The organism is Rhizobium sp. NZLR11, assembly GCF_019685115.1.
Lineage (GTDB): Bacteria > Pseudomonadota > Alphaproteobacteria > Rhizobiales > Rhizobiaceae > Rhizobium.
Genome location: NZ_JABDWD010000009.1, coordinates 113,997 through 171,273, shown reverse-complemented (window position 1 = coordinate 171,273; position 57,277 = coordinate 113,997). Strand labels below are relative to the sequence as shown.

Sequence of the window (57,277 nt, the reverse complement as noted above, 5' to 3'; positions counted from 1 at the left end):
GCCATGCTGGCCGCCCTTGCCAATCCTGTGCTGCTGCAGGAGGATAGGGATCAACTGTCGACGATCGTCCCGGTTCTCGTTGATCGAAGCCAGAGCCAGCAGACACCCGATCGCGTCAAGATGACCGACGATGCGCTTGCGGCCTTGAAGGGACAGCTCGCCCGCTTCCCCCAGATAGAGCCCCGCTTCGTCGACGTCGAAGGCGACGTCAATTCCGACGTACCGTCGACGCGCCTGTTCGACGCGCTGTCGGCAAACATCGCCGATGTTCCGCCTGCCCGCATTGGCGGCGCTATCATGCTGACCGACGGTGAAGTCCATGATGTTCCGGCCGCCAATCAGGCGCTCGGTTTCGATGCGCCTATCCATGGCCTCGTGACCGGCAAGGCCAACGAATTCGATCGCCGCATCGAAGTCATCAAGGGGCCGCGCTTCGGCATCGTCAACGAGGAGCAGCAGGTCGTTCTGCGCGTCTTCGACGACGGCCCAAGCCCCGGTGGCACGGCCAATGTCACGGTGAAGCTGAATGGTGACGAGATCGCCACCCTGCAGGCGACGCCCGGCCAGGATACGCCCTTTTCCTTCAAGGTGCCCGCCGGCGGCAGCAACGTGCTTGAATTCGCCGTTGCAGCGCTCCCCGGCGAGGTCACCACCGCCAACAACCGCGCCGTTCACGTCATCGACGGCATCCGCCAGAATCTTCGCGTCCTTCTCGTTTCCGGCGAGCCGCATGCCGGCGAGCGCGCCTGGCGTAACCTGCTGAAATCCGATGCCTCCGTCGACCTCGTTCACTTCACCATTCTGCGCCCGCCGGAAAAGCAGGACGGCACGCCGATCAACGAGCTATCGCTGATCGCCTTTCCGACGCGCGAACTCTTCGTCGACAAGATCAAGGATTTCGACCTGATCATCTTCGATCGCTACCAGCACCGCGGCGTGCTGCCGCTGCTCTATTACGATTACATCGCGCAATATGTCGAAAACGGCGGCGCGCTGCTGATCGCAGCCGGTCCCGAGCATGCCGGCCCGGATTCCATTGCACTGACGCCCCTTTCCTCGGTCCTGCCCGCGACGCCCACCGGAGAGATGATCGAGAAGGCCTTCTATCCCCGCCTCTCCGAGGAAGGCCGCAAGCATCCCGTCACCCGCGGCCTGGACGGCTCGGGCGAGGATCCGCCGCATTGGGGTCGCTGGTTCCGTAGCGTCGATGTCGACCGGCCGCAGGGGGAGACGATCATGCTGGGTGCCGACAACCACCCGCTGCTGGTGCTGAACCGCGCCGGACAGGGTCGCGTCGCCATGCTGCTTTCCGATCAGGGCTGGCTTTGGGCACGCGGCTTCGAAGGCGGCGGGCCGAACGTTTCGCTCTATCGCCGTATCGCCCATTGGCTGATGAAGGAGCCGGCGCTCGAGGAAGAAGCGCTGACGGCGCGCGCCTCCGGCCGGACACTTGAAGTCACCCGCCAGACGATCGGCGACAATCCGGGCAACGCCACCGTGCGTTATCCCTCAGGCAAGACTGAAACCCTGCCGCTCACCCAATCCGAACCGGGGCTCTACAAGGCCGAGAAGAGGATGGACGAAATCGGCCTCTTCGAAATCCGCAACGGCAGGCTGTCGACGCTCGTTCATATCGGCGCCGTCGACGCACCTGAATTCAAGGCGATGATCTCGACGACCGATGTGCTGAAGCCGGCCGCCGACAGAAGCAAGGGTCTCGTCACCCGCGTCGCTAACGAAAATGGCAGGATCACCGTCCCGCCGATCGTGCCGGTGCGCGGCCAAGTCCGCCTCGCCGACAACGATCGCATGATGATCCGCATGACCAGCGAAACGGTCTTGAAGGGCATCAACACGCTGCCGCTCTTTGCCGGTTTCGCCGGCGTCGGCATCCTGCTGCTAGCCTTCGGAACCATGTGGTGGCGCGAAGGGCGATAATCGCATGCCGGAATTCGAGCTGACCGCTTCACCCTCGCCGGAGGAACTGGCTGCGATCACCGATGCGCTCTCGGCCTTCAACACCAGCGATGTCGGCCCCTCCGATCGCCGGCCGCTCACCGTTCTCATCCGTGATACCGACGGCAAGGTGACCGGCGGCCTGTCGGGCTTCACCGCCTGGGGCTGGCTCTTCACCCAGATGCTCTATATTCCCGACACGCTGCGCGGCACCGGTCTCGCCGGCAAGATCCTTGCAAAGGCGGAAGAAGAGGCCAAGGCGCGCGGCTGCCGCGGCGCCTGGATCGACACCTTCAGCCCGCTGGCTCTCAGTGCCTATTTGCGTCAGGGTTATGAAGTCTTCGGCGAGCTCGAGGATTTCCCGGAAGGTCGTAACCGCAGCTTCCTCCGGAAAACCCTCTGATCATCCATGCCAGGCAATTGCGCCCTTCAGCCGTTCGTGTACGCCCTCAGCCATCGGAACGACGAGCACACGGCCGGGATCGACGGGTCCTGGAAAGGAAAGTGCATTATATGTGACCTTCTCGAAGCCGAGCGGGCCGTAATAGGGCGGATCGCCGACGAGGATCACGGCTTCCGAGCCCTTGCGTCTTGCCGCCTCCACCGCGATCCGCACCAGTTCGCGACCGATGCCCTGGTTCTTATGGGAGGGACGGACGGCAAGCGGGCCGAGAAGGTGACCCTTCACCGTGCCGGCCAGCACCGGCGTCATGCGCACCGAGGCGATCGTCTCGCCATTGTCGGTGCAGATGAAGGAGAGCGACAGATCATGCGGCCCCTGCTCACGGATGCGCGCGGCAGCGCGCGTGAAGCGGCCCGGACCGAAAGCTTCCTCATTGATGTGTTCGATGGCGGCGTCATGGGACGCGTCTTCGGTGAGGTAGACGAGATCGTGCTGGTACATGATGACAGAAACCGGATGGACAGATTGATGGGTCTCGAACACGCCTTGGGCGTTCGGGAGCATCAGCGTCGTCGCGGGTTTCTGGAAATGAACATCAGGCAAAGATCCTAAAATCGTGAAGTGGCCGATAGCAGGAAAAATTTCCGCCGTCCAACGCAAAATGCACGCTTCTGCGCTCGGAACTATGCAGTGCCCAAACCGCGTGACACACTGTTCAACCTTTACCGCCTGCAAAGCCCCGCTATCTCAGCTAACTTCGGCCCCGACACGCAACCAAAGGAAATGAAGATCATGGGAATGCTGGTGGACGGCGTCTGGCATGACATCTGGTACGACACGAAGGAAAGCAAGGGCCAATTCAAGCGGCAGCCCTCGCAGTTCCGCAACTGGGTGACATCGGACGGTGAGGCCGGCCCTTCCGGCAGCGGCGGCTTCAAGGCCGAAGCCGGGCGTTACCATCTCTATGTCTCGCTTGCCTGTCCCTGGGCGCACCGCACGCTGATCTTCCGCAAGCTAAAGAAGCTGGAGGAGCTGATTTCAGTCTCCGTCGTCGATCCGCTGATGCTCGAGAACGGCTGGGAATTCAAGATCGGCGACGGCGCCACCGGCGACCAGCTCTTCGGCGCCGACACCCTCTGGCAGATCTACCTCAAGGCCGATCCCCACTATTCCGGCCGCGTCACCGTTCCCGTGCTTTGGGACAAGACGACCGCCACGATCGTCAACAACGAATCGGCCGAGATCATCCGCATGTTCAACAGCGCCTTCGACGGACTGACAGGCTCGAAGGCCGATTTTTATCCGGACGACCTCCGCGCCGAAATCGATGCGCTGAACGCCACTGTCTACGACACCGTCAACAATGGCGTCTACAAGGCGGGCTTTGCCACCACTCAGGAAGCCTATGAGGAAAACGTCGGCAAGCTGTTCGAAACCCTCGACATGCTCGACGACCGCCTTGGCAACAGCCGCTACCTGTTCGGCAACAGGCAGACCGAGGCCGACTGGCGCCTGTTTACGACCCTGGTGCGCTTCGACCCCGTTTATGTCGGCCATTTCAAATGCAACATCCGCCGGATCGCCGATTACCGCAATCTGTCGGGCTACCTGCGCGATCTCTACCAGACGGCCGGCATTGCCGAAACGGTGAACCTGAAGCACATCAAAGAACACTATTACCGCAGCCACAAGACGATCAACCCGACCGGCATCGTTCCCGTCGGCCCGGCGCTTGATCTCGACAGCCCGCATGGCCGCGCTACTGCGCCGCGCGTCTTTTCAGACGCGCAAAGGACGCTCTAACATCTAGAATTGCTGCATACCGCGGCCTGAGGGACCCTTACCAGCGGTGGTCGGGCTCCTGCTCACCTCGAAGCTCGGCGAGGCGGCGATGTGTCGCCTCGGTCGTGCCCTCGGGCAGACTGTCGAGCGAAAAGAAGCCGCTGTCGGAGATCTCCCAGTCCGGTGAGCGTGGCGCCGTCTGCTCGACGCTCGCCCGGTAGAACACGACATGGTCCCGGCGGGTGTTGGTGGTGTTGAAATAGACCTGCACCAGCTGCGGCTTGCCGATGATCCTGAGGTTGCCCTCCTCGCGCAGCTCTTTCGCAAGCGCTTCTTCGACCGTCTCGTTGCGCTCCAGTCCGCCGCCCGGCATATGCCAACCGCCGACATAGCTGTGGCGCACGAGGAAAATCCGACCGTCCGCATCGAAGCACGCAGCCCTGACACCCATCGTCATGCCGCGGGCGAAGGAGAAATAGACATGCAGGAGGCGCAAGGCCAGCCTGATGTGAGGGGGCCGCTTCTCTTTATCCACCATCGCTCCGTTTCAGCTCTTCATCGCGCCGGATGTGTTTGATTTGTCAATAAGCTGGTCTATGTCTCGTAGCATGTTTAAGCTCGCGCATATTTCCGACGTCCACCTCGGGCCGTTGCCCAGTCTTTCCATTCAAGAGCTGTTTTCAAAACGCATAACAGGCTTTGTGAACTGGCATCGAAATCGACGCAAGCACCTTTTCGGCAGCACGCTGGATCTGCTGCTCGACGACATCCGCGCCCATCAGGCAGATCACCTGGCAGTCACCGGCGACCTCGTCAACCTGGCGAGCGGCATTGAGATTCGCGCCGCCGCTGCCTGGCTGCGCGCGCTCGGCGATCCCGCGAACACGTCAGTCGTTCCCGGCAATCATGACGCCTATGTGCCCGGCGCCTACGAGAAGTCGATGCGCGCCTGGTACGATTATGTCCGCGGCGATCTCGCCCCGCCGCAATGGCAGGAGGATCGCCATATCTTCCCTTATCTGCGCATCCGCGACAAAGTCGCGATCGTCGGCTGCTCGACAGCGGTCGCCACCCCTCCCTTTGCCGCCTCCGGCTTTTTCGGCGCGCGACAGGCCCGCGATACAGTCAACGTGCTGCGCGCGGCCGGCGAAGCCGGTCTCTTCCGCGTTGTCATGATCCATCATCCGCCGATCCGCGGCGCCACGGCCTTTTACAAACGAATGATCGGCATCCGCCGCTTCGCCGCCGTGATTTCGACGGGCGGCGCCGAACTCGTGCTGCATGGCCATACGCACCTGAACACGCTGCACTGGCTGCGCGGCCAGGTGCAGCCAGTGCCTGTCGTCGGCATCGCGTCAGCCTCGCAGGGCCCGGGCAGCATCAGGCCGCCTGCCGCCTACAACCTCTTCTCCATCGACGGCTCGCCCGGCGCCTGGGAGCTCAGCGGCGAGCGCTTCAGCCTCAACAGGGCCGGCGACGCGGTGATGTCGGAAAGCGCAGATATTTTCACGCGTTAGCGCCGGTTCCGGACTCCTTTTATCCAGCACTTGAACCGATCTGAGAGGACGTCAGGCCATCGTCGCAACAATCACCATGGCGGCCGCTTAACCTCTTGGTATTTTTAGCGGTAAGCGTACAATCCCGGCGATTGCATCGCCTGAGAACGGAGCACACTTATGACGTCTTCTTTCCGTCACCTGTCCATAATTTCGCTCGCCGCCGGCTTTGCCTTCGGCATCGCCACGGCTGCTTTCGCGGTCGGCGACAACAACGATGACACCAATCCGCCGCCGAAGACCCAGACGACCAAGACCTGCACCGGCGGCAAGGTCTGGGACAAGGCCAAGAAGGAATGCGTCAATCCGAAGAAGAGCAGCTTCAATGACGACGATCTCTATAAGTTCGCCCGCGAGTTTGCCTATGCCGATCAGTATGACAATGCCATCACCGTGCTCAATCTCGCCCGCAATCAGAACGACCCGCGCATCCTGAACTATCTCGGCTACGCCAACCGCAAGGCCGGTCGCATGGAGCTCGGCATGTCCTACTATCGTAGGGCGCTACAGGCGGATGAGAACTACATCCTCGCCCGCTCCTATATGGGCATGGCGATGGTGGAACAGGGAGATATCCAGGGAGCCCGCGTCCAGCTTGTCGAAATCCGCGATCGCGGCGGCGAAGGCACATGGGCCTATCGGGCTCTGCTGCAAAGCTTGAACGGCTACAAGACATATTGACGCAAGGTTTGTGGGCAACAATGCGAAAATCCCTTGAGAAAAGGGGATGAAGACGGCCGGATGCTTGCGAAGTGCAGCAGATTTGTTTCATAAAGCACTGGCATCGTCGGCGTCGATAAGGCCGGCTTCGCGTTCGACGGCGAACCCTTCGTCCGCGAAACCATTGTGAATGCTTCTTGGATAGACAATGCGTCAACCCGCAACGACCATCGATCTCCGGCGTGATCTCGTCGGCCTTCTGCCCCGCCTTCGCCGCTTCGCGATCACGCTCGCGGGTGAGGCTGCCGTGGCCGACGAACTCGTTCAGGCCGTCTGTCAGCGCGCCATCACCAAGGGCAATCAATGGAGCGGTGAAGGCCGGTTGGAAAGCTGGATCTACACGCTTGCCCGCCAGCAATGGACCGACGACAGCCGCAAGCGCAAGCCGAAGGCTTCCGTCCGCGGCAACGTCACCGATATACGCGAGGCCGCGCGCGAACGCTCGGCTGGAGCCGATCCCGACGGCATCCATCACATGATCGCCGATATGCCGGACGGTCTTTCCAGCATGTTCCTGCTCGTCGACGTCGAAGGCCACAGCTACCAACAGGCGGCCGACATCATGGGCACGCCGGTGGCAAATGTCGTCTCCCAACTCGCGACCGCAAGGCTGCATTTTGCCGGGCTTGCCGGCACCCACCCGATCCACAGGTACTGAATTTGCTCGATCTCAGGAAATTGCCGCTCGAAGCCCAGCTCACCGCCCTTCTCGATGGCGAGGTCTCGCCCGAACAGCGGCACGAACTGGAGCAGCGCCTGGCAACCGACGAGAGCACGCGCCGGCTGCACGAGAAGCTGCGCCACGGCGCCGATTTCGGCCGCCACCGCTTCGACGATATCCTGAAGGAGCCCGTGCCGCTCGCCCTCGTCCGCGCGATCAAAAGCACGCAGCCGCCAAAAACGCCGATCGCCCAGCGCGCCACGCGCCCGCATGTGAAACTGGCGCCGAGCGGCCCGCAGGCACTGGCCGCCGCTCTCATCCTCTTCGCCGTCGGTTGCGGTATCGGCTATTTCGTCGGCACCGCCCCGGATGCCGACGAAATAGCCACCACAACCTCCGCCACCGCACCGGCCAATACCAGCGACTGGCTGGGCGACGTCACAGCCTATCAGCGCCTGCTGATCCGCCAGCCTCGTCATCTCGTCGAAGTGCCCGCCTCGCAGGCAGAGGAAATCTCCAGCTGGCTGACGACCGCGATCGGCGTGCCCTTCCGCGTGCCGGATCTCAGCGGCGAAGCCTGGACCTTCCAGGGCGCCCGCGTCATCCTCGGCGACAGCCGCCCTGTCGGCCAGCTCGTCTATTCCAACGCCGACGGCGACGTAATCTCCATCTGCTTCCGCAAGGACGCGCAGCCACCGGAGACCGACGACTTCAAGGAAACGATCAAGGACGAGATCGGCCTCGTGACCTGGCACAATGCCGGCACGTCCTACGTGCTTGCCGGCCCCTCCGCCGAAGCGACGCTCGGCCAGCTCGCAATGAAAATCGCTACCGCGATCTGACGGCGCCCTGATGCATCTCGCCCGGAATTGCGCAGCGGGATAACGACATACAAAAACAAAGAGCTAAAGCGCGTCGCATGAATCAAGTTTGATGCGACGCGCTTTAGCTCCAATTCATTTCAAGCCGCATCGATCGCGGCCTGAGTTCTTAAGATCAGGCCTTGCCGGCCTTCACCTCGAGCACGCGGTTTGCCGCCGAGACGATCGCTTCCAGCGATGCCGCGACGATGTTGGTATTGACGCCGGCTCCGAACAGCTTGCCGCCGGGATAGGAAGTCTCGACATAGGAGATCGCTGCCGCGTTCGAGCCGTGCTGCAGCGAATGTTCGGAATAGTCCTCGACCGACATCTCGATGCCGAGATAATGCGACAGCGCGTTGATGAAGCCGTCGATCGGGCCGTTGCCGCGTCCTTCGATGCGCTTGATCTCGCCATTGTCGGTGATCTCAGCCGCCACGATCCGCTGACCCTTGTGCTCGGTATCGGGATAGGTGTGGTGGTCAACGAATTTGAGGCGCGCGCTCGGCTGCGTCACGTAGCGCTCGATAAAACGGTCGTAGATCCGCTTCGAAGGAAGCTCCTTGCCCTCTACGTCGGTAATACGCTGGATATCCTCGCGGAACTCGACCTGCAGGTTGCGCGGCAGGTTCAGCCCGTAATCCTGCTGCAGAATATAGGCGATGCCGCCCTTGCCGGACTGCGAGTTGATGCGGATGATCGCCTCATAGGAACGGCCGACATCGCGCGGATCAATCGGCAGGTATGGGACTTCCCAGACGGGATGGTTGGCGACCTGCGCCGCCTTCATGCCCTTATTGATCGCATCCTGATGCGAGCCTGAGAAGGCCGTATAGACCAGCTCGCCGACGTAAGGATGACGCTCGGAAATCGCCATCTGGTTCGAATATTCGAACACTTCCTTGATGCGCCCGATGTTCGAGCAGTCGATTTCGGGATCGACGCCTTGCGTGAACATGTTCAGCGCCATCGTCACCATGTCGACATTGCCGGTGCGCTCGCCATTGCCGAAGAGCGTGCCTTCGACGCGGTCGGCGCCTGCCAGCAAGGCCAGTTCGGCGGCGGCGATCCCTGTGCCGCGGTCGTTATGCGGATGCAGCGAAACGATCAGGTTGTCACGATTGTCGAGGTTGCGGCACATCCATTCGATCTGGTCGGCATAGACGTTCGGCGTCGCCATCTCGACGGTGGACGGCAGGTTGATGATCAGCTTGTTATCTGGCGTCGGCTTGACGACCTCGATGACGGCATTGCAGATTTCCAAAGCCACCTCGAGCTCGGTGCCGGTGAAGCTCTCCGGCGAATATTCGAAACGATAACCACCGCCCGCCTTGGCGGCCATGTCGGTGATCATCTTGGCGGCATCGACGGCGATCTGCTTGATGCCCTGCACATCCTTGGCGAAGACGACGCGGCGCTGCAGCTCGCTGGTCGAGTTATAGAAATGCACGATCGGCCGGTTTGCGCCTTCCAGCGCCTCGAAGGTGCGGGTGATGAGTTCCGGGCGGCACTGCACCAACACCTGCAGGGAGACGTCGGCGGGCACGTTGCTCTCTTCGACACACCAGCGGGCGAAATCGAAGTCGGTCTGCGAGGCCGAGGGGAAACCGATCTCGATTTCCTTGAAGCCCATCTCCAGCAGCAGCTGGAACATCCGCGCCTTGCGATCGTGGCCCATCGGGTCGACCAGTGCCTGGTTGCCGTCGCGCAGGTCGACCGAGCACCAGACCGGCGCCTTGGTGATGGTTTTCGTCGGCCAGGTGCGGTCGGGAATGTTCACCTGCGGATACGCCCGGTATTTCACCGCAGCGTCGGGCATGCCTTTTGCAGCGTCGGACATGCCTTTTGCGGGGGCGGCCTTCAGTGAGGATTGCGTCTTCGCGTCCATCGTATCGTCTCCTCGTCCCGGCATTTGCCCGCTCTTAGCCGATCGTATCAGGCTTGGCGATATACAAATGCGGACCTTTGTCGGTCATTAGTTCAATTTTGAAAGTGAGTCGCGAGGAGCGATGGCCGGGCGGGCCTTCGGCCGCCGGGCGCTCCTCAAAGGACCCGGCAACCGCGCGTAAGGCCGAGGAGAAGAAGCGAGGTCAGGGCGCGCGTATTGTCACGCAGGGCGATGCGGCCGCGTGCAATCGTGTCAGAAATTCTGGCGCCAGTGGTCTTCATGGCCGCGCTTATAACCTCGGGCGGTGGAACTGGCAAGCCCTTGCCAGGCTTTTGGCGGCCGATGGCGCAATGACATTCCGCTATCGCGGCTGGCTTCGATCTTTCCAAACACTCACCAGCCGCGCCAGCGCCAGCATCAGCCCGCCCGCGATCAGGCCCCAGAAAGCGCCGGAAATGCCGCCGAAGGAAACGCCTGAGGCGGTGACCAGGAAGGTGATCGCCGCCGCCTCGCGCGACTCCGGGGCCTGGAAGGCCGACATCGCCGAGGAGGAGAAGGCGCCGACCAGTGCCAGCCCTGCCACCGCCTCGATCAGGACGGGAGGCGCAAGGGCGACGAAGGCAGTCACCGCGCCAGCGAGCAGCCCGAGGATGACATAGCCGACGCCGGCGATCAGTGACGCCCAATAGCGCCTCTTCGGATCGGCGTGGGCATCCTGTCCGGCACACATCGCCGCGGTGATTGCCGCCAGATTAACAGCATGGCCGCCGAACGGCGCCGACAGCAGGGAGAAAAAGCCGGTGACGGCAAAGAGCGGACCGGGTTTCGGATCGTAGTGATTGACCTTCAGGACCGCGATACCCGGAATATTCTGCGAGGCCATGGTGACGATGAACAGCGGCAGCGCGATTGAGACAAGGCCGGCAAGATTGAACACCGGCCAGATGATCTCCGCCGTCGGCACCAGCGACCGTTCGAGCGAACTCAGTGCACCGTCGGGAATATCGACGCCAAAGACCAACACCAGCACGAAGGCAGCGAGCGCTGCCGGTACCGCCCACAGCCGCTTGAAGGCGCCGACGACGATCCAGGCGACGACGATCGGCAGGCCGAGGAGCGGGTTGAAGCCGATCGCCTTCACCGGCGCGAAGCAGAGGCCGATCAGCACGCCTGATAGCATCGCATTGGCGAGCGGCGCAGGAATGGCGGCAACCGCCCGGCCGAGCGGCTTGAAAAGTCCGGCGACGACAATCAACGCAGCACAGATCAGAAATGCGCCGACCGCCGCATTGAAGCCGCCGTCGATTGCCCCGGTGCTTGCCAGCAGCGCGGCGCCGGGCGTCGACCAGGCGATACTGATCGGCAATCGCGTCAAGGCACAGAGCACGATCGCGCAAACGCCCATGGAGATCGACAACGCCATCAGCCCCGAAGCCGCTTGCGCATCCGTCGCACCGACCGCTTCGAGCCCGTGCAGCACGACGGCAAACGAGCTGGCAGAACCGACGAAGGCGGTCAGCAGCCCCATGAACAGGGCCTGGACGGAAAAATCTTTGTGCATGGCGGGACTCTTGGACTGTAAGAACGGCGCATGGAGCATGATGGTTGCCGCAGGCGCAAGTCCGGATTCAGGCCTTTCCGTTCAGTCCTCGCCGATAGGAGTGCTATCTCCACTCAAGCACTGCTGAAAGCAAACCGCCCTCACCTGAGATCTGCAGGCAAGGGCGGGTTCTTAGCAGCTTTGAATGAGAGAACTCAGATATCGGCCTGCGACGTCACGATCCGCGAGACGAGGCCATAATCCTTCGCCTCTTCGGCCGAAAGCCAGTAGTCGCGATCGGTATCCCTGGCGATCTTGTCGAGCGGCTGACCGGTGGCCTCAGCCATGATCCTGTTCAGGCGGTCGTTCATCTTGATGATCTCGCGCGCCTGGATCTCGATATCGGATGCCATGCCGCGCGTGCCGCCGGAGGGCTGATGCAGCAGGAAGCGGGTGTTCGGCAGGCACAGGCGCCGCTCCTTCGGAGTGGCGACATAGATCAGCGCGCCGGCCGAGGCGACCCAGCCGGTGCCGATCATCCAGACCTTCGGCTTGATGAACTTGACCATGTCATGGATGGAATCGCCGGATTCGACGTGGCCGCCGGGCGAATTGACATAGATGCGGATGTCTTCGTCGCTGGCCGCAGCAAGCGCCACGAGCTGCGAGCAGACCTTCTGCGCCAATTCCTGATTGATCGGTCCGTAGATGAAGATCGAACGCGACTTGAAAAGATTCGCCTCCGTTTCCTTGCCGAGCGGCAGTTCCTTCGTCTTGTCGTCCTGGTCTTCGTCGTTCATTCGAACCTCTTGGAGATGAATTCGGCTTCCCCGCACATAGTGCGACTCAATGCCTAAAACAATGTGGGAAAAACACAAGGCACCGAAGCGATGGAGATATCCTTAAGAAGCCGCGCGTCGTTCTGCAAGCCTTACTGAATTGTAACGGGCAAAGGCTTTGAAAAGCCTAAATCGGTTCCTACCTCAACCTCACGCAGCGAAAGCTGCACCGAAAAAATCATCGAGCGTTCTTAATGCGTCCGGTCGGACACGGGAGCGCTCTGGAGCAACAGGAGACAGGACATGTCACCCGAAGAACGCCAATTGCTGACTGCCCTCTTCGATCGTGTGCGCACCGCGGCCGCCCAGCCGCGCGACCGCGACGCCGAGGCCCTGATCGACCAGGCGACGCGCGAGCAGCCCTCGGCCACCTATTATCTTGCCCAGGCCGTCATCGTTCAGGAAAAGGGGCTGGAGGCGGCGGCCAATCATATCAAGGAGCTCGAGGAGCATGTCCGCCAGCTGGAAGCCGGCGCGAACGATCACCGCCAGGCCGAACAGGGCGGCGGCTTCCTGAGCTCGATCTTCGGCAACACCCAGACGCAGCAGCCAGCACCCATTCCGTCCAGCCCTGGCGCTTCTGGTCCCTGGGGCCAGCAATCACGCGCCTATGACGAACCCCGCGGCTACGACCGCGATGCCCGCCAGCCGCAGCAGCAGCCGACTGGCCCCTGGACCCAGCAGGCCTCTGCGCCTTCGGCCGGCGGCGGCTTCCTGCGCGGCGCGCTCGGCACGGCAGCGGGCGTTGCCGGCGGCATGCTGCTTGCCAATTCACTGAGCGGCATCTTCGGCAATCACATGTCCTCGCTCGGCTGGGGCTCGCCCTTCGGCGCAAACCCCTTCGGCAATGCCAGTGCTCCCACCGAGGAAACCGTCATCAACAACTATTACGGCAATGACGACACAAGCCAGGCCTCGGACAACGCTGCCGATGACAACGACAATGCCAATGTGCAGCAGGCCGATTACGACGGCGGCGACGATTCTGCCGACGACTCATCCGGTGGCGACGTCACGGACGTGTGAGGTTTATTAGGCAGAAATGGGCGGCAGTTGGTTTCGCATTGCCGCACTGTTGCCCGGCCCTTCGCTTTAAGCTCAGGGCGTTCGCTGCTGCAATCGATTCACTGGATCGATTGCTCGGGCTTCGCCCGACCGCAGCTCACCCGCGCCCGCGATAGGTGGCGACGCCCTGCTCCGGCAGCCACACCCCTTCCGGCGGCGTGCCCGTCTGCCAGAACACGTCGATTGGAATGCCGCCGCGCGGATACCAGTAGGCGCCGATCCTCAACCACCTGGGATCGAGCAGCTCGACGATGCGCTTGGCAATGTAGATCGAGCAATCCTCATGAAAAGCGCCGTGATTGCGGAAGGAATGCAAGAAGAGCTTCAGCGACTTCGATTCCACCAGCCATTCGCCGGGAATGTAGTCGATGACGATATGGGCGAAATCCGGCTGCCCGGTCATCGGGCAGAGCGAGGTGAATTCCGGCGCGGTGAAGCGCACCACGTAATCGGTGCCGGCATGGTTGGACGGCACTTTTTCAAGCACCGCCGCCTCCGGCGACCGCGCGGTTTCGGTTTGCTGGCCCAGCATCGACAGGCTGGAGGTATCGGTATTCGGCATCATGCCTCCTTGACGACCTTGACGCGGATGCCGTGAGCCTTTTCGCCCTCCGGCTCCACATGAATTGCAATGGTGGCGCCCTCGTGCACCGCCCTGATGGCATCCTCAAGGCGGTCGCAGATATCATGCGCCTGGCGTACCGACATGCCGCCTGGCACCACCATATGAAAATCGATGAAGGTCACGGTACCCGCCCGCCTCGTCTTCAGGTCGTGCACGCCGATCGAACCCGCCGCGTGGGTAGCGATCGCCTGCTTGATCGCCTCCTCCTCCTGCGGCTCGACCGCCTGATCCATCAGCCCGCCGATCGATTGTGAGATCACCCTCCAGCCTTGATAAAGGATGTTGACGGCGACGAGAATGGCAAGCACCGGATCGAAGATCGCATAACCCGTCGCCAGCGCCAGCAGCAGGCCGACGAGCACGCCGACTGAGGTCACCACATCGGACATGATATGCTGCCCGTCTGCGGCAAGTGCGGCCGAGCGATACCTGCGCCCGGTCCGGATCAACAGCCGCGCCCAGACCGCATTGATGACGCCGGCCGCGACATTGATCGCAAGGCCGAGCACAGGTGCGTCGAGCATGCGCGGCTCGGCGAGGTAACCGACCGCCTCGTTGACGATCAACAGTGCGGCGACGACGATCAGCACGCCCTCGGTAACGGCCGACAGATATTCCGCCTTGTGATGGCCGAAGGGATGGTCGTGATCGGCCGGCTTCTGCGCATAGCGAATGACGAAAAAGGCGATGAAGGCGGCAACGACGTTGACCGTCGATTCGAGGCCGTCCGACAGCAGCGCCACCGACCCGGTGACCCACCACGCCACCATCTTTAGGCCCATGACGCCAAGCGACAGCGGTATCCCCCACATCGCCAGCGTCCGAACCGTAAGGTCGCCGTTGTCACTCATATCGTCCCCCTGCGGTTGCGAATGAATTGCAGCTCTCAAGCCGTTTAAACGCAAAACCGCCCACGCGACGATCGCGAAGGCGGTTCAGATTGAGGGTGATATGGGCGATGAAGGAGGGTTTGTCAAAGGGAATGAAACGTCGTTCACAGGCGGTGCCTCCCCGATTGAGAGCTGCGTAACCTCCGATGGCGGGTGCCGGGCGGTTCAAGGGGCCGGGTCGGAAAGGACAGGTTGCGGCCAGCGCAAGAGCGCGGCCTGCCCTGCGGGCGTCAGGGCGTAGATACCCTTCTCTACACGCTCGAACCATCCGTAGACGTTGTCGCGCAGGATCGGGCCGGCATTCGCCGCAAGCGCCCTCATCTCCCGCGGTCGTACCAGACCACGTTCGAGTGCTGAGGCGCAGAGCAGTGCCTGCTGGCGATAAGCGGTCATGATCGGCGCTCGCGAACCACCACCGACCGCAGGATCCCCACGGCGGCGCTTGTGCTCGCTGACGAGGCGCGAGCGCCTTTTTGGGTTGGTCCGCGGCATCGGTGAAATGGAACCGACGATAATGCTGACCTCGCCGCCATCGGAGACGCCGAGCATGCCGATACCGAGCCGCCGGCAGAGGTCGCGGTAACGCCTGTCGGCCTCCCGCCCGCGGCCCTTGGCGGAAACACGCGCCGCGATCCAGACTTCATCGCTCATCGCCGCGCGGTCGACCGCCTGCAGAAGCAGTTCGAGGTTGAAGGAGAGTTTCAGTTCGCAGACCACCACGACCGGCGGCTCGCCATCGCTCAAGCCAACGAGATCGCACTTTCCGACCTCGCCCTTCACGACATAACCGGCCGCCTCCAGGAAGGCTTTGACGGGCAGGTAAAGCGATGTCTCCATGGCAGAAAGATGCTTCAGGCGGCGTTGAGATCGGCAATCTCGCCATATCGCGCGAGCAGCCGCGGCGAGGACATGTCGCCGGTTTCCTCGTCAACAATTACGGCATAGGCCGCCACGCCGACGAAACGCTCAGCCATCGCCGAAGCGATCTTTTCCGCGCTGACGGAGTTGGATGCCTGGCGCATTTCGCCGGGTACGAGGTTGCCGCGGTTCTTGCGGTAAGGGAGAACGATGAATTTTTCACTGGCCACGGCAACGGGTTCCGATTGATCGTTCCTGAAATGTTCTGATTTGCTTGAGAAAGTCAACCGAACTCTTCGGTGGAAGCCCGCCCTTCCCGCAACACAGGAAGGGCGAGGGAATTACGCTCAGGCAGCCTTCGTCTTCACCTTGCGTGCCAGATGCGCCACGACGTTTTCGATCATCCGCATCCCGGCGTCACCGCCGAGCGTCATGATCGATTCCGGATGGAACTGTACCGCGGCGATCGGCTCCTTGGCGTGTTCGATGCCCATGATCGTGCCGTCCTCGCTCTCCGCCGTGATGATGAACTCGCGCGGCAGCGTCGAGGGATCGGCAAAGATCGAGTGGTAGCGGCCGACCGTCACTTCCTTCGAAAGGCCGGAGAAGACGATGCCCGGTTCCAGCACGCGGATGCGCGAGGGCTTGCCGTGCATCGGCAGTGCCAGATGGCGCAGTTCTCCGCCATAGGCTTCGGCGAGCGCCTGCAGCCCCAGGCAGACGCCGAAGATCGGCAGGTTGCGCGCCCGCGCCTTCTTGATCGTCGCCTTGCAGTCGAAATCTTTAGGCGTTCCAGGCCCCGGTGACAGCACGACGAGGTCCGGGTTCAGCCGGTCGAAGATTTCCTCCGGCACCGGCGTGCGCACGGTCGAAACGGTCGCCCCCGTCTGGCGGAAATAATTGGCAAGCGTGTGGACGAAGCTGTCTTCATGGTCGACGAGCAGGATGCTGACTCCCTTGCCGACGCTTGCGACGTCGCGCTGAGTCTTGCCGGAATTGCCGGTCTTGGCGTCGCGGATGGCGGAAAGCATGGCAGAGGCCTTCAGTTCTGTTTCGGCTTCTTCTTCCTCAGGGATGGAATCGTTGAGCAGCGTCGCACCGGCGCGCACCTCGGCGATACCGTCTTTGATGCGCACAGTGCGCAACGTCAGGCCGGTGTTCATGTCGCCGTTGAAGCCGACCATGCCGATCGCACCACCATACCATGCGCGCGGGCTCTTTTCACGGCTCTCGATGAAGCGCATCGCCCAGAGCTTCGGGGCGCCGGTGACGGTGACCGCCCAGGCGTGACTGAGAAAACCGTCGAAGGCGTCCATGTCGTCGCGCAGCCGTCCCTCGATATGATCGACCGTGTGGATGAGGCGCGAATACATCTCGATCTGCCGGCGGCCGATCACCTTGACCGAGCCGGGCTCGCACACACGGCTCTTGTCGTTGCGGTCGACGTCGGAGCACATGGTCAGTTCGGATTCGTCCTTCTTCGAATTCAGAAGCTTCAGGATCTGCTCGCTGTCGGCGATCGGGTCGTCACCGCGCTTGATCGTGCCCGAGATCGGGCAGGTCTCGATCCGGCGGCCCGAAACGCGCACGAACATTTCCGGTGAGGCGCCGACCAGATATTCCTGATGGCCGAGATTGATGAAGAAGGAATAGGGCGACGGATTGATCGCCTTCAGCCGCTTGGAGATGTCGGAAGGCTTGCTTTCGCAGCGCTCCATGAATTTCTGTCCGGGCACGACTTCGAAGAGGTCGCCCTTGCGGAAACTTTCCTTCGCCTTGGTCACGAGCTCGGCATATTCACCGGGCCGATGATCGCTCTTCGGCGGGATGGAATCAGTGTGCTTAAAGGGTTCGGGCGCGATATCGCCGGCTTTGCCCTCGGTCGACACGCCGCCTTTTTCGAAATCATAACGGTCGATCCAGGCTTTGGCGGCGTAATTGTCGACGACGAGAATCTCGTCAGGCAGGTAGAGCACCATGTCGCGCTGGTCGGAGGGCCGCGTCAGCTTCAGATCGATCGCGTCGAACTGGAAGGCGATGTCGTAGCCGAAGGCGCCGTAGAGCCCGAGGCTCGCATCCGCCTGCGAATAGAACAGATCGGTCACGGCGCGCAGCACAGTGAAGACCGTCGGCATCTTCGAGCGCTCTTCCTCGGTGAATACCCGGTCCGGCGTCTTGACCGAGAGGTCGAGACGCCGAGCGGAGGAAGCGCCGAGCACGAGGTCGGACACAGTCTTTAGCCGCTCGATCACGAAGCCGAGAAGCACTTCGCCGCGTTCGTTGTAGGCTTCGATCCAGACCTCCCGCCCGAAGGAAGAAATGCCGAGCGGCGGATCGACGACGGCAGTATCCCAGCGCGTATAACGTCCCGGATATTCGTAGTTCGACGAGAACACCGCGCCGCGGCGCTCGTCGAGCTTGTCGATATAGGAAGAGACCGCATCGCCGTAGGGGATTGCCCGCCGCTGTCGCGTGACTGATATGCCGCCCTTGGTCTCGTAGATTTCCGCACCATCATCCCGCAGGATCGTTACCATTGTTCCACTCCGTTATCGGGGCCCGGACGACAGGCGACCATAAAACAAAAAAAGCCGCCTCGAAGTTTCGGGCGGCTCACTCGTCGTCTTTGGACACGATTGGTCGAGGCCGCCTTAGCGAGCCCACCACCAAACAGCAATGTTCAAGGACTTGATCATGGGAAAATTGTTAGCCTGAGATCGGCCGCCACGCAAGAGGCGATTGCGTAATGAAAAAGGGCAGCCCGAAAGCCGCCCGATCTGATGTCCTGCTCTGACCCGATCAGAAAGTTTTCGTCAGCGAGACCTTGAAAGTGCGGCCGGGCTCGGAATACCAATCTTGCGGCTGCAATGCGGCTGAGTTCGGGTTGACGTCGCGCAGGGCGAGCGCATTAAAATATTCCTGGTCGAAAATGTTGTAGACGCCCGCCTGCACCCGCAGGCCCGGCACCTGTTCCGGCGTCCACCAGCCGGTCAGGTCGACGATTGCATAGCCGGGCGCATCGAAGGTCGTATCGGCGGTCGTGCTGAGATGGTCTGTGAGCATGCCTGCCGAAAGCGTCGAGGAAAGATCGAAGCCGAAATTCTCGTTGCTCCAACCGACGCCGACGATCGCCTTGAAGGGCGCGACCGAGCGGAGGCGCTGGGCAGTTTCCTCGTTCCTGCCGTAGGCATAGGCAAGCGCTGCATGCAGATTGATGCCGTTGTTGAACCTCTTGTTGGCGCTCGCTTCGACACCCGAGATCGTCACACTGCTGACATTGGTATAGTTGAACTCCGTGATGCCGGTGGAGGCGTTGACGCTCGTCACCGTTTCAATGAAGTTGTGATATCGGTTGTGGAAGAGCGCCAAGCGACCGTTAAAATCGCCCGTGTCGAAATTGGCGCCCATTTCGACACCATAGCCGGTCTCGGGCTTCAGGTCGGGATTGCCGAGCTGGGCATAATTGCCGCCCGCATTGTAGAAGCGGCTATAGAGCTCGTCGACAGTCGGGGCGCGGAAGGCTGACGACAGCTGGGTGTAGAGCTGTACATCGGGTGTCAGTTCGTAGGTGGCGAGCACCTTCGGCGAAGCATGTTGATCACTGCGATCGGACAGCGTACCGAATTTTGCAAGCGCGGGATTGCTGGCAAAACCGCCACCCGTCGACGGATCATAGCTGAACCAGTCCAAACGAATGCCCGGCGTCAGCGCAAAATTCGTATCGCCGAACTCGATTTTGTCTTCGATCGACAGGCCGATCGTCTTGCTGTCTACGTCCGGCACTTCCGACTGATTGTTGAGCGAAGGGCACGTGGTCGGCGTCGGGCAAAGCGCGGAGCTGTACTGGTTCCAGGCCGACGTCGTCGCGTCGAGCGTTGCTTTTACCGAATGGCGGACGTTCGAATATTCGAAATCCTTGGTGACCGTGCCGTTGAAGCCCCAGGTCTTATTTTCGATCTCATTGTTTCGGCCGTAGGCGACATTGGCCGCTGTGCGTCCATGGCTGCCCGACTCCTTCTTCAGATCCTGCCAATAGAGCGTGGCCCGGGCGTTGGTGAAGAATGCATCTGAGGACTGCGCTTCATAGTCATAGTCGAGCGATACACGATCGCGGTCGCGCAGTTCGCGGCCATCATAATTGTCGATCATGTAGGTGCGCCCGGTTCCCTGTAGCTCTCTCAGGTCGGTTTGGAGATCGCGGCGAAACCGCTCCGCCGTCAGGCCGATGCGATGACCGCCTTCCAGCTCCTGGCGGAGCTTGAAGAGCAGGTTGTGCTGGTCGAAATCGGCGGGATCCGCCTCGGTCCGCAAACGACCGTAACTGTCGCTGTCGCCCATATTGTCGCGTTCATGCCCTTTGCGGTAGCCGCCCTGAAAGAGCATCGACGTGCCGCCGATCTTCTTGGCGGCGGCGGCCGAACCGGAAAGGCTGCTGTCTTCGCTGTCATAGGTGGACTTGACGATCGCGCCCCAGTCGCGGCCTTCGGGAATGATATCCTCCGGCTCCAGCGTATTGACGACGATCGCGCCGCCGAGCATGCCCGAGCCGCCCTTGCTCGAATCCGCCCCGCGCACAATATCAAGCGACGAGAGCGAGTTGAAATCGAACGTATCGCCGCCGCCATTGGCGTTGGCAGGCGCGAAGGCACCTTGGCGCGAGCTGTTCGAGAGATAGGGAATCGGAATGCCGTCGACAACAGTCAGGATGCGTGCGCCGGAGAGGCCGCGCAGATTGACGCCGGCATCGCCGCGCGAGAAATTCACGCCGGGATCGACGCTGCGTCCGAGGTCTTCGAGATTAGTGACCTGTTTCTCGTCCAGCTGCTTGTCGGTGATCTCGGTTGCAAGCGGCGTGTCGGCGACACTGCCCGGCGCCAGGCGTTTGCCCTTGACGACGATCTTCTGCAGGACGGTGCTGTCGTCGGCCGTTGCTTGCGGCGTGGTGGCCGAAGCGCTTTGCGCGAAAGACTGCGAAACAGGAAGAACAACTGCGGCTGCCGTGCAGACCAATAGAACCGAGCGCCAATACCGGACGATCATAACCTACCTCTCATGATGATTACCGGGCTGGCTGGTCGCGGCGCGTCGAACGCTCGAGGGGCTGGCTGGGCTTTTGCGGATGAAAGCGATGCTGAATTTCGCCTTCTTTTCGCCGCATAAAAAACATGAGATATTTTGTCAACATAAAGCGACACTTTATGTTGAATTATTCTATCAAGTTTTAACGATCTTTCCTGACGTTGCGTAATTGCAACGAAAACCGCGATAATGCGTTATCACCTACGCGATCGACATGACGGAACCGGATGCGTTGAGAAAACTTTCGATACTGGCGATCCTTCTCGCCGCAACCGCCTTTCTTGCCGGCGCCCGCCTGCCCCCGCACGGCCCTTTACCCCAACCTCGACCGGACACCGGTGCTGCAACCACCCCTACCCCGCTTCCTGACAAGGCTGAACCGCCCGCACCGGACGATGTGCCCGCGCCTCAGCCAAAGCCTGATATGAAGGAGCCGGCAGTACCGGCGCCAGACCAGCCGGCGGCGCCCCAAACCGAACCAGGAAACACCGAACCCGCAAAGCCCGCACCGGGAGAACCGATGCAAGGTCCGCCGCTCCCGCCTGGCAGGCTCGAAGGCCCGCAGGCTCCGGCGGAGGAGAATAAACCGCCGGCCGAACAGACACTCGAAGAGCAGCACCTGACGATCGAACCCGAAAGCGATGCCGAGCACGCCGAATGCACCGCTGCGCTTAAGGCCTTGGGCGTCGTATTCAAGGATGCACCGCGCATCGACGACGGCAACGGCTGCGGCATCGACAAGCCGATCATCGTCTCAGATGCTTTGCCCGGCATCAGTTTGAACCCGGAGGCGACGATCCGCTGCCCGGCCGCACTCGCCCTTGCCCGCTGGATGAAGGAAAGCGTCATCCCGGCCGCCTCCGCCGCTCTGCCGGAGCAGGGCCGCCTGACGACAGTCAATCAGGCATCGGCCTATATCTGCCGCCTGCGCAACAGCGCCGAAACCGGCAAGATTTCCGAACATGCCCGTGGCAACGCCATCGACATTGCAAGCTTCCATTTCGAAAAGGGCGAAGATGTCGCCGTCCGCTCCCGCCGCGAGGACCCGACATTGACCGGCGCCTTCCAGCGCACCGTCAGCGCCGCCGGTTGCCTCTATTTCACCACCGTCCTCGACCCCGAAAGCGACGCCGCCCACGAGACCCATTTTCATCTCGACGTGATCGAAAGAAAGGGCGCCTATCGCTATTGCCACTGACCATTTGGTGGCTGCGATCCTCGCTTGAATCGTGCAGCGAAATAACCAAATAGAAGCTGCAAAATAGGTGGAGGGGTCAGCGGCAATTGAAGATCATAGCGAACGTCATCCTGGTTCTCCTGATCGTCGCTATTGGCTTCATCTTTACTGGTGAATTGCATTGGCTCTTTGCCATCGGAATGCTGTTCGTCGGGGCGCTGCAAAGCCTTTTCATCTGGCTGTTTATCGATCCGGACTTGGAAAAGCGCCGCGAGCGCCGTCTGCTCGAGCGCTTCGGCAAACCGTCACCGGATCAGAACAACCCCTCGATATAACCCTGCTCGTTCAGGAAAATCCGCTCCGCCGACGGCGATTTCGGCAGGCCGGGCATTGTCATGATCTCGCCGGTGATGGCGACGACGAAGCCGGCTCCCGCCGAAAGCCGCACCTCCCGCACTGTGACGATGTGGCCTTCCGGCGCGCCGCGCAGGCTCGGATCGGTAGAGAAGGAATATTGCGTCTTCGCCATGCAGACCGGCAGCTTGCCGTAGCCCTGCTCCTCCCAGGTCTGCAACTGGTCGCGCACTGCCTTGTCGGCCGTCACCTCGCCGGCATGGTAGATCTTCGAAGCGACGATCTCGATCTTCTCGAACAGCGAAATGTCGTCGCCGTAGAGCGGTTGGAATTTCGCCTGTCCGGATTCGGCCAGTTCCACCACCTTGTGCGCCAGTTCCTCGATGCCGGCTGAACCCAGCGCCCAGTGGCGGCAAAGGATCGCCTCGGCGCCGAGCCTCGAAACAAATTCCTTCACTGCCGCGATCTCGGCGCCGGTATCGGAGACGAAATGGTTGATCGCCACGACGACCGGAACGCCGAACCGGCGGACATTGGCGACGTGCCGGCCGAGATTGGCGCAACCCTTCTTCACCGCCGCGATATCCTCCGTGCCGAGATCCTCTTTCTTCACACCGCCATTCATCTTCAGCGCCCTGACGGTGGCGACGATGACCGCCGCATCCGGTTTCAGCCCGGCCTTGCGGCACTTGATGTCGAAAAATTTCTCGGCGCCGAGATCGGCCCCGAAGCCCGCTTCCGTCACCACATAGTCTCCGAGTTTCAGCGCCGTCTTCGTCGCCGTCACCGAATTGCAGCCATGGGCGATATTGGCGAAAGGCCCGCCATGCACGAAGGCCGGATTATTCTCGAGCGTTTGCACCAGGTTCGGCTGCATCGCATCCTTCAGGAGCACCGCCATGGCCCCGTCGGCTTTCAGGTCGCGCGCATGCACCGGCGTCCTGTCGAAGCGATAGCCGATGATGATGTCGCCGAGCCGCCTCTCCAGATCCTTGAGGTCGGTGGCGAGGCAGAGGATCGCCATCACTTCGGAGGCGACGGTGATGTCGAACCCGCCTTGGCGCGGGAAACCATTGGCAACGCCGCCGAGTGAGGAGACCACGCTTCTGAGCGCCCGGTCGTTCATGTCCATGACGCGCCGCCAGGTGATGCGGCGGATATCGATATTCTCTTCGTTGCCCCAGTAGATGTGATTGTCGATCATCGCCGCCAGCAGATTGTGCGCCGAGGTGATCGCATGGAAATCGCCGGTGAAATGCAGGTTGATGTCTTCCATCGGCACGACCTGCGCGTAACCGCCGCCGGCCGCTCCGCCCTTGACGCCGAAGCAGGGGCCGAGAGAAGCCTCGCGGATGCAGACGATGGCTTTCTTGCCGATCCGGTTCAGCCCGTCGCCGAGCCCGACGGTGGTCGTCGTCTTGCCCTCGCCCGCCGGTGTCGGATTGATCGCGGTGACGAGGATCAGCCGGCCGTCCTTCTTGCCCGCCTGCCCGGCGATGAACTCGGCGCTGACCTTTGCCTTGTCGTGACCGTAGGGAACGAGCTGTTCGACCGGAATGCCGAGTTTCGCCCCGATCTCGAATATCGGCTTTTTGGCCGCAGCACGCGCGATTTCGATATCGGATTTGATTGATGGCATGGATGTTCCCCGTCCCGGCCTTCCGCAGACGCGGAGGTACTTGTTCTCTCTTTATCGGGATAGCGAAATATCGGCGGGGTGTGAATAGCGCTGCGCCTTGCGGCCACCACGCTGGGGCGTTTGAGTGGCGGTCAACGATCGCGATCCTCGTCGCCTTCTATATCGGCCTGGTAGCGGCGCTCGCCGTCTATGCCGTTTCCTTCGGCTACAAGCTCCTGAGGATCGCCTCGGGTGTCTTCGCCCTCGACAAGGCGGAGATCAATTTAACGAAGCAGCCGCAGGAACGATCTCTGCCTCAGCTTTTCTGGGGCATCGAAGACTTTCCTTGGCATCGGGTCCACACAGGCGAGAACCGGGTTCGTCACCATAAGGGATGATACCATTGACAATGCCAAGTTCGAGCGCCTGAGAACGAGGTATAGTCTTTTGCTCAATCGAGGTCGCGAGCATCATCGTCTTGTAAGGCTCGGCATTGACGCCCATCTCGTCGAAATAGGCGAAGAATTTTGGATATTCAGCCTTCGCGGGTCTGACGAGACCGATATCGGAATATCCGACAAGCCGCGGCGTTCCGCTAATCAAGACTAGCGTACAGGTCGAAAGGCAGTATGCACCGCCAGCAGAAACCTCGCCCTCGGTCGCCCCGCTTTTGGCAATGCTCGCCTTGCAACGCGGATCCAGCGTCGGGCAGTTGGGCAACCGCGTTCTGCCAATCGAGGTCTCCAGACCTGCAGCCCGGATAATACGCCCCATCGCGAAAGCCGCATCCATGTCTCCGCCATAGGACTGAAGGACGACCGGCAATTTTCTTCCGCCGAGCGCTTTCAAGATCGCCTCCAGCCGAGCCGGCGTATCCGGCGTGATGTCTCCATCCCCGGAAATCCACTGCGTGCACTCGTCCTGGCAATTGCCATGATACATCAGCAGAAAGTCCATCGGCCGGGTTTTCGGCAGAGTCTCGTTTGTGACTGCGACCGCAGCCTGCACAGAGGCCTTGGATACAGGCGTCTCCGCCGCCGCACGGCGATGACAAACGGCCTCGGCCGCTGCATCCGGAGCACAGAGCGGCATGCCAGGCCATTCGTTATAAGCCAACATGTCCGTCGTGAGACCGATTTCAAGTGCGTCTGCGGCCGGCACGATGTTGATGCGGTCAGGGGTGGCGCTCATCATCAGTCCAATCAAATCGGCGCTAACGCCCATTTCCTTCAGATAGGCCGTAAGAGCAGCAGTGGCCTTCTTGCCTAGCTTGGTGGAACTGCTGCTCCCCGCTGACTTTCGGCCCATCTCCTTGCGGGAGATTTCGGTCTTCTTGCCGTTCACCATCTTGTATTCGATGCGGTAGGAAACACGCACTTTGCTGTAGATTGTCGTGATCTGGTGAACGCCGATGAATGCCCATTGCGACGCGACCCGCGAGGTTCCGCCGGCAAACACCAGCGGACAAGCGGAAAAGCAGTATGCGCCATAGGAATAGGTATCACCAAGCGTGGGTTCATTCTTTGCGATAGCGGCATCGCAACGCATATCATCTTCTGGACAATCCTTCAGCCGTGTGCCGCCCACAGCCGTTTCAAGGCCGGCCTTGCGGATCATCCTGCCCATCGCATAAGCGGCGTCTACTTCACCACCTTCTGAAAGAAAGACGATCGGCATTTTTCGGTTGCCGATTGTCTTCAGAATTTTTTTGAGTTGCGCGGGCGTATCGGAGGTTATGCGTCCTTCTGCCGATATCCATTCCGGACAGTCATCCATGCACAGGAGGCTGCGCACGAGGATGAACCGCATCGGCGGCTGACCTTTCTGTTTCTTCTGCTCGGCAGCCTGCGAGGTTGCGGCACCGATCGACAAGCTCAATAGAAGAAAACCAAGTATTACCAATGAAAACATAAACTTCAGGATGACGGCAATTGCAAAGCGCACGATTAAATCGCCTCAGTTATACATGGTTTAGGCTTATCAATTGCATTGAAGGGCAGCAAGCGAGATTCCTACGCCAGTTCCCGTACCGACTTCTGCAGAAGTGATTCTCTCAGACGGCGACTTGCAGCTTGCAGGTACACATCAAGCAAGTAGAAGATGCCGCAGCGCTACATTTCCACCTCAGCACTCAACCAATGCGCGAACAACCGTGGCAAATTATTCACAATTTGAGTTAATCGACTTACACCAAATCAATTGGGACTAGCATCAGGCGGGTTTTCTGTGTTTGATAGCGGTAACATTAGGGCTGCCGGGGGCGTACAAATGTCTTACATGACTACCTCTGAAAGACAGTCATTGCTTTCTGCAGAGCTTGCCATTGCACGAACGCGCAGTCTGTTTGCGCAGGCGCTGGGCCGGGTTTCCGCAGCGTTCGGATTGTCGCATGCAACGCTGATGCACGCTCCCTCCCCGGAAGACCTCCTGTTGAAACCCCTGCTGATCGAGAGTTCGCTGCCGGCCGCCTATATCAGGGAATTCGACCGCGCCCACATGATGCGCGGCTGCCCTTTCGGCCTACGGCTGAGGGAATCCGCCGTCCCTCCGGTCTGGCACCTCAACGACGCTTTCAACGGTCAGGCCTTCCCCGCCGAACTGCATGCCCTGATGCTGCGCCATGCCATACCGGCAGGCGTTGCCATGCCGACCATTGCGGCCGACGGCCAGCGCCTGGTTTTCTGGTTCTGCGGCGAGCGCGCCGCACTTGGCCAGAGCGAGGTCAATGAGCTGGCAATGATCACTCTGCATGCACTCGATGCATACAATGCAGTCAAGCGCAACGAGGAATGCGCGTATAACGCGCTGTCGACCCGCGAACTAGAGGTTGTGCGCTGGACTGCCCAGGGCAAGACCTCGATCGAAATCGGCCAGATCCTGACTTTGTCGGACCACACGGTGAATGCCTATATGACGAACGCGATCAAAAAACTCGATTGCGTCAACCGCACCCAGTTGGTAGCTAAGGCAATTCGATTGAAGCTGATCAACTGAGGAATCGGAAGAGAGTCGGCACGTCGTCCAGTGATCTGGGGGAATCGTGTCTCTTCGTTTCGAACAGCCCATCATCGACAAGACCGAGCAATCCCGCGCCCACATCGGCATCACCGATGCGGAAATCCTTCAGATGCTTGCTGCCTATCGCCTTTTTGGCTTCTGGCGCATCAACATCGAGACCGGACATTTCTTTGCGAGCGAGGATGTACACGAGATCTTCGACCTCCCCTACAGCAACGGCCCCGTCAATCTGACCGAGCTGATGTCGCGCATCCATGAGGAGGACCGCAGTCTGATCGCCCAGACATTCGAAGAGGCGAGCCGTCATGGCGTCGGCTTCCATTTCGTATACCGCGTCGACAGCCGGCTTGGCGGTTACAAGCTGGTGCGCAGCGTCGGCCGCTTTCGTGACGATGAAAGCGGCGGCGGCATCGTCGGCGTCACCTATGAATGCGTCGAGCGGCTGCGCGTCGTCGGTTTCGAGGACGATGCGAGACCCCGCTGACTCCACGGGGTTTACCGGTCGAGCACCGAACGGATTTCGACTAGGTTCGAGCGCACCCGGAGAATATAAAAGCCCATGGTGGCGAGATGGCTCGGCATGATCCAGCCGTCCTCGCGCCCGTTCGAAATGATCGCCGGCTGAATGCGCAACGCCGCTTGGAACTGCCGCATCGTGCTGCCCCAGACCGCTCCGAGATTGCGCTCCTGCACCACTTGCGAGAAATCCGCCTGCGCGGCGGCAAGGATGGCGTAATAGGCGTAGAGCTGGCCGTAGGCGAACCAGAACCGGTCGTCGGCGCGGGTATCGAACCAGCCGCGATTGTGGTTTTCCGAGCGCTCGGCGAGCATGTCGGACGTGCCGCCGAGATCGTTGGCAATGCGGTCGATGAACTGCATGAGGTTGTCGGCGCGGCCGTCGAAAATGACGCTGCACGTGGAAAGATCGGTGTTGAATTTGCGCAGGCTGCCGATCGCCGAACGGTAATAGGAGGGCGTCGGCGTCTTCGGCCCGAAGGGATTGAGCCCGAAATACCAGCTGTATTCGTCGAATTGCAGATTGCCGCGGGCGCTCTGCAGGTCGTTGTTGATGCCCGACGTGCCGCGCACGCGCCCGAGCGTATCGACGAGCTCTGCCGATGTCCGCCGAACCGCCTGATTGATGCCCCGCTGGAACGACGCCTTGTTGTCGAGGAAAGGCGTGTGATCCCAGTCGATTCCGAAAAAGCCCATTTTGTAGAGCAGCATGGAGGAGATCCATGCGTTCTGGTTGACGTTGAAGTCGGTCAGGTCGGCCGTGACGTCGATGATCGCCGAACGCTGGCAGGTCTTGGCTGCCGTGGCGTTGCTTCCCTCGGCGACCGGCATTTCCTGTCCCGCGGCAACCTTGCGTTCGGCAAGCCGGTATTGGTCGACGAAGGCGGTGTTGAAATTCGACCAGGCCTGCGTCTGCCAGAAGAAATAGCCGTAGAGCACGACGAAGAGCGCCACGAACGCGATCACCGGCAGCCGGATCATCCAACTCCGGCGCTGATACCAGCCATGCGCGGCAAGAATGGGCCAGAAGGCCCAGGCGAAAAACAGGCGGACCCAGCGACCGATCGTCTGGCCGATCAGCCTGAAAAAACCGGCTATCCGGTCAAGCATCGTCGTCTCCTGTCAGGCGAGGCGAACATCAGGACATTGCGGCCCCGTCGCATCCACATATGCGCTCGATCGGCCGAGCACAACACGAGCCCTCCGATTTTTCGCAAGGGCGCCTTGCGGAAAAGAGGTGCTGACGACGTCTTGCGGCTCAGGAACCCAGGAAAGGCAGGCTGAACCGGAAGGACCTGCGCGCCGTATCGATCAGAGGGGCTCCCGATTTGTCCGGCGCCGGCTCGGCATAGGTCGGAAACCTGCCGGTAAATTCCAGATCGGCGCGGCTCTTGCGCCGCTCCAGATCCTGGGCGACCAGCATGCCCTTTTCGAACAGCCTGATTGGCGCGGCGATATCAGGAAAGAGTTCCGGCCTGATCCGCATCTTCATGCCGGGCCGGTCGGTATCGACCTGCGCCTGATAGATGATCAGCCGCTCCTCGACGTCGATCATCAGCTTGCGCAGCAGCACGCTACAAGCGGCGATCCGGCCATTCAGCGAATCGACAAAGGTCTGGAACAGGCCGATGAAACGCTCGCGCCGCTGGCTGTCGTCGCGCATCTCGTGCTCCCCGGCGGAAATCTGCTCGGCCTCCGCCTTCAGCGCCCGCCGCTCCGCCTCCATCTGCTCCCAATGCGCCCTGCTGCCGTAGACGCCGATACGGCCCTGCGTCGTCAGCGCCTTGGCATTGAGTTCCTTCATCTTCAGGCGGGCAATATCGATGGAATCGACCAGTCGGCGCCGTTGCTCGACGATGTCGATGAGACCGCGTTCGGCGGCCCTGTGCCGTTCGATGATCGAAGCGCGCTGGCCGGCAATCAGTCTGGCGAGCGCGTCCGATTTCGTCAGAAGTTCGAGCAACCGTTCGATGACGGGGGCCTCGCGCACACGTTCGGTATACATGCGCCACATCCGCTGGCGCGACGTCCAGCCGGCCATCTTTTCGCGCAGCGTCAGCCCCCGAAAACTGTCGAGATCGGCCGAAACCTCCGCCGTCAGCCGGTCGAGGGAAAAGACCAGCTCCGCCTGCAGGGCGTCAAGCGCGGAAGCATCGGCGATATGGGCCTGGAAACGAGAATTCTGTTCGAGGAAGACCTCGTCGGCCGAACGTGCCTCATCGGCGCTGAAGGCGCTGATTGCGGCCACGCAATAGTCTCCGTCGGCCGCAATCCTCTCGGCAAGGATGCCTGCAGCTTCGTATTGGCTGTCGAATGGCGGAGGTTTACGCACCAGGCCTCTCCAGGGAATCTCGTGCTTCTCAAACTAGAGCATGGTGCCGAAAAGTGTGAGCGGTTTTCCGTCCGGAATTGCTTAAAATCGAAAGCATGTTGCTTGCGGCGCCAAAGAAAGCAGGCCGCATCGCGGCTTCAGACCGGCTCGGCGATCCAAGCCCCGTTCATCGCTTCATCCCAATGCCTGCGACAGAGCGAGACATATTTCTCATTGCCGCCGACTTCGATCTGCGCGCCTTCGTGCAACACCTTCCCCTCCGCGTCGAGCCGCACCACCATCGTCGCCTTGCGCCCGCAATGGCAGATCGTGCGCACCTCGCGCATTTCGTCGGCGATCGCCAACAGTTCCTGCGAGGCCGGAAACAACTTGCCCTGGAAATCGGTTCTCAGCCCGTAGACCATCACAGGAATGCCGAGCCTGTCGACGACGCGGGCAAGCTGCCAGACCTGGACAGGCGTCATGAAATGCGCCTCGTCGACGAAGATGCAGGCAATCGGCGCGCCTTCACCGCTCAGCGTCCCGATCAGCCGGAACAGGTCCTCGTGCGGCTCGAAGGGAATGGCGCTCGCCTCCAGCCCGATCCGCGAGCCGATGACGCCCCGGCCGGTGCGCTCGTCGAAGGCAGCGATCAGCTGCACCGTGCGCATACCGCGCTCCTGATAATTGTAGGAGGCCTGCAGCAGCATCGTCGACTTGCCGGCATTCATAGTCGAGTAGTTGAAATAGAGTTTTGCCATCCGATCTCTCCTTGATCGGCTTATTGAAAGCTCACAATGGCAAAGAAAAGCCCTGCAACAGTGATAATCACAGGAATCCCGCTCAAAAACTGCTGAAAGCCCCAAAAACAATATAGTTCCAAAAATCTGCCCGACGTCGCAATCGCATGGGTCGATACGACGCAAACGCACTGAGGTCGCTTGTCAAACTCGGCTATTGGTGGTTGGCTTGGGAACTTAAAGACTGGGAGTCTAAAATGAAAACAACAAGCACGTTCAAATTCGTCACTGCCACTGCCATCGCCACACTCTCCGTTGCGACCGCTGCCTTCGCCGCGGATCCCGACAGCTGCTCCACCGTACATTTCTCGGACGTCGGCTGGACTGACATTACCGCCACCACCGCTACTGCCTCCGTCGTCCTGAAGAGCATCGGCTATCAGACCGACATCAAGGTCCTCTCGGTACCGGTCACCTATACCTCGCTGAAGAACAAGGACATCGACATCTTCCTCGGCAACTGGATGCCGACGCAAGAAAAGGACGTCCGCCCCTATCTCGACGACAAGTCGGTCGAATCCTTCGGCCCCAACCTCGTCGGCGCCAAGTACACGCTCGCCACCAACGCCAAGGGTGCGGAACTCGGCATCAAGGACTTCAAGGATATCGCCGCCCACAAGGACGATCTCGACGGCAAGATCTACGGCATCGAGCCCGGCAATGACGGCAACCGCCTCGTCATGGATCTGATCGAAAAGAACACCTTCGGCATGAAGGATCTGGAAGTCGTCGAATCCTCGGAACAGGGTATGCTGGCGCAAGTCGCTCGCGCCGAAAAAGCAGGCAAGCCCGTCGTCTTCCTCGGCTGGGAACCCCATCCGATGAACACCAATTTCAAGCTGACCTACCTCACAGGCGGTGACGACGTCTTCGGTCCGGACTTCGGCGGCGCCAAGGTCTACACCAATGTTCGCGCCGGCTATCTCGGCGAATGCCCGAATGTCGGCGCGATGCTGAAGAACCTGACATTCTCCCTCGATATGGAGAATAAGATCATGGGCAAGATCCTCGACGACGGCAAGGAGCCGGAAGCTGCGGCGACCGAATGGCTGAAGGCCAACCCCTCAGCCCTCGACCCCTGGCTTGCAGGCGTCAAGACTCGCGACGGCAAGGGCGACGCTCTGGCGGCTGCCAAGACCGGCCTCGGCCTTTGATGATATGACGGGGCGGCTCGCCGCCCCGTTTCATTTTTGTCCGATTGTTGATTTTTTTGGATAGGCGCGCCCCTTGAATTGGATCACCGAGGCTAAGATTCCCATTGGCTCATGGGCCAAATCCTTCGTGGACTGGCTGACATCGAACGGCGAGTGGTTCTTCAACCAGCTCGCCTTCCTGCTGTCGAGCGCCATAGACGGCCTGCTCTTCGTGCTGCAGAAGCCCCACCCGCTGATCGTCATCGCTGCCATCACCGCCCTTGCCTTCTGGCTGCGCCGGTCGATCGCAGTCACGCTGTTCACCTGTCTTGGGCTCCTGCTCATCGTGAACCAGGGTTATTGGAAGGAGACGACGGAGACGCTCGCCCTCGTGCTCGCCGCCACCTTTGTCTGCATGGTGATCGGCATTCCCTTCGGCATTGCCGCCGCCCGCCGCCCTTGGGTCTATGCCGCCATGCGCCCGGTGCTCGATCTGATGCAGACCATTCCGACATTCGTCTACCTGATTCCGGCGCTGATCCTGTTCGGCCTCGGCATGGTTCCGGGCCTGATCGCGACCGTCATCTTCGCCATCCCCGCCCCCATCCGGCTGACACGCCTCGGCATCATCTCGACGCCGCCGTCCCTCGTCGAAGCCGCCGTTGCTTTTGGCGCAACGCCGATCCAGGTGCTGCGCAAGATCGAACTTCCCTTTGCCATGCCGCAGATCATGGCGGGCCTCACCCAGACCATCATGCTGTCACTGTCGATGGTGGTCATCGCCGCCCTCGTTGGGGCGCCCGGGCTTGGCGTGCCGGTCGTGCGCGCGCTGAACACCGTCAATATCGCCAAGGGCTTCGAAGCCGGTTTCTGTATCGTCATCTTGGCGATCATTCTCGACCGCATATTCCGCACGGCGGGTGAAGGAGGCGGCGCATGACCGCGGTAAGCTTCAAGGATGTCAGCATCATCTTCGGCGACCGGCCGGAAACAGCGCTTGCCATGGTCGACCAGGGCAAAACACGTGACGAAATCGGCGCCGCCACAGGCTTGGTGCTCGGCGTCGCCAATGCCTCGCTGACCATCGAAGAAGGCGAAATCCTGGTGCTGATGGGCCTTTCCGGCTCTGGCAAGTCGACGCTGCTGCGCGCCGTCAACGGCCTCGCCCCCGTCGTGCGCGGTGACGTCTCGGTCTCGACCTCCAATGGTCCGGTCAACCCTTACAGATGCAATGCCAAGGCGCTGCGGGAGCTGCGCACCCACACCGTCTCCATGGTGTTCCAGCAATTCGCTCTTCTGCCCTGGCGCACCGTCGCCGAGAATGTCGGCTTCGGCCTCGAACTCGCCGGCATGCCGGAGGCCGAACGCAAGCGGCGCGTCGGCGAACAGCTCGAGCTCGTCAACCTGACGAAATGGGCCGACCGCAAGGTCAACGAACTCTCAGGCGGCATGCAGCAGCGCGTCGGTCTTGCCCGCGCCTTTGCCACTGGCGCCCCGATCTTGCTGATGGACGAGCCTTTCTCGGCGCTCGATCCCCTGATCCGCACCCGCCTGCAAGACGAGCTCCTGGAGTTCCAGCGGCGGCTGAAGAAGACCATCCTCTTCGTCAGCCACGATCTCGACGAGGCCTTCCGCATCGGTAACCGCATCGCCATCATGGAGGGCGGCCATATCATCCAATGCGGAACGCCGCACGACATCGTCAAGAACCCCGCCGACCAGTATGTCGCCGATTTCGTGCAGCATCTCAACCCGATCAGCATGCTGACGGCGGCCGACGTGATGCAACCCGGTCTCGGTCAGACGGCCGCCGGCATGAGCGTCAGCGCCACGGCCCGTGCCGCTACCCCGCTCGTCGATATCCTCGATGCCCTTGCCCGCCAGCCCGGCAGCATCGGCATCGTCGAGAACGGCACGATCGTCGGCACCGTCTCGGCCCAGGATATCGTTGCCGGCCTCACCCGCCATCGCCGCAAGCAGGACGCTTGATGTTTTCAATCCGCTTTGCCACAAAGCGGATATGAAAGATCAACCCTCGCCCATACGCGAAACCGACGACGATGCCCGCAAGCTTGCGCGCGTGCTTCTGCGCTCCGCGCGGCACGCGGCGATTGCCGTTCTCGACCCCGAGACCGGCTTCCCCTTCGCCAGCCGCGTGCTGGTCGCGACCGATATTGACGGCACCCCCGTCATCCTCGTTTCGAAACTGTCGGCCCATACCAGGGCGCTTGCCAAGGACCCGCGCGCCTCACTCCTGACCGGCGAGCCGGGCAAGGGCGATCCGCTCGCCCACCCTCGCCTGACAACCCAATGCCTGGCTGAACCCGTCGAGCGCGGCAATGCGTTCTACGAGCGCATCCGCACGCGTTTTCTCGCTCGCCACGCCAAGGCGAAGCTTTATCTCGACTTTCCTGATTTCCTGTTCTTCCGTCTCAAGCCGAAACGGGCCAGCTTCAATGGCGGCTTCGGCCGCGCCTACCTGCTCGACGCAAACGATCTCATAATCCAGTCGTCCGCGAATGAAGAAGTCGCCGCCGGGGCGGCAGAAGCAGTGCGAGATTTAGTAGCGCGCTACCCCGATGTGACCGAGACCCTCGCTATCAGGCTAAAGGCGCCGGAATCGGCTTCTTGGCGCATTTGTGGTATCGATCCCTCAGGTTTTGACATGATTTCCGGCGATTATCTGCTGCGATACGAATTCGAAACCCTCATTGGGGATGCCGATCACATTTGTTCAAACATATCTAAAATAGCATACTCGATACCTTAAATTTAGGTATATACAATCTTCGACCCCAGTTGCTAGTTTCTGGCGTCGGTCAAAATCCCGACTGGCGGCCAGTGCCCACATGAATGATGTACGTTTCGCATTAGGAAGATAACAATATGGACACCACGGATTTGGCCGATCACACCAATGTGGCGGCAGCGTTATTATCGGCCATGGCCAACCCGAAGAGATTGCTGATCCTGTGTAGCCTCGTGAAGGGCGAAGTGGCCGTCGGCGTGCTTGCAACGCAGGTCGGCCTCAGCCAGTCGGCTCTTTCCCAGCACCTGTCGAAACTGCGCGCTCAAAAGCTGGTCAAGACCCGCCGAGACGCACAAACCATTTATTATTCGAGCACCTCCGAGCCGGTGATGAAGATCCTGGCGACGCTCGAAGACATCTATCTCGTGCAGAATCGGAACAGATCCGCCGCTTGATGATAGCGCTGACATGAATGTCGGCCGATGTCGTGGCGTAAGGGGATGTTCCCGGAGACGCGACAACGATATTTCAGCACCTGAACCTTATGGCACGACCGGCAAACCTTGCGATTTGCCGGTCGTGCCTTTTTAACTTCGCCTGTCGGCCCCGAGCTATTCCCAGATTGATTGGAGCAACTCGAACCTCCGGCCCCCAGTGGCTCTCGGGGGTTTTCCCCGTTGACGCCTCGGGAAGCCCTGATAATTTGACCGGGCAGTCAAAATTTGGGCGTGAAGCCCCGGAAAGGGCCGTCAGCGGCCAGGAGAACAGATGTCCAATCGCCTCAATGCACCGAACGATCTCCGCGCCTTCTGGATGCCGTTCACGGCAAATCGCCAGTTCAAGAAGGAGCCGCGCATGTTCGTCGGCGCCAAGGACATGTATTATACGACCCATGACGGCCGTCAGGTGCTGGACGGCACTGCCGGCCTCTGGTGCGTCAACGCCGGCCACTGCCGCCCGAAGATCACCGAGGCGATCCGTGAGCAGGCCGGCGAGCTCGATTACGCCCCGGCCTTCCAGCTCGGCCACCCTAAGGCCTTCGAACTGGCAAACCGCCTGGTCGACATTGCTCCCGAAGGCCTGAACCACGTTCTCTACACCAATTCCGGATCCGAATCCGTCGAGACGGCGCTCAAGGTGGCGCTCGCCTATCACCGCGTGAAGGGCAATGGGTCTCGCTTCCGCCTGATCGGCCGCGAGCGCGGCTATCACGGCGTCAACTTCGGCGGCATTTCCGTCGGCGGCATCGTCAGCAATCGCAAGATGTTCGGCACGCTGCTGACCGGCGTCGATCACATGCCGCATACCCACCAGCCCGGCAAGAACAACTTCACCCGCGGCGAGCCCGAGCATGGCGGCGACATCGCCACCGAGCTCGAGCGTATCGTCACCCTGCATGATGCCTCCACCGTTGCCGCCGTCATCGTCGAGCCGGTGGCCGGGTCCACCGGCGTCCTGATCCCGCCGAAGGGCTACCTGCAGAAGCTGCGCGAGATCTGCACCAAACACGGCATCCTTCTGATCTTCGACGAGGTCATCACCGGCTTCGGCCGCCTCGGCGCGCCCTTCGCCGCGCAATATTACGACGTCAAGCCCGACATGATCACCGCAGCCAAGGGACTGACCAATGGCGTCATTCCGATGGGCGCCGTCTTCGTCACCTCCGAAATCCATGATGCCTTCATGAACGGTCCGGAGCATATGATCGAGTTCTTCCACGGCTACACCTATTCCGGCAACCCGATCGCCTCCGCCGCCGCCCTCGCCACGCTCGACACCTACAAGGAAGAGGGGCTGCTAACACGCGCCGCCGAGCTTTCCGATTACTGGGCCGACGCGCTGCATTCACTGAAGGACTGCCCCAATGTCATCGACATCAGGAGCACCGGCCTGATCGGCGCGATCGAACTCGATCCGATCGCTGGCGAGCCGACCAAGCGGGCCTTCACCGCTTTCCTGAAAGCCTATGAAACCGGCCTGCTGATCCGCACCACCGGCGATATCATCGCACTCTCTCCGCCGCTGATCATCGAGAAGCACCACATCGATGAACTCTTCGGCAAGCTGCGGACCATCCTGCAGAACAATATCTGAGAAAGTTCTCAAGCTTTCGGCATCATCGCCTGCGGCGGGCGCAAATCCACGCAGGCCTTTTTTGATGGATCTACCTCAGGTCACGGCGGCGACCGACAGGCAGAGGGCGAATTTCTTCAGAAGCCGGCGATCGAAATGCCCTTCGTTACCAAGCATCCATTTCAGTGCCTGGCTGGCGCTCCATGGCGCCCTGTAGGGTCGCACCGAGGTGACGGCGTCATAGACGTCGCAAATCGCGGCAAGGCGCGCATGGAAGCTGACCTGCGTCTCGGAAAGTTTGCGGGGATAACCCTTGCCGTCGATCCGCTCATGATGGTTGAGACAAACGTCGAGAACGATCTCCGGCATGCCTTCCTGACGCGACAGGATTGCGTGTCCCTTTTCCGGATGGTCGCGGATCATCTTGATCTCCTCTTCGTCCAGGCGTCCTTCCTTGTTGAGCACCTCGAGCGGAATTTCGAGCTTGCCGACGTCGTGCAGCAATCCTGCTGTGCCGAGCATCTGCACGGTTGTCTCGTCAAGTCCGAGATGGCGGCTGAAAAGGATCATCAGCGCACTCACAGAAATGGAATGCAGGAACGTCACCTCGTCCCTGGATTTCAGGCGCGTAACGCTTAGGAAGACGGTCGGGTTCTGATCGATCGACTTGGAGACCGAGGAAATCACCGGCGCCACCTGATCGACGCTGATCCCATCGCCATGCTGCAACCGACCGAAAACGTTCTCCAGCACCTGCACGGATTTCTGAATCGTCTCGTGTGCGGCCTTGGTGTCGATCTCGATATTGCCAGTTGGCAGGCCATCAATATCGACGCCCCTGCTGGTATTGATGACTACGCCTGGAATGCCACTCTTGCGAAGAGTCAGGGCATCCATTTCACGGCGCAGGAGAAATCTTCTCTTGGACAGAAGAGGATCTTGCCACACACCCTCGATCGCCTCGACAAACATTCCGGTGCGCACCTGTCTGGCTTCGATACGCTTGAGCATGCAGATCTCTGTTCCTGAAATATCTCTCTGTTTATCGTCGACCGTTTTTGCATCGCAGCAATATATGCACGAACAATGATTCTACTCTGATTGGTAGAATCAAATGTTAATCTCAAACAAAATTGAAGTTCCAGATACGAGAGAACATCCGCTCATCCCTTATATGGGCTCCCCGAGCCTCCTCCGAAAAGCGGAAGACAGGGCCGGATCGAACGATTTTCGACGAAACCGTGCCGCGCTGCCTCGATTTTCGTTTCATTTTGTTATCATCTTGCGGAATCTCACCAAAATTCTTAGAAATCTTGCCGTTGCATCCATCCGAGCCAAATATGGCCGGAGGACGTATTGATCGCGCCGAAATCGATCGTCCTTGGCACAGCCTAGCGCTGTTGAACGATCCGGAAAGCCGGCGTGGCACCTCATCGCGGGTCAATGACCCCATCCAAGGAGACAGACTATGACCCTCAAGACATTGACGGCGACCCTCGTTGCGTCGCTCGCCTTTGCACCGCTTGCTCACGCCGATATCACCATCGGCCTGATTGCGCCGCTGACCGGTCCCGTCGCCGCCTATGGCGACCAGGTAAAGAACGGCGCTCAGACCGCCGTCGACGAGATCAACAAGAAGGGCGGCATTCTCGGCCAGAAGGTTATCCTCGAATTGGCCGACGATGCCGGCGAACCCAAGCAGGGTGTTTCCGCCGCCAACAAGGTCGTCGCCGACGGCATTCGCTTCGTCGTCGGCCCGGTCACCTCGGGTGTCGCCATTCCGGTGTCGGACGTGCTGGCTGAAAACGGCGTGCTGATGGTCACTCCGACTGCGACGGCCCCCGACCTGACCAAGCGCGGTCTTACCAACGTGCTGCGCACCTGCGGGCGCGACGACCAGCAGGCCGAAGTTGCCGCCAAATACGTGCTGAAGAATTTCAAGGACAAGCGCGTCGCCATCGTCAACGACAAGGGCGCCTACGGCAAAGGCCTCGCCGACGCCTTCAAGGCGACGCTGAACGCCGGCGGCATCACCGAAGTCGTCAACGACGCGATCACCCCTGGTGACAAGGACTTCAGCGCGCTCACCACCCGCATCAAGTCGGAGAAAGCCGACGTCGTCTATTTCGGCGGTTACCACCCTGAAGGCGGCCTGCTCGCCCGCCAGCTGCATGACCTCGCCGCCAACGCCACGATCATCGGTGGCGACGGCCTCTCCAACACCGAATTCTGGGCAATCGGCACGGATGCCGCCGCCGGCACGGTCTTCACCAACGCCTCGGACGCAACGAAGAGCCCGGATTCCAAGGCCGCAGCCGAGGCGCTCGCTGCCAAGAACATCCCGGCCGAAGCCTTCACGCTCAACGCCTATGCCGCTGTCGAAGTGCTGAAGGCCGGCATCGAGAAGGCCGGCAGCGCCGAGGATGGTGCAGCCGTCGCGGCCGCTCTGAAGGACGGCAAGGAGATCCCGACCGCTATCGGAAAGGTCACCTATGGCGAAACCGGCGACCTGACCTCGCAAAGCTTCTCGCTCTACAAGTGGGAAGGCGGCAAGATCGTTTCCGCCGAGTAAGCCACGACATCGAGACAGCGACCGGGCGCCACCACGGCGCCCGGTTTTGTTTGCAGGCATCGCATGTCGCCGCAGATCGGCTATAACTTCGGAATCGGTTGCAATGTGAGCAATGCCATGACCAGCAGACTTGAGCGTTTCATCGACCAGGGCGTCGGCCGCATGCCGGCCGATATCGTGCTGAAGGGTGGGCACTTCTTCGATCTCGTCACCGGCGAACTCGTCCAGTCGGACATCGCCATCGGCGGCGATCGCATCGTCGGCACTTCGGGCAATTATCAGGGTGAAACCGAGATCGACATATCGGGAAAAACAGTCGTTCCCGGCTTCATCGACACGCATCTGCACATCGAATCTTCGCTCGTCACACCGCATGAATTCGACCGCTGCGTTCTGCCCTACGGCGTCACCACCGCGATCTGCGATCCGCACGAAATCGCCAATGTGCTCGGCGCAGCCGGCATCGAGTTCTTTCTCCAATCCGCGCTCGAGACGATCATGGACATCCGCGTCCAGCTCTCCTCCTGCGTTCCGGCAACCCATCTCGAAACCTCCGGCGCCGATCTGCCGATCGAGCGCCTCCTGCCCTTCCGCCACCATCCGAAGGTCATCGGCCTTGCCGAATTCATGAATTTCCCCGGCGTGATCCACAAGGATCCCGTCTGCATGGCCAAGCTCGACGCCTTCCAGGGCGGCCACATCGACGGTCACGCGCCGCTGCTGACCGGCAACGACCTCAACGGTTACCTCTCGGCTGGCATCCGCACCGAGCATGAATGCACGACCGCCACCGAGGCGCTGGAAAAGATCCGCAAAGGCATGCATATCCTCGTGCGCGAGGGCTCGGTATCCAAGGATCTTGCCGCGCTGATGCCCATTATCACCGAGCGGCTTTCACCCTTCCTGGCGCTCTGCACCGACGATCGCAATCCGCTCGATATCGCCGAACAGGGCCATCTCGATCACATGATCCGCACGGCGATCGCAAGCGGCGTCGAGCCCTTGGCGATCTACCGCGCCGCCTCGATCTCGGCCGCCCGCGCCTTCGGCCTCAGGGACCGGGGCCTGGTCGCGCCGGGCTGGCGCGCCGACCTGGTGGTACTCGAGAGCCTGGAAGATTGCCGTGCCGACATGGTCTTTTCCGCCGGCCGCCGCGTCACCGATGCGCTCTTTTCCTCACGCAGACCGGTTGCACCGATCGGCCTCGACAGCGTCAAGGCCCGGCCCGTCAACGCCGCCCATTTCGGCGTGCCGGTCGCCGAGGGCGAAACGCCAGTTATCGGCGTCATGCCGGGCAAGATCATCACCGAGCATCGCCGCTACCGCCTGCCCGTCAGGGGCAACGAGACGGCGGTCGACCTTGCCAACGACATCATCAAGGTCGCCGTCATCGAGCGCCATGGCAAGAACGGCAACCACGCCAACGGCTTCGTCCAGGGCTTTGGCCTGAAGAAAGGCGCGATCGCCTCCACCGTCGGCCATGACAGCCACAATATCTGCGTCGTCGGCGTCAGCGAGGAAGACATGGCGCATGCCGCAAACCGCCTCGGCGAGATCAAGGGCGGCTTCGTCGTTGTCGAAGATGGCAAGGTTACCGGCGAAATCGCCCTGCCCATCGCCGGCCTGATGAGCCTCGAGCCCTATGAAACGGTCCGCGATACGCTGCACCATCTGCGCAAGGCCGCCTTCGCTCTCGGCGCCACGTTGGAGGAACCCTTCCTCCAACTCGCCTTCCTGCCGCTGCCGGTCATCCCGCACCTGAAAATATCCGACCGCGGCATGGTTGATGTGGACAAGTTCGCACTGATCGGGTGATACAACTGATATGGCATACGAGATTTCGTGAGAGCGGATATCCAAATCTCAAACCGCGTGATGCCTCGTCGTCAGTTCAAGCCCGATCTCCTGCGCGGCGATAGCGTGGACATCAGACCCGCGCACAGAACCCGTCCAGCGCCGCAAGCTTCGCCAGCCCCGAAGCCGACACCGGTTCAAAGCCCGGCATCTCAAGCGGTTCGCCCAGCACCAAGCCCTCAGGCAGGCGGAATTCCGCCGGCTTGCGCGTCAGGTTGAAAACGAAGAGCAGTTTTTCCCCGTCCTTTTCGCGGGTGAAGACGAGCAGATCCTGGTTGGTGCCGATGAAGGTCATCTCGCCGTCGATCAGCGCCGGGTGTTTTTTTCGGAATGCGAGCGTCTTGCGGTAATGATGCAGCACCGAGCTGTCGATCCCCTCCTGCGTATCCACGGAAAGTGCCGCCTGCTCGTAAGGCACCGGCAACCAGCTCTTTTCTGCAGACGTGAAGCCCGCATGCGCCTTGCCTGCTTCCCAAGGCATGGGTGTGCGGCATCCGTCGCGGCCTTTGAAGGCCGGCCAGAAGCGGATGCCGTAGGGATCGCGCAGATCCTCGAAGGCGAGCTCTGCCTCCGGCAGGCCGAGCTCCTCGCCCTGGTAGAGGCAGATCGAACCACGCAACGCCGCAAGCACCGAGATCGCCAGCTTGGCGATGGTGGGCCGCTCATCGGCCGTCAGCGCGAAACGGCTGACATGGCGCATGACGTCGTGGTTTGAAAAAGCCCAGCAGACCCAGCCGTCGGTCACCGACTTCTGGAAAGCCTCGACGCAGCCGCGAATATGCTCGGCGGTGAAATCCGGTCCTAAGAGGTCGAATGTGTAGCACATATGCAGCTTATCGCCGCCGCTGGTATAGGCGGCCACCGTCTTCAGCGAACGCCCGCCGTCGCCGACTTCGCCGACGGTCGTACGATCCTCGTATTGGTCAAGCAGCAACCGGAAGCGTTTGAGGAAATCGACGTTTTCCGGTTGCGTCTTGTCGTAGAGGTGGTTTTGCATGCCATAGGGATTGCTGTCGGGCGCATCGAGGCCGGCATCATCCTCATCAGGCTCATGCGGCGGATTGCTTCTGAGCTGCTTGTCGCAGAAATAATAGTTGACGGTATCCAGCCGGAAGCCGTCGACGCCGCGGTCGAGCCAGAACTTCACCGTCTCCAGCACCGCATCCTGCACGGACTTGCTGTGGAAATTCAGGTCCGGCTGCGAGGTCAGAAAATTGTGCTGGTAATATTGCCGGCGCACGCCGTCCCACTCCCAGCCCGGCCCGCCGAAGATCGACAGCCAGTTATTCGGCGCCGTGCCATCCGGCTTCGGGTCGGCCCAGACATACCAGTCCGCCCTGGGATTGGTCCGGCTTGTCCGGCTCTCGACGAACCACGGATGCCGGTCGGACGTGTGCGAGATTACCTGATCGATGACGACCTTGATGCCGAGCCCGTGCGCCTCGGCCATCATCTCGTCGAAATCGGCGAGCGTCCCAAAGATCGGGTCGACATCGCAATAATCGGAAACGTCATAACCCATGTCGGCCATCGGCGACTTGAAGAAGGGCGAAAGCCAGATCGCGTCGACGCCGAGGCTGGCAATATGCGGCAGCCGGCGGGTGATCCCCTTGAGGTCGCCGAGCCCGTCGCTGTTGGTGTCCTGAAACGAGCGCGGGTATACCTGATAGATCACCGCGCCGCGCCACCAGTCCGCATTCCCGCCTGCTTGCAATGCCATCGACTAAATCTCCTGCCTCGTCTGCGCCGCCACACTAAAGCGGACGGGGCAAAAGACAACCAGGGTGGGGCCTTAATGGAGGCGGTTAGGAGGGCAGCGACGCGTCGTCGCGATCCGACAAGGAGGAGACGCATATAGGCTTATCCACAACCCGTTTCCAGCGTCCGGATTTGGGGTTGCAACGCGATTCCTTTGCGATAAGGTGCGCGCTGACCTGCACGTAAGAGGTCAAACGTCGGGAACAGATGTCTAATAAAGGCGCAAAGCCTAGAAAGGTGGACCCACCATGAACCAGTTCACGAAAAAATTTCTCGCCTCTGCAATGCTTGGCACATTGCTGGCGTTTTCGGCGCATGCCGCCACACTGAATATTCACAATGGTGGCGACCCGCAGTCGCTCGATCCGCAGAAGCTTTCCGGAGACTGGGAAAATCGTATCGCCGGCGACATCTTCGAAGGTCTGGTCACCGAGGACGCCAAGGATAATCCGGTCCCCGGCCAGGCAGAAAGCTGGACGGTTTCGCCTGATGGCAAGGTTTACACCTTCAAACTTCGCGACGGCATCAAGTGGTCCGATGGCCAGCCGGTAACGGCGGGAGACTTCGTCTTCGCCTTCCAGCGCCTCGTCGACCCGAAGAACGCCGCCGATTATGCCTATCTGCAGTTCACCATCAAGAATGCCGAAAAGATCAACAAGGGTGAGATCACCGATCTCAACGAGCTCGGCGTCAAGGCGATCGATGACAAGACACTCGAAATCACCCTTGAAAATCCGACCCCCTATTTCCTCAATGCCCTGATGCATTACACCGCCTATCCGCTGCCCAAGCACGTCGTCGAGGCGAAGGGGCAGGATTGGGTCAAGATCGGCAACATCGTTACTAACGGTCCGTATAAGCCGGTCGAATGGGTTCCGGGCTCGCATGTCACCACGGTCAAGAACGACCAGTGGTACGGCGCCAAGGACCTGAAGATCGACGGCGCGAAGTTCTTCGTGCTCGAAGACCAGGAAGCCGCGCTGAAACGCTACCGCGCCGGCGAATTCGATATCCTCACCGACTTCCCGACCGACCAGTACGAGTGGATGAAAAAGAACCTGCCTGGCCAGGCGCATGTGGCGCCCTTCTCCGGCCTCTACTACTACGTAATCAATTCGACCAAGCCGCCCTTCGCCGACAAGCGCGTGCGCCAGGCTCTCTCCATGGCGATCAACCGCGAAGTCATCGGCCCGCAGATTCTCGGCACCGGCGAACTGCCGGCCTATTCCTGGGTTCCGCCGGGTACCGCAAACTACGGCGAACCGGCCTACGTCTCCTGGAAGGACCTTCCTTATAAGGACAAGGTCGAAGAAGCCAAGAAGCTGCTGAAGGAAGCCGGTTTCGGCCCGGATCATCCGTTGACTGCCGAGCTCAAATACAACACCAACGACAACCACAAACGCATCGCCGTTGCGATCGCCTCGATGTGGAAGCCGCTCGGCGTCAATGTCGAACTCGTCAATGCCGAGACCAAGGTGCACTATGACCAGTTGCAGCGCGGCGAGGTGCAGATCGGCCGCGCTGGCTGGCTCGCCGATTACAACGATCCGGACAATTTCCTGAATCTCCTGGTCACAGGCGTCCAGATGAACTACGGCCGCTGGTCCAATCCCGAGTACGACAAGTTGATCAAGGACGGCAACGCCGAGACGGATCTGAAAAAGCGCGCCGAAATCTTCAAGAAGGCCGAGCAGCTGGCGCTGGATGATTCCGCCGCCCTGCCGATCTACTACTACGTTTCGAAGAACGTCGTTTCTCCGAAGATCGAAGGCTTCGTCGACAACATCCAGGACATCCACCGCACCCGTTGGCTGTCGATGAAAGAGTAAGGGAAAACGGTCCTTCTCGCGCACTGCTGGAAGGACCGGCCCACGACCATGATCAAATACGCCCTCCGTCGATTGCTTTCGACGATCCCCGTTCTGTGGATCGCCGTCACAGCCTGCTTTTTCGTTTTGCGCCTTGCCCCCGGCGGCCCGTTCGATGGCGAAAGGCCATTGCCGCCGGTGATCCTGAAGAACCTCGCGATCCACTACAATCTCGACAAGCCGTTGATTCAGCAGTACCTGATCTATGTCGGTGACCTGCTCCGGGGCGATCTCGGCCCCTCCTTCGCCAGCGAGGATTTTACCGTCGCACAGCAGATCATGATCGGTCTGCCCTACACCTTCACCATCGGCACGGCCGCCTTCGTGCTCGCCATCATCATCGGCGTCGCCGTTGGCTGTCTTGGGGCGCTCTACCAGAACAAGACGCCGGATTACATTCTCGGTGCTCTCATCCTGGTCGGCGTCGTGCTGCCGAACTTCCTGATCGCGCCGATCCTGCAGCTTATCTTCGGCATCCATCTCGCCTGGTTTCCGGTCGGCGGCTGGGGTGACGGCTCGATCAAATACCTGGTCCTGCCGATCGTCGTTCTGGCTCTGCCGCATGCAGGCCGCATCTCGCGCATCACCCGTGGCTCGATGATCGAGGTGATGAACCAGAACTTCATCCGAACAGCCAAGGCCAAGGGCATCGGCCCGCGGCTGACGGTAATGCGTCATGCGCTGAAACCGGCGTTGATGCCTGTCGTCTCCTATCTCGGGCCGGCGGCAAGCTATCTTCTCACTGGTTCGCTCGTTGTCGAAAGCATCTTCGGATTGCCCGGCATCGGCCGCTACTTCGTCAACGCAGCGCTGAACCGCGATTACGGCATGGTTCTCGGCACGGTCATTTTCTACATGGTGCTGATCGTATTCCTGAACCTTCTGGTCGATATCGCCTATGCCTGGCTCGACCCGAAAGTGAGAAACCGATGATCCTCAACCCCGCAAAACGCGAGCTGCTCGCCCAGGAGCTTCTGGAAGCGGAGGGCCTGGCACCCGAAGGCCGTTCGCTCACTAAGGATGCACTGCGCCGTCTCGGGCGCAACAAGGCGGCCGTCCTATCGATCGTGGTCCTGGCGCTGTTGATCCTCGCCGCCTTCCTCGGCCCCTGGTTCATTCCTTTCAACTACGAGGATCCTGATTGGGCCGCCTTCCGCATCCCGCCCTCGATTGAGACCGGCCATTATTTCGGCACCGACCCGAACGGCCGCGACCTTCTCGCTCGCGTGCTTTACGGCACCCGCATCTCCCTTGCTGTGGCGCTGACGGCGACCGTCGTCTCGGTCGTCATCGGCGTACTTTACGGTGCGATTTCGGGCTATATTGGCGGCAGGCTGGACGCGATCATGATGCGCTTCGTCGACATCATGTACGCGTTCCCCTACATCCTCTTCGTCATCCTGCTGATGGTAATTTTCGGCCGCAACGTCTATCTGCTTTTCGCCGCGATCGGCGCGCTGGAATGGCTGACCATGGCCCGCATCGTGCGTGGCCAGACGCTGTCGATCAAGCACCGGGAATTCATCGAGGCGGCCCGTGCCTCCGGGCAGAGACCGCTCAAGATCATCCTCAAGCACATCATTCCGAACCTCGTCGGACCCGTAGTGATCTTCGCAGCACTGACCGTGCCCGAGATCATCGCCACCGAAAGCTTTCTTTCCTATCTCGGCTTCGGCGTCCAGGAACCGCTGACCTCGCTCGGCACGCTGATCGCCGAGGGGAGCGATGCCATGGAAAGCATGCCGTGGCTGCTGATCTTCCCGGCAAGCTTCCTCGTGGCGCTACTGCTCAGTCTGCTCTTCATCGGCGACGGCCTGCGCGATGCGTTCGACCCGAAGGATCGCTAGAATGCCCCATGAAACGCAGAAAGAAATACTCCTTGAACTCAAGGACTATTCGATCACCTTCAAAACACCTGACGGCGAGGTGAAGGCGGTCTCGAACATCAATCTCACCGTCCGGCGCGGCGAACGCATCGCCATCGTCGGCGAATCCGGCTCCGGCAAGAGCCAGACCTTCCTCGGCATCATGGGCCTGCTCGCCAAGAACGGCAGGACGACGGGCCAGGCCTTGCTCGAAGGCAAGGACGTACTGTCGCTGAAGCCGCGCGCGCTCGACCAGATCCGCGGCAAGGACATGGCGATGGTTTTCCAGGACCCTATGACCGCCTTGAACCCGTCGCTGAAGATCTCCCGGCAGCTGACGGAACAGCTCGAGGTCCACCGCGGCCTGACGGCGCGAGCTGCATCCGAGGCGGCCCTCGACATGCTGAAACGCGTCGGCATCCCCGACCCGACGCGGCGCTTCCATCTCTATCCCCATGAGCTTTCCGGCGGCATGCGCCAGCGTATCGTCATTGCCATGGCGCTGCTTACCAAACCGAAGCTGCTGATCGCCGACGAACCGACGACGGCGCTCGACGTCACCATCCAGGCACAGATCCTCGATCTGTTCAACGATCTGACGGCGGAGATGAACACGGCACTCATCATGATCACCCACGATCTCGGCGTCGTCGCCGGCCTCGCCGACCGCGTCGCCGTTATGTATGCCGGCCGCATCGTCGAGGAAGCGCCCGTCGACGAACTCTTCGACAACCCGGCCCATCCCTATACGGCGGCGCTTCATGCCTCGATCCCGCGGCCGGACCAGGATGTCGACGATCTCGTCGTCATCCCCGGGCGCCCGCCGAACCTGCAGCACCTGCCGAAGGGCTGCAATTTCTCGCCGCGCTGTTCCCAGGTCCAGGACGATTGCATCGACCGTCCGCCGTCACTCGAAACACTGGCGCCGCGCCACTGCGCCGCCTGCTACCATCCCTTCCCGCGTCGTGAGGAGTTGCTGAGCCATGGCTGAACGATCGCTTCTGCGGGTCGAGAACCTGACGACCCAGTTCGAACTGCCGGCGAAGGGCCTGTTCAAACCGCCGATTTTCCTCACCGCCGTCAACAATGTCAGCTTCGACCTCGCAGAAGGCCGCACACTCGGCATTGTCGGCGAATCCGGCTGCGGCAAGTCCACGCTCGGCCGCTCCATCCTGCGGCTGCTGAAATCGCAGAAGGGCCGCATCCTCTGGCAGGGCCGCAACCTTCTCGACCTGTCTGAAGAGGAAATGCGCGCCGCCCGCCGCGACATGCAGATCATCTTCCAGGATCCGATCGCCTCGCTCGACCCGCGCATGACGGTCGGCGACATCATCGCCGAGCCGCTCACCGTCTTCGAGCCGAAACTTTCGAAGGCCGGGCGCACCGAACGCGTCCGCGAGATCATGACCGCCGTCGGCCTGGTGCCGGAGATGATCAACCGTTATCCGCACGAATTTTCCGGCGGCCAGGCGCAACGCATCGGCATTGCCCGCGCCGTCATCACCAAACCGAAGCTCATCATCTGCGATGAGCCGGTTTCGGCTCTCGACGTTTCGATCCAGGGCCAGGTCATCACGCTTCTGCGCAAGCTGCGCAAGGAATTCGGCCTGACGCTGATCTTCATCAGCCACGATCTTTCCGTCGTGCGGCTGATCTCCGACGATGTTCTGGTGCTCTATCTCGGCAGGGTGGTGGAAGCCGGCGACTGCGCCACCGTCTTCGATCATCCGGCTCACCCCTATACGCAGGCGCTGTTTTCCGCAGCACCGATCCCGGATCCGAAGCTCGCGCGGCTGCGCACCCGCATCCGCCTGCAGGGCGATCCGCCCTCGCCGCTCAACCCGCCGAAAGGCTGCGTCTTCTCGCCGCGCTGCTGGAAGGCGACCGATATCTGTCGCACCGAAATGCCGCCGACCGAGGAAGTCCGCCCCGGTCAGAAGGCCGCCTGTTATCATATGGACAGGCCATGAGCGGCCACGCAACTTCAGGATGAAGCGCTTGGAAAAGCGGACTTATTTTGGGTTCTAAAATCCCCGATAAGAAAGATTTATCCGCGCACGTGCTATTTCTTTCCCGCCCAATCAAGGGCTGGGGAACGCATATATGAGATCGAAACTATCAGGATTGATCGCGGTTGCGGCCGCGATTATCGCTGCCTCCGCCGCTTCGTCGCATGCCGAAGATCTGAAGTTCAAGCTGACCAACGGCACGAACTCCGTCCTGGCGCGCTTCTACAGCGCTCCAACCGGCGTCGACAACTGGGAAGAGGACGTCTTCGGCGATGAAGTTCTCAATCCGGGCGAAAGCATGGACATCACCATCGCCGATGGCCGCACCGTCTGCAAATACGATATGCGCTTCGAGTTCGAGGAAGGATCAAACCTCGAAACCACCGAAGATACGCAGGATCTTTGCCAGATGGGCAGCTACACCATCCACGAATAGGCAGCCCTCGCAGCGCCCGCCTTCGCCGCGTCTCGAGGGCGGGCTTTTACCTCCCGCGATATCGGCGCCAATGATATCAGCGCTTGTCACTCTGGCTGGCTCCGCGTATCAGCGATGAAGAGCAATGCCGGGAGGGCAAGGTGAGCAGACGGTTTCTATCGATCGGTGAATGCATGGTGGAACTCTCGCAGGCAGGTGACGGCCTGCTGCGCAAAGGTTTCGCCGGCGATACGTTCAACACCGCTTGGTATGCCCGCGCCTGCCTTGCCGCCGACTGGTCGGTCGATTATTTCACCGCCCTCGGCGAGGACGCCATGTCGGATGAGATGGTGGCCTTCATCGACAAGGCAGGCATCGGCACCAGCCTTATTCACCGCATCAAGGGCAAGACGCCCGGCCTTTACATGATCAACCTGATAAACGGCGAGCGCTCCTTCAGCTACTGGCGCGATAATTCGGCTGCCCGCAGCCTCGCGGCCGACCCGGATCGCCTGCGTGAGGCGGTGGAAAGCGCTGATGTCGTCTATTTCTCCGGCATCACCCTTGCCATCCTGCCGCCGGAGGATGCCACGACGCTGCTCGCCGAAATCCGCCGCGCCAAGGCCGCCGGCAAGCTGGTGGTGTTCGACCCGAACATCCGCCCCCGCCTGTGGTCGAGCTATGACATCATGCACACGACGATCAGCGAGGGCGCTCGCTCGTCCGTGCTCGTGATGCCGAGCTTCGACGACGAGGCCGCCCATTTCGGTGATGATTCCATCGAGGCGACGATCCACCGCTATCACGGACTCGGCGCCGCCGACGTCGTCGTCAAGAACGGCGCGGATGGGGTGAGATTGAACTTTGCCGGCGAAGAGAGCTTCGTTCCGGCCGAAAAGGTGGAGAAGGTGGTCGATACCACCAGCGCGGGCGACAGTTTTAACGGCGCCTTCCTCGCACACTATCTTGAAACAGAGGACGCAACCGCAGCAGCCGGCTTCGCCGCAGGCGTTGCAGCCCACGTCGTCAGTGAACACGGCGCGCTGGTGGCAAAGGACAAGCTTGGATTGAAGGGCGGCTGACCCGCACGCGCAAGCGCGCTCGCCTGTTGAAGTTTTTGCCCCGGGTTGCGGGGATAAAAAATCAGGACTTCGTCGGCCGATCGGACTCGCGAACCGCCTCGTCATGATACCAGCAGCTGTCAAGCGCTGCGTCGCAGACGTCGGCTGCCTCGCGTTCCATCAGCCGGGCGCGTTCGAACCGATTGGCGGTCCGCGTCGGCTTAACGGGAAACTGGTAGATCGTTGCAGATTCACGGTGGAAACCGGTGGGCATGAGATCGCCTCCATTCAGTTCGGCGCATCAACATTCAAGGCTACGACCATAACACGGTGCCCATAGTTTATGCAAATTGCACAAATTATATGCATCGATATATTATGATTGATCGATATGCTGTCTGCGCCGAGAGCGTCCGCCTATTTGTTCAACACTTCATCACTCCCAAGCTAACGCCGAAATTTTCATCCGGTTCCGCAGCGAAAAACTCGGTTTCCTGCTGATGATACGGCCTTCCCCCGTCAAAACGGGGTGGTTTCGGCAAAAGAAAACGCATGTTGGCCTGCCGATTTGCGATTTTTTCTTCTCCCTCAGCCAAACTGGCACGCTACGTGCTTTTAAAGTGTCATCCCCTGGCGGTCGGATGCGCTTTACGCGCCGAAATCGCTTCCGGATTTGCTCACCTTTGTCGCATTGAGAGAGTCACGATGACAAAATATAAGCTCGAGTATATTTGGCTCGATGGGTACACTCCGGTACCGAACCTGCGTGGCAAGACGCAGATCAAGGAATTCGACGTATTCCCGACGCTGGAACAGCTTCCGCTCTGGGGCTTCGACGGTTCGTCGACCATGCAGGCCGAAGGCCGCAGTTCCGATTGCGTGCTGAAGCCCGTCGCCATCTATCCCGACCCGGCCCGCACCAACGGCGCGCTCGTCATGTGCGAAGTCATGATGCCCGATGGCGTCACGCCGCACTCGAGCAACGCTCGCGCAACCATTCTCGACGATGAAGATGCCTGGTTCGGTTTCGAGCAGGAATACTTCTTCTACCAGAACGGCCGTCCGCTTGGCTTCCCCGAGCAGGGCTACCCGGCTCCGCAGGGTCCATATTACACCGGCGTCGGCTATTCGAACGTCGGCGACGTCGCCCGTGAAATCGTCGAAGAACATCTCGACCTCTGCCTCGCTGCCGGCATCAACCACGAAGGCATCAATGCCGAAGTGGCCAAGGGCCAGTGGGAATTCCAGATTTTCGGCAAGGGCTCCAAGAAAGCCGCCGACCAGATCTGGATGGCTCGCTACCTGCTGCAGCGCCTGACCGAAAAGTACGGCATCGACATCGAGTATCACTGCAAGCCGCTCGGCGACACCGACTGGAACGGTTCGGGCATGCATTGCAACTTCTCGACCAAGTTCATGCGCGAAGTCGGCGGCAAGGCCTATTTCGAAGCGCTGATGGCGCAGTTCGAAACGAACCTGATGGACCACATTGAAGTCTACGGTCCCGACAACGACAAGCGCCTGACCGGCAAGCACGAAACGGCACCGTGGAACAAGTTCTCCTACGGCGTTGCCGACCGTGGCGCTTCGATCCGCGTCCCGCACTCCTTCGTCAAGAACGATTACAAGGGCTATCTGGAAGACCGCCGTCCGAACTCTCAGGGCTGCCCCTACCAGATCGCTTCGCAGGTTCTGAAGACGATTTCGGAAGTTCCGACTGCAAGCTCGGCTTCCGCCGCCGCTTAACCTTCCAAACGGCGCCGGTCCACGACCGGCGCCGTCGTTCGTTCCGCACGAAAGCCGCGATCGACCGCTGACATAATCGCGGGAATCCGGCGGCTGAAAGCCCTGCAACCGCTGGCATGCGGCTGTAATATTTCCATCATGATCATGCCTCAAAATAGGCAGGCGGGAATCGCCGTTCCGGAACCCCGCTTTGGGGCTAAGCGTTGCATATCGAGGCAACGCGGATGGAAATTGTGACATGCTGCAACGTCCAGCAAACACTCATCATGGCGAGAGCTGGGCCAATGCTACAGCCGCCGGCAACCTGCCCGAACGTCTGGTGATCGTCACCGATGCCTGGCATCCGCAGGTCAACGGCGTCGTGCGCTCGATCGAGAACACCAACCGCGAATTGGCGACGATGGGCGTTGCGGTTTCGATGGTCACGCCGGAGCGCTTCAACAGCATCCCCTGCCCGACCTATCCCGAAATCCGCCTGTCGATCGCCAATTACCGCCGCATCGCCCGCGAGATCGAAAAACACAATCCTTCCTATGTGCATATCGCCACCGAAGGCCCGCTGGGGCTGACCGCTCGCCGCTGGTGCCTGCGTAAGGGCATGCCCTTCTCCACCAGCTATCACACGCGCTTTCCCGAATATGTTTCCGCCCGCTTGCCGATACCGCAGAGCTGGCTTTATGCCTTCGTACGCTGGTTCCATAATGGCGGCGCTGGGTGCATGGTCGCGACGCCGAGCCTTGCTCGCGAGCTTGCTGCACGCGGCATCAAGAACCTCATGCCCTGGACCCGGGGCATTGACGCCACGCAATTCCATCCGATGCCTCTTGAAGAGAAGCCATTCGGCCTTCCTCGCCCGATCTTCATGACGGTCGGCCGCGTGGCCCTGGAAAAGAACCTGCCGGCCTTTCTTGATCTCGACCTGCCGGGTTCGAAGGTTGTGGTGGGCGAAGGCCCGGCACGCGCCGAGCTGGAGCAGCGGTATCCCGAGGTGCACTTTACCGGCGTGAAATTCGGCGAGAATCTGGCGAACGCCTATGCCCAGGCCGATGTCTTTGTCTTTCCCTCGCTCACCGACACTTTCGGCAACACCATCCTCGAAGCGCTGGCATCGGGCGTGCCGGTCGCAGCCTATCCGGTCACCGGCCCGCTCGATATCATCGGCGAAGACAGCGACGTCGGCGCGCTGGACCAGGACCTTCAGGCCGCTTGCCTTGCCGCGCTTTCCGCCTCGCGCGGCAAGGCGCGCGAGCTTGCCATGCAATATTCCTGGGAAGCGGCGACGCTGCAGTTCATCAACAACATCCGCGCTGCCAACGGCGTCATCACGCCGAAATGGAAGAAGGCTTGGCAATTTGCCAAGTCACTTCCAAGAAGCAGAAAGCCCGGCGAAACCGCCGGGCCTCTCCCCTCCGCGGACTAATCCGTCCTACTTGTGCAAAGCGTTGCGAAGCGTGTCGTTCGCAACCGCAATCGCGCTGCGTGCAGCAGGCGTTTCGGCAATGGCGTTCAAGAGCACGAAATCGTGGATCGTGCCGTTGTAACGCATTGACGTGACTCGGACGCCAGCCTGGCTGAGTTTGCGGGCATAGGCCTCGCCCTCGTCGCGCAGCACGTCGTTCTCGTCGACGATGACCAGCGCCGGCGGCAGGCCGTTCAACTGCTCCAACGAGGCTTGCAGCGGCGAAGCCGTCGGCTCCTTGCGCTTGGCTTCGTCGGGCAGGTAGGCGTTCCAGAACCACTTCATCGCTTCCTTGGTCAGCCACGGGCCATTGGCGAACTGGTTATAGGAACCGTTGTCGAAATTGGCGTCCGTGACCGGGTAGAACAGCACTTGCTGGTCGATGGCGGGACCGCCGCGCTCCTTGGCAAGCAGCGTCACCACCGCCGCCATGTTGCCACCGACGCTGTCGCCTGCGACCGCGAGCCTGCCGGCATCGACGTTGAGCTCCTTGGAATGCTCGGCGACATATTTGGTTGCGGCATAGGCCTGCTCGATGGCAACGGGATAACGGGCCTCCGGCGAGCGTTCGTAATCGACGAAGACGACGGCGGCATTGGCGCCGTTGGCGATCTCGCGCACCAGCCGGTCATGCGTATCCGCATCGCCGAGCACCCAGCCGCCGCCATGGAAATAGAGGATGACCGGCAGCGTGCCATTGGCCTGTTCCGGGCGGACGATACGCAGCTTGATGCTGCCGGTCGGGCCTGTTTTGATGACCTTATCCTCTTCCTGCGCCGCAGGCTTCTTCACATCGCCCTTCTGCGCGCCGGCCAGAACATTGCGGGCATCGGTCGGCGATAGCGTATAGATCGGCTTGCCGCCGGCAAGGCCATCGATGAACTTCTGCGTTGTCGGCTCGAGTACCGGATCAGCAAGCGCGCCGGCGGCGGAGGCTGCCAGGAGTGCTGCTGCGGAAACTGCGGTCTTGATGGTCGACATTGTCTTGTCCTCTCGGTTCCGTGTTCGGCGTAAACACGGCTTTTGTATCGCGCACGACTATTTATTGCACAATCTACATATCCGCATATCTGCCATGCCAAAAAGACGCTTGCGATTATTTATCGCACGATATAAACTCGCTCAGTTCTGGAGATGACCATGCAGGATCAGCTGAAGCTCGACGATTTCATCTGCTTCGCCGTCTATACGGCAAGCCATGCGCTGAACCGCGTTTACAAGCCGCTTCTCGACGCACTCGGCCTCACCTATCCGCAATATCTGGCCATGGTCGCGCTGTGGGGACAGGACGGCCAGACCGTCGGCGGCCTCGGCGAAAAGCTCTTCCTGGAATCGAGCACGCTGACCCCTCTGCTCAAACGCCTGGAAAGCGCCGGCTATATCAGGCGCGAACGCAGCCGCGAGGACGAGCGCGTCGTCGTCATCCGCCTCAGCGAAGAAGGCAAGCGGCTGAAGGAAAAAGCGACTGGCATACCGGGCTGCATCGCCGAGGCCAGCGGTCGCGATGCGGCGGATCTTACTCGGCTACAGGCTGAGATCGTGGCGCTACGCGAGGCGCTGAATAAGAGCGTGGCTTAGGTTCAAGACGATCGAGATAGGTCGTACCTGGGGTTACCCCCTCTGCCCTGCCGGGCATCTCCCCCACAAGGGGGGAGATCGACTCGCGGATAGCATCTCCCCAAACAATTGATGCTGGAGCGAGCGGGTCCGCCCAGCCGATCTCCCCACCTGTGGGGGAGATGCCCGGCAGGGGTAACCCCAGGCACGACGCGAACGGATATTCCACAAACGCCAACTGGCGCCCCAAGAACCCCTACGTCCGCCTCTTCTTGCCTTCAAACGGATTCTCAGCCGAACGGAAATGAATACGGATCGGCACGCTCGGCATGTCGAAATCGGCACGCAGCCCGTTAATCAGATAACGCGTATAGGATTCCGGCAGCGCGTCGGAGCGCGTGCAGGAAATCATGAAGGCCGGCGGGCGAGCCTTGACCTGCGTCATGTACTTCAGCTTGATGCGGCGGCCGGAAACGGCCGGTGGCGGATGCTGGATCTGTTGCGTTTCCAGCCAGCGATTGAGCTTCGCCGTCGAAATGCGCTTGTTCCAGATCATGTCGGTGTCGATGATCGACTGCATCAGCTTGTCGAGGCCCCAGCCGGTCTGGCCGGAGATCGGCACCGCGCGGATGCCCCGTGCCTGCGGCAGCAGCCGATCGGTCTTTTCGCGAAGGTCCGCAAGCACCGCCTGCCGGTCCTCGATCATATCCCACTTGTTGAAAGCGAGAACGGCCGCGCGGCCCTCGCGCAGCACCAGGTCGACGATCTGCAGGTCCTGCTTCTCGAAGGGGATCGTCGCATCGAAGACGATCACCACTGTCTCAGCGAAACGGATGGCGCGCAACGCGTCGGCGACAGAGAGCTTTTCCAGCTTCTCGATCACCCTGGCCTTGCGTCGCATGCCTGCCGTATCGAACATCTTGATGGTGCGGCCGCGCCAATCCCATTCGACCGAGATGGAATCGCGAGTGATGCCCGCCTCCGGCCCGGTCAAAAGCCGGTCCTCACCGAGGAAACGGTTGATCAGCGTCGACTTGCCGGCATTCGGCCGCCCGACGATCGCCACGCGCAAAGGCTTGGTGTCGTCATAGGCAGGCTCTTCGTCCTCATCGCTGCCCTCGCCTTCAGACTGAGGAATGTCGACGTTGGTGACGGCGACCTCCTCCTTCGCCGGATAAGCCCGGTCCTTGCCGATAGCCTCGACGATCGCATCACGCAGATCGAGCATGCCCTCGCCGTGTTCGGCCGAAATCGGCGTCGGCTCGCCAAGCCCGAGCGTGTAGGCGTCGTAGAAGCCGCTGTCGGAGCCGCGCGCCTCGGATTTGTTGGCGACGAGAACCACCGGCTTGCCGCGCCGGCGCAGCATTTCGGCAAGATCGGTATCGACGGGCGTCAATCCGCTCTTAGCGTCGACGATGAAAAGCGAAAGATCCGCCTCGTCGATCGCCGCTTCCGTCTGGGCGCGCATCCGGCCCTGCAGGCTTTCCGCGTCGGCCTCTTCCAGACCGGCCGTGTCGATAATGGTGAAGGTCAGGCCCATCAGCCGCGCATCACCCGGACGGCGGTCGCGGGTCACACCCGGCGTGTCATCGACGAGCGCCAGCTTCTTACCCACCAGGCGGTTAAAAAGGGTCGACTTGCCGACATTCGGACGACCGACGATCGCGACCGTGAAACTCATTCTTTTTCCTTAAAACTCAGCCCTGCGCGGCGGGCGCCTTGCCGGATGCGGTGATGAGATCAAGCATCATGTGGGCGCGATTGGCAACATTGCGCGGGCTGTCGGTATCATCGACGATCGACTGGAACCACTGCCGAGCCTGCGCCATGTTGCCGCCCTTAAAGGAAGCAAGGCCGAGCGCTTCGCGTGCCGAATGGCGGAAAGCGTTGCCTGGGACGGCCATTTCCTCGATCGCGGCCGAAACCTGTTCGTAAGAGCCGTTTTCGATGAGCAGCCAGCCGGCCCGCATTTTGGCGGCATCGCGCACGGCGGCCGGAACACCATTGTCCTTGCCGATCTCGTTGAAGGAAGCGATCGCCGCAGCGGTATCGCCCTTCTGGACTTCGACAGTCGCGGCCCGCATGCGCGCCAGCACCGGATAAGCGCCGTGGCCTTCCTTTTCGAGCTTGTCGAGCGCGGCCAGCGCCTCGTCATTCTTGTTCTCGTCGGCAAGCTTCATCGCCGCCAGGAACTGGTCACCGGCGCCCGAGGAGCGGGTATCGTCCCAATATTCGAAGAGAACCTTGCCGGCGGTGCCGGCGACGATCAGGATGGCGACGACGATGATATAGCGGCCGAACCGGCGCCAGACGCCCTTCATCTGGTCGGAGCGCAATTCCTCATTGACTTCACGGATGAAGCTGTCGTCGTTGAATGCCATTCTCGTCTCCGGCCGCGGAAATACCTATACGTTGTGCAAAACGCACATTGTCGGGCCTTCTACTCCATTTTGCCGCCGTTGTAAGGGGGATATGAAAGATTAGAGCGCCGCGCGTCTTTTCAGACGCGCCAAGGACGCTCTAACACTTTGAATCCGCGTATAATCCTTTCCAAAAATCGGAATCGATTTTCGGGGGTATGCGCAGGTCACATGGCGAGCGGCGAAACGCCGATCAGCCATTCGTGCAGCTTCCAGATGATC

At 60.9% G+C, this 57,277-nt stretch carries 53 protein-coding genes (2 of these 53 only partly in view); 30 read left to right on the top strand and 23 right to left on the bottom strand.

Annotated features, from left to right (window positions below; genetic code table 11):
• Both HJB83_RS17720 and HJB83_RS17715 read left to right on the top strand, forming a co-directional pair.
• Positions 1-1,938, top strand: partial view of a hypothetical protein gene (locus HJB83_RS17720; RefSeq protein WP_221132497.1) — the 3' portion only. Its footprint begins 132 nt before the window's first position; 1,938 of the gene's 2,070 nt are visible here — the last part of the coding sequence; its start codon lies off the left edge, out of view; its stop codon occupies positions 1,936-1,938.
• 4 nt (positions 1,939-1,942) lie between these two features.
• Positions 1,943-2,359 (top strand): GNAT family N-acetyltransferase, encoded by a 417-nt coding sequence (locus HJB83_RS17715; RefSeq protein ID WP_207581314.1) that lies wholly within the window; start codon positions 1,943-1,945, stop codon positions 2,357-2,359.
• Here the strand turns inward: HJB83_RS17715 and HJB83_RS17710 are convergent, their stop codons facing one another.
• Positions 2,360-2,923, bottom strand: a complete 564-nt coding sequence (locus tag HJB83_RS17710) for a GNAT family N-acetyltransferase (RefSeq protein ID WP_207581315.1) — start codon at positions 2,921-2,923, stop codon at positions 2,360-2,362.
• A gap of 228 nt (positions 2,924-3,151) precedes the next feature.
• Between HJB83_RS17710 and HJB83_RS17705 the strand changes: the two genes are divergently transcribed.
• Positions 3,152-4,162, top strand: a complete 1,011-nt coding sequence (locus tag HJB83_RS17705; protein WP_221115865.1) for a glutathione S-transferase family protein — start codon at positions 3,152-3,154, stop codon at positions 4,160-4,162.
• Positions 4,163-4,199: 37 nt separating this feature from the next.
• On the opposite strand, the gene HJB83_RS17700 is transcribed toward HJB83_RS17705, so the two are convergent.
• Positions 4,200-4,679, bottom strand: a complete 480-nt coding sequence (locus HJB83_RS17700; protein WP_221132496.1) for an NUDIX domain-containing protein — start codon at positions 4,677-4,679, stop codon at positions 4,200-4,202.
• Positions 4,680-4,749: 70 nt separating this feature from the next.
• On the opposite strand from HJB83_RS17700, the gene HJB83_RS17695 reads away from it, so the two are divergent.
• The 4 genes from HJB83_RS17695 to HJB83_RS17680 all read left to right on the top strand — a co-directional run bounded on the left by HJB83_RS17695 (position 4,750) and on the right by HJB83_RS17680 (position 7,920).
• Positions 4,750-5,658, top strand: coding sequence for a metallophosphoesterase (locus HJB83_RS17695; RefSeq protein ID WP_221115866.1), 909 nt, complete (start codon positions 4,750-4,752; stop codon positions 5,656-5,658).
• 159 nt (positions 5,659-5,817) lie between these two features.
• Complete coding sequence (locus tag HJB83_RS17690; protein WP_207581319.1) at positions 5,818-6,378, top strand: M48 family metallopeptidase; 561 nt, start codon at positions 5,818-5,820, stop codon at positions 6,376-6,378.
• A 187-nt stretch (positions 6,379-6,565) separates the two neighbouring features.
• Positions 6,566-7,075 (top strand): RNA polymerase sigma factor, encoded by a 510-nt coding sequence (locus HJB83_RS17685; protein ID WP_207581320.1) that lies wholly within the window; start codon positions 6,566-6,568, stop codon positions 7,073-7,075.
• A gap of 2 nt (positions 7,076-7,077) precedes the next feature.
• Positions 7,078-7,920: an anti-sigma factor gene (locus HJB83_RS17680; protein ID WP_207581321.1), complete on the top strand. Its 843-nt coding sequence runs from the start codon at positions 7,078-7,080 to the stop codon at positions 7,918-7,920.
• Positions 7,921-8,074: 154 nt separating this feature from the next.
• Here HJB83_RS17680 and leuA read toward each other — a convergent pair whose 3' ends face one another.
• From leuA to HJB83_RS17665, 3 genes are all read right to left on the bottom strand, one after another.
• Positions 8,075-9,826, bottom strand: a complete 1,752-nt coding sequence (leuA, locus tag HJB83_RS17675) for a 2-isopropylmalate synthase (RefSeq protein ID WP_221132495.1) — start codon at positions 9,824-9,826, stop codon at positions 8,075-8,077.
• 361 nt (positions 9,827-10,187) lie between these two features.
• Positions 10,188-11,387 (bottom strand): benzoate/H(+) symporter BenE family transporter, encoded by a 1,200-nt coding sequence (locus tag HJB83_RS17670; RefSeq protein WP_405049114.1) that lies wholly within the window; start codon positions 11,385-11,387, stop codon positions 10,188-10,190.
• 194 nt (positions 11,388-11,581) lie between these two features.
• Positions 11,582-12,166, bottom strand: coding sequence for an ATP-dependent Clp protease proteolytic subunit (locus tag HJB83_RS17665; protein ID WP_207581324.1), 585 nt, complete (start codon positions 12,164-12,166; stop codon positions 11,582-11,584).
• Between the two features lie 282 nt (positions 12,167-12,448).
• Here HJB83_RS17665 and HJB83_RS17660 point away from each other — a divergent pair, with 282 nt between their 5' ends.
• Positions 12,449-13,231, top strand: a complete 783-nt coding sequence (locus tag HJB83_RS17660) for a DUF2076 domain-containing protein (protein ID WP_207581325.1) — start codon at positions 12,449-12,451, stop codon at positions 13,229-13,231.
• A 136-nt stretch (positions 13,232-13,367) separates the two neighbouring features.
• Here HJB83_RS17660 and queF read toward each other — a convergent pair whose 3' ends face one another.
• The 6 genes from queF to HJB83_RS17630 all read right to left on the bottom strand — a co-directional run bounded on the left by queF (position 13,368) and on the right by HJB83_RS17630 (position 20,683).
• Complete coding sequence (gene queF / locus HJB83_RS17655) at positions 13,368-13,832, bottom strand: preQ(1) synthase (RefSeq protein WP_207581326.1); 465 nt, start codon at positions 13,830-13,832, stop codon at positions 13,368-13,370.
• A complete protein-coding gene (gene emfA, locus HJB83_RS17650) occupies positions 13,832-14,746 on the bottom strand; it encodes a cation diffusion facilitator family transporter (protein ID WP_221115870.1) in 915 nt (304 codons plus the stop codon). The genes queF and emfA overlap by 1 nt, the downstream gene beginning before the upstream one ends.
• Before the next feature lie 204 nt (positions 14,747-14,950).
• On the bottom strand, positions 14,951-15,622 hold the full coding sequence (locus HJB83_RS17645) for a DUF2161 domain-containing phosphodiesterase (protein ID WP_221115871.1): 672 nt from the start codon (positions 15,620-15,622) through the stop codon (positions 14,951-14,953).
• 14 nt (positions 15,623-15,636) lie between these two features.
• A complete protein-coding gene (locus HJB83_RS17640) occupies positions 15,637-15,873 on the bottom strand; it encodes a hypothetical protein (protein WP_037078786.1) in 237 nt (78 codons plus the stop codon).
• Positions 15,874-15,990: 117 nt separating this feature from the next.
• Positions 15,991-18,180: an anthranilate synthase gene (locus HJB83_RS17635; protein ID WP_207581329.1), complete on the bottom strand. Its 2,190-nt coding sequence runs from the start codon at positions 18,178-18,180 to the stop codon at positions 15,991-15,993.
• A gap of 262 nt (positions 18,181-18,442) precedes the next feature.
• Positions 18,443-20,683: a TonB-dependent hemoglobin/transferrin/lactoferrin family receptor gene (locus HJB83_RS17630; protein WP_221132494.1), complete on the bottom strand. Its 2,241-nt coding sequence runs from the start codon at positions 20,681-20,683 to the stop codon at positions 18,443-18,445.
• Between the two features lie 253 nt (positions 20,684-20,936).
• Here HJB83_RS17630 and HJB83_RS17625 point away from each other — a divergent pair, with 253 nt between their 5' ends.
• Together HJB83_RS17625 and HJB83_RS17620 are read left to right on the top strand one after the other, a co-directional pair.
• Positions 20,937-21,920 carry an extensin family protein gene (locus HJB83_RS17625; protein WP_221132493.1) on the top strand — a complete coding sequence of 328 codons (984 nt, stop codon included), beginning with the start codon at positions 20,937-20,939 and terminating at the stop codon, positions 21,918-21,920.
• An 86-nt stretch (positions 21,921-22,006) separates the two neighbouring features.
• Positions 22,007-22,234, top strand: coding sequence for a hypothetical protein (locus HJB83_RS17620; RefSeq protein WP_221132492.1), 228 nt, complete (start codon positions 22,007-22,009; stop codon positions 22,232-22,234).
• On the opposite strand, the gene HJB83_RS17615 is transcribed toward HJB83_RS17620, so the two are convergent.
• On the bottom strand, positions 22,213-23,892 hold the full coding sequence (locus HJB83_RS17615; RefSeq protein WP_221115874.1) for a formate--tetrahydrofolate ligase: 1,680 nt from the start codon (positions 23,890-23,892) through the stop codon (positions 22,213-22,215). The two genes, HJB83_RS17620 and HJB83_RS17615, sit on opposite strands and share 22 nt — an antisense overlap.
• A 258-nt stretch (positions 23,893-24,150) precedes the next feature.
• Complete coding sequence (locus HJB83_RS17610; protein WP_259671351.1) at positions 24,151-25,782, bottom strand: hypothetical protein; 1,632 nt, start codon at positions 25,780-25,782, stop codon at positions 24,151-24,153.
• 357 nt (positions 25,783-26,139) lie between these two features.
• Here HJB83_RS17610 and HJB83_RS17605 point away from each other — a divergent pair, with 357 nt between their 5' ends.
• Both HJB83_RS17605 and HJB83_RS17600 read left to right on the top strand, forming a co-directional pair.
• A complete protein-coding gene (locus tag HJB83_RS17605; RefSeq protein ID WP_207581334.1) occupies positions 26,140-26,865 on the top strand; it encodes a LuxR family transcriptional regulator in 726 nt (241 codons plus the stop codon).
• 46 nt (positions 26,866-26,911) lie between these two features.
• The gene (locus HJB83_RS17600) at positions 26,912-27,373 is read left to right on the top strand and encodes a PAS domain-containing protein (protein ID WP_221132490.1); all 462 of its coding nucleotides are present in this window, start codon (positions 26,912-26,914) and stop codon (positions 27,371-27,373) included.
• An 11-nt stretch (positions 27,374-27,384) separates the two neighbouring features.
• Here the strand turns inward: HJB83_RS17600 and HJB83_RS17595 are convergent, their stop codons facing one another.
• The 3 genes from HJB83_RS17595 to HJB83_RS17585 form a co-directional block, all read right to left on the bottom strand.
• Positions 27,385-28,515, bottom strand: coding sequence for a DUF2333 family protein (locus HJB83_RS17595; RefSeq protein WP_207581336.1), 1,131 nt, complete (start codon positions 28,513-28,515; stop codon positions 27,385-27,387).
• Positions 28,516-28,663: 148 nt separating this feature from the next.
• Positions 28,664-29,737 carry a hypothetical protein gene (locus HJB83_RS17590; protein WP_221132489.1) on the bottom strand — a complete coding sequence of 358 codons (1,074 nt, stop codon included), beginning with the start codon at positions 29,735-29,737 and terminating at the stop codon, positions 28,664-28,666.
• A 137-nt stretch (positions 29,738-29,874) separates the two neighbouring features.
• Positions 29,875-30,477, bottom strand: a complete 603-nt coding sequence (locus tag HJB83_RS17585; RefSeq protein WP_207581338.1) for a thymidine kinase — start codon at positions 30,475-30,477, stop codon at positions 29,875-29,877.
• A 236-nt stretch (positions 30,478-30,713) separates the two neighbouring features.
• Here HJB83_RS17585 and HJB83_RS17580 point away from each other — a divergent pair, with 236 nt between their 5' ends.
• The 6 genes from HJB83_RS17580 to HJB83_RS17555 all read left to right on the top strand — a co-directional run bounded on the left by HJB83_RS17580 (position 30,714) and on the right by HJB83_RS17555 (position 36,492).
• A complete protein-coding gene (locus HJB83_RS17580; protein ID WP_207581339.1) occupies positions 30,714-31,670 on the top strand; it encodes a choline ABC transporter substrate-binding protein in 957 nt (318 codons plus the stop codon).
• A gap of 73 nt (positions 31,671-31,743) precedes the next feature.
• A complete protein-coding gene (gene choW / locus HJB83_RS17575) occupies positions 31,744-32,589 on the top strand; it encodes a choline ABC transporter permease subunit (RefSeq protein ID WP_207581340.1) in 846 nt (281 codons plus the stop codon).
• Positions 32,586-33,638: a choline ABC transporter ATP-binding protein gene (gene choV / locus HJB83_RS17570; protein WP_207581341.1), complete on the top strand. Its 1,053-nt coding sequence runs from the start codon at positions 32,586-32,588 to the stop codon at positions 33,636-33,638. The genes choW and choV overlap by 4 nt, the downstream gene beginning before the upstream one ends.
• 31 nt (positions 33,639-33,669) lie before the next feature.
• Positions 33,670-34,419, top strand: coding sequence for a HugZ family protein (locus tag HJB83_RS17565; RefSeq protein WP_207581342.1), 750 nt, complete (start codon positions 33,670-33,672; stop codon positions 34,417-34,419).
• A 116-nt stretch (positions 34,420-34,535) separates the two neighbouring features.
• On the top strand, positions 34,536-34,853 hold the full coding sequence (locus HJB83_RS17560; RefSeq protein ID WP_164013673.1) for a helix-turn-helix transcriptional regulator: 318 nt from the start codon (positions 34,536-34,538) through the stop codon (positions 34,851-34,853).
• Between the two features lie 313 nt (positions 34,854-35,166).
• Positions 35,167-36,492, top strand: coding sequence for an aspartate aminotransferase family protein (locus HJB83_RS17555; RefSeq protein WP_221132487.1), 1,326 nt, complete (start codon positions 35,167-35,169; stop codon positions 36,490-36,492).
• A gap of 75 nt (positions 36,493-36,567) precedes the next feature.
• Here the strand turns inward: HJB83_RS17555 and HJB83_RS17550 are convergent, their stop codons facing one another.
• Positions 36,568-37,482 (bottom strand): HD-GYP domain-containing protein, encoded by a 915-nt coding sequence (locus HJB83_RS17550; protein WP_221132486.1) that lies wholly within the window; start codon positions 37,480-37,482, stop codon positions 36,568-36,570.
• Between the two features lie 457 nt (positions 37,483-37,939).
• Here HJB83_RS17550 and HJB83_RS17545 point away from each other — a divergent pair, with 457 nt between their 5' ends.
• A complete protein-coding gene (locus tag HJB83_RS17545) occupies positions 37,940-39,043 on the top strand; it encodes a branched-chain amino acid ABC transporter substrate-binding protein (protein WP_207581344.1) in 1,104 nt (367 codons plus the stop codon).
• Positions 39,044-39,160: 117 nt separating this feature from the next.
• The gene (ade, locus tag HJB83_RS17540; RefSeq protein WP_207581345.1) at positions 39,161-40,858 is read left to right on the top strand and encodes an adenine deaminase; all 1,698 of its coding nucleotides are present in this window, start codon (positions 39,161-39,163) and stop codon (positions 40,856-40,858) included.
• Positions 40,859-40,970: 112 nt separating this feature from the next.
• Here ade and HJB83_RS17535 read toward each other — a convergent pair whose 3' ends face one another.
• Positions 40,971-42,617, bottom strand: a complete 1,647-nt coding sequence (locus tag HJB83_RS17535; RefSeq protein WP_221132485.1) for an alpha-glucosidase family protein — start codon at positions 42,615-42,617, stop codon at positions 40,971-40,973.
• A 286-nt stretch (positions 42,618-42,903) separates the two neighbouring features.
• On the opposite strand from HJB83_RS17535, the gene HJB83_RS17530 reads away from it, so the two are divergent.
• The 7 genes from HJB83_RS17530 to HJB83_RS17500 all read left to right on the top strand — a co-directional run bounded on the left by HJB83_RS17530 (position 42,904) and on the right by HJB83_RS17500 (position 49,894).
• Positions 42,904-44,484, top strand: a complete 1,581-nt coding sequence (locus HJB83_RS17530; RefSeq protein WP_221132484.1) for a peptide ABC transporter substrate-binding protein — start codon at positions 42,904-42,906, stop codon at positions 44,482-44,484.
• 48 nt (positions 44,485-44,532) lie between these two features.
• Entirely contained in the window at positions 44,533-45,456 is a 924-nt protein-coding gene (locus HJB83_RS17525; RefSeq protein ID WP_207581348.1) for an ABC transporter permease subunit, read from the top strand.
• Entirely contained in the window at positions 45,453-46,370 is a 918-nt protein-coding gene (locus HJB83_RS17520) for an ABC transporter permease subunit (protein ID WP_207581349.1), read from the top strand. Before HJB83_RS17525 ends, HJB83_RS17520 begins: the two co-directional genes overlap by 4 nt.
• A 1-nt stretch (position 46,371) precedes the next feature.
• Positions 46,372-47,379, top strand: a complete 1,008-nt coding sequence (locus HJB83_RS17515) for an ABC transporter ATP-binding protein (protein WP_207581350.1) — start codon at positions 46,372-46,374, stop codon at positions 47,377-47,379.
• Positions 47,372-48,358 (top strand): ABC transporter ATP-binding protein, encoded by a 987-nt coding sequence (locus HJB83_RS17510; protein WP_207581351.1) that lies wholly within the window; start codon positions 47,372-47,374, stop codon positions 48,356-48,358. Before HJB83_RS17515 ends, HJB83_RS17510 begins: the two co-directional genes overlap by 8 nt.
• Positions 48,359-48,491: 133 nt before the next feature.
• Positions 48,492-48,833, top strand: coding sequence for a hypothetical protein (locus HJB83_RS17505; protein ID WP_207581352.1), 342 nt, complete (start codon positions 48,492-48,494; stop codon positions 48,831-48,833).
• A 140-nt stretch (positions 48,834-48,973) separates the two neighbouring features.
• Entirely contained in the window at positions 48,974-49,894 is a 921-nt protein-coding gene (locus HJB83_RS17500) for a sugar kinase (RefSeq protein WP_221132483.1), read from the top strand.
• A 61-nt stretch (positions 49,895-49,955) separates the two neighbouring features.
• Here HJB83_RS17500 and gstI read toward each other — a convergent pair whose 3' ends face one another.
• Positions 49,956-50,147: a glutamine synthetase translation inhibitor GstI gene (gene gstI / locus HJB83_RS17495; RefSeq protein ID WP_003581258.1), complete on the bottom strand. Its 192-nt coding sequence runs from the start codon at positions 50,145-50,147 to the stop codon at positions 49,956-49,958.
• A 431-nt stretch (positions 50,148-50,578) separates the two neighbouring features.
• Here gstI and HJB83_RS17490 point away from each other — a divergent pair, with 431 nt between their 5' ends.
• Positions 50,579-51,619 carry a glutamine synthetase beta-grasp domain-containing protein gene (locus tag HJB83_RS17490; RefSeq protein ID WP_207581354.1) on the top strand — a complete coding sequence of 347 codons (1,041 nt, stop codon included), beginning with the start codon at positions 50,579-50,581 and terminating at the stop codon, positions 51,617-51,619.
• 238 nt (positions 51,620-51,857) lie between these two features.
• Positions 51,858-53,039: a glycosyltransferase family 1 protein gene (locus HJB83_RS17485; protein WP_207581355.1), complete on the top strand. Its 1,182-nt coding sequence runs from the start codon at positions 51,858-51,860 to the stop codon at positions 53,037-53,039.
• Positions 53,040-53,045: 6 nt separating this feature from the next.
• On the opposite strand, the gene HJB83_RS17480 is transcribed toward HJB83_RS17485, so the two are convergent.
• Positions 53,046-54,059: an alpha/beta hydrolase gene (locus HJB83_RS17480; RefSeq protein WP_207581356.1), complete on the bottom strand. Its 1,014-nt coding sequence runs from the start codon at positions 54,057-54,059 to the stop codon at positions 53,046-53,048.
• Positions 54,060-54,218: 159 nt separating this feature from the next.
• On the opposite strand from HJB83_RS17480, the gene HJB83_RS17475 reads away from it, so the two are divergent.
• Complete coding sequence (locus HJB83_RS17475) at positions 54,219-54,656, top strand: MarR family winged helix-turn-helix transcriptional regulator (protein WP_207581357.1); 438 nt, start codon at positions 54,219-54,221, stop codon at positions 54,654-54,656.
• Positions 54,657-54,891: 235 nt separating this feature from the next.
• On the opposite strand, the gene der is transcribed toward HJB83_RS17475, so the two are convergent.
• The 3 genes from der to HJB83_RS17460 all read right to left on the bottom strand — a co-directional run.
• Entirely contained in the window at positions 54,892-56,316 is a 1,425-nt protein-coding gene (gene der / locus HJB83_RS17470; RefSeq protein WP_207581358.1) for a ribosome biogenesis GTPase Der, read from the bottom strand.
• A gap of 16 nt (positions 56,317-56,332) precedes the next feature.
• Positions 56,333-57,016: a tetratricopeptide repeat protein gene (locus HJB83_RS17465; protein WP_221117879.1), complete on the bottom strand. Its 684-nt coding sequence runs from the start codon at positions 57,014-57,016 to the stop codon at positions 56,333-56,335.
• Between the two features lie 206 nt (positions 57,017-57,222).
• Positions 57,223-57,277: the 3' portion of an NnrU family protein gene (locus HJB83_RS17460; RefSeq protein ID WP_207581360.1), read on the bottom strand. It continues 530 nt past the right edge of the window; only the last 55 of its 585 coding nucleotides appear in the window; the start codon falls outside the window, past its right edge; its stop codon occupies positions 57,223-57,225.

What these genes read in the sequence shown, in the direction of transcription:
- HJB83_RS17705 (WP_221115865.1), top strand. Translation starts at nt 3,152, where the DNA reads ATGGGAATGCTGGTGGACGGCGTCTGGCATGACATCTGGTACGACACG.
- HJB83_RS17490 (WP_207581354.1), top strand. Translation starts at nt 50,579, where the DNA reads ATGACAAAATATAAGCTCGAGTATATTTGGCTCGATGGGTACACTCCG.
- HJB83_RS17565 (WP_207581342.1), top strand. Translation starts at nt 33,670, where the DNA reads ATGAAAGATCAACCCTCGCCCATACGCGAAACCGACGACGATGCCCGC.
- HJB83_RS17610 (WP_259671351.1), bottom strand. Translation starts at nt 25,782, where the DNA reads ATGTTTTCATTGGTAATACTTGGTTTTCTTCTATTGAGCTTGTCGATC.
- HJB83_RS17665 (WP_207581324.1), bottom strand. Translation starts at nt 12,166, where the DNA reads ATGAACGACGAAGACCAGGACGACAAGACGAAGGAACTGCCGCTCGGC.
- HJB83_RS17480 (WP_207581356.1), bottom strand. Translation starts at nt 54,059, where the DNA reads ATGTCGACCATCAAGACCGCAGTTTCCGCAGCAGCACTCCTGGCAGCC.
- HJB83_RS17555 (WP_221132487.1), top strand. Translation starts at nt 35,167, where the DNA reads ATGTCCAATCGCCTCAATGCACCGAACGATCTCCGCGCCTTCTGGATG.
- HJB83_RS17560 (WP_164013673.1), top strand. Translation starts at nt 34,536, where the DNA reads ATGGACACCACGGATTTGGCCGATCACACCAATGTGGCGGCAGCGTTA.
- HJB83_RS17510 (WP_207581351.1), top strand. Translation starts at nt 47,372, where the DNA reads ATGGCTGAACGATCGCTTCTGCGGGTCGAGAACCTGACGACCCAGTTC.
- HJB83_RS17580 (WP_207581339.1), top strand. Translation starts at nt 30,714, where the DNA reads ATGAAAACAACAAGCACGTTCAAATTCGTCACTGCCACTGCCATCGCC.
- HJB83_RS17525 (WP_207581348.1), top strand. Translation starts at nt 44,533, where the DNA reads ATGATCAAATACGCCCTCCGTCGATTGCTTTCGACGATCCCCGTTCTG.
- HJB83_RS17670 (WP_405049114.1), bottom strand. Translation starts at nt 11,387, where the DNA reads ATGCACAAAGATTTTTCCGTCCAGGCCCTGTTCATGGGGCTGCTGACC.
- HJB83_RS17615 (WP_221115874.1), bottom strand. Translation starts at nt 23,892, where the DNA reads ATGCCATCAATCAAATCCGATATCGAAATCGCGCGTGCTGCGGCCAAA.
- queF (WP_207581326.1), bottom strand. Translation starts at nt 13,832, where the DNA reads ATGCCGAATACCGATACCTCCAGCCTGTCGATGCTGGGCCAGCAAACC.
- HJB83_RS17625 (WP_221132493.1), top strand. Translation starts at nt 20,937, where the DNA reads ATGACGGAACCGGATGCGTTGAGAAAACTTTCGATACTGGCGATCCTT.
- der (WP_207581358.1), bottom strand. Translation starts at nt 56,316, where the DNA reads ATGAGTTTCACGGTCGCGATCGTCGGTCGTCCGAATGTCGGCAAGTCG.
- HJB83_RS17630 (WP_221132494.1), bottom strand. Translation starts at nt 20,683, where the DNA reads ATGATCGTCCGGTATTGGCGCTCGGTTCTATTGGTCTGCACGGCAGCC.
- emfA (WP_221115870.1), bottom strand. Translation starts at nt 14,746, where the DNA reads ATGAGTGACAACGGCGACCTTACGGTTCGGACGCTGGCGATGTGGGGG.
- HJB83_RS17475 (WP_207581357.1), top strand. Translation starts at nt 54,219, where the DNA reads ATGCAGGATCAGCTGAAGCTCGACGATTTCATCTGCTTCGCCGTCTAT.
- HJB83_RS17685 (WP_207581320.1), top strand. Translation starts at nt 6,566, where the DNA reads ATGCGTCAACCCGCAACGACCATCGATCTCCGGCGTGATCTCGTCGGC.
- leuA (WP_221132495.1), bottom strand. Translation starts at nt 9,826, where the DNA reads ATGGACGCGAAGACGCAATCCTCACTGAAGGCCGCCCCCGCAAAAGGC.
- HJB83_RS17530 (WP_221132484.1), top strand. Translation starts at nt 42,904, where the DNA reads ATGAACCAGTTCACGAAAAAATTTCTCGCCTCTGCAATGCTTGGCACA.
- HJB83_RS17485 (WP_207581355.1), top strand. Translation starts at nt 51,858, where the DNA reads ATGCTGCAACGTCCAGCAAACACTCATCATGGCGAGAGCTGGGCCAAT.
- HJB83_RS17545 (WP_207581344.1), top strand. Translation starts at nt 37,940, where the DNA reads ATGACCCTCAAGACATTGACGGCGACCCTCGTTGCGTCGCTCGCCTTT.
- HJB83_RS17710 (WP_207581315.1), bottom strand. Translation starts at nt 2,923, where the DNA reads ATGCTCCCGAACGCCCAAGGCGTGTTCGAGACCCATCAATCTGTCCAT.
- HJB83_RS17595 (WP_207581336.1), bottom strand. Translation starts at nt 28,515, where the DNA reads ATGCTTGACCGGATAGCCGGTTTTTTCAGGCTGATCGGCCAGACGATC.
- HJB83_RS17515 (WP_207581350.1), top strand. Translation starts at nt 46,372, where the DNA reads ATGCCCCATGAAACGCAGAAAGAAATACTCCTTGAACTCAAGGACTAT.
- HJB83_RS17535 (WP_221132485.1), bottom strand. Translation starts at nt 42,617, where the DNA reads ATGGCATTGCAAGCAGGCGGGAATGCGGACTGGTGGCGCGGCGCGGTG.
- HJB83_RS17505 (WP_207581352.1), top strand. Translation starts at nt 48,492, where the DNA reads ATGAGATCGAAACTATCAGGATTGATCGCGGTTGCGGCCGCGATTATC.
- HJB83_RS17700 (WP_221132496.1), bottom strand. Translation starts at nt 4,679, where the DNA reads ATGGTGGATAAAGAGAAGCGGCCCCCTCACATCAGGCTGGCCTTGCGC.
- HJB83_RS17660 (WP_207581325.1), top strand. Translation starts at nt 12,449, where the DNA reads ATGTCACCCGAAGAACGCCAATTGCTGACTGCCCTCTTCGATCGTGTG.
- HJB83_RS17585 (WP_207581338.1), bottom strand. Translation starts at nt 30,477, where the DNA reads ATGGCAAAACTCTATTTCAACTACTCGACTATGAATGCCGGCAAGTCG.
- gstI (WP_003581258.1), bottom strand. Translation starts at nt 50,147, where the DNA reads ATGCCCACCGGTTTCCACCGTGAATCTGCAACGATCTACCAGTTTCCC.
- HJB83_RS17635 (WP_207581329.1), bottom strand. Translation starts at nt 18,180, where the DNA reads ATGGTAACGATCCTGCGGGATGATGGTGCGGAAATCTACGAGACCAAG.
- ade (WP_207581345.1), top strand. Translation starts at nt 39,161, where the DNA reads ATGACCAGCAGACTTGAGCGTTTCATCGACCAGGGCGTCGGCCGCATG.
- choV (WP_207581341.1), top strand. Translation starts at nt 32,586, where the DNA reads ATGACCGCGGTAAGCTTCAAGGATGTCAGCATCATCTTCGGCGACCGG.
- HJB83_RS17645 (WP_221115871.1), bottom strand. Translation starts at nt 15,622, where the DNA reads ATGGAGACATCGCTTTACCTGCCCGTCAAAGCCTTCCTGGAGGCGGCC.
- HJB83_RS17695 (WP_221115866.1), top strand. Translation starts at nt 4,750, where the DNA reads ATGTTTAAGCTCGCGCATATTTCCGACGTCCACCTCGGGCCGTTGCCC.
- HJB83_RS17550 (WP_221132486.1), bottom strand. Translation starts at nt 37,482, where the DNA reads ATGCTCAAGCGTATCGAAGCCAGACAGGTGCGCACCGGAATGTTTGTC.
- HJB83_RS17465 (WP_221117879.1), bottom strand. Translation starts at nt 57,016, where the DNA reads ATGGCATTCAACGACGACAGCTTCATCCGTGAAGTCAATGAGGAATTG.
- HJB83_RS17520 (WP_207581349.1), top strand. Translation starts at nt 45,453, where the DNA reads ATGATCCTCAACCCCGCAAAACGCGAGCTGCTCGCCCAGGAGCTTCTG.
- HJB83_RS17605 (WP_207581334.1), top strand. Translation starts at nt 26,140, where the DNA reads ATGTCTTACATGACTACCTCTGAAAGACAGTCATTGCTTTCTGCAGAG.
- HJB83_RS17715 (WP_207581314.1), top strand. Translation starts at nt 1,943, where the DNA reads ATGCCGGAATTCGAGCTGACCGCTTCACCCTCGCCGGAGGAACTGGCT.
- HJB83_RS17690 (WP_207581319.1), top strand. Translation starts at nt 5,818, where the DNA reads ATGACGTCTTCTTTCCGTCACCTGTCCATAATTTCGCTCGCCGCCGGC.